Annotated in this window: 54 protein-coding genes and 1 tRNA gene (2 of these 55 only partly in view); 19 read left to right on the forward strand and 36 right to left on the reverse strand. The window is 64.9% G+C overall.

The features are described from left to right. Positions 1-80, forward strand: partial view of a monovalent cation:proton antiporter-2 (CPA2) family protein gene (locus tag MHM88_RS08185; protein WP_239362775.1) — the 3' end only. It extends 1801 nt beyond the left edge of the window; 80 of the gene's 1881 nt are visible here — the last part of the coding sequence; the start codon falls outside the window, past its left edge; the stop codon is at positions 78-80. A 48-nt stretch (positions 81-128) separates the two neighbouring features. Here MHM88_RS08185 and cobT read toward each other — a convergent pair whose 3' ends face one another. After that, complete coding sequence (gene cobT / locus MHM88_RS08190; protein ID WP_239362778.1) at positions 129-1139, reverse strand: nicotinate-nucleotide--dimethylbenzimidazole phosphoribosyltransferase; 1011 nt, start codon at positions 1137-1139, stop codon at positions 129-131. A 101-nt stretch (positions 1140-1240) separates the two neighbouring features. Between cobT and cobS the strand changes: the two genes are divergently transcribed. Beyond that, entirely contained in the window at positions 1241-1993 is a 753-nt protein-coding gene (gene cobS, locus MHM88_RS08195; RefSeq protein ID WP_239362781.1) for an adenosylcobinamide-GDP ribazoletransferase, read from the forward strand. Positions 1994-2087: 94 nt separating this feature from the next. Here the strand turns inward: cobS and MHM88_RS08200 are convergent, their stop codons facing one another. The 5 genes from MHM88_RS08200 to MHM88_RS08220 all read right to left on the reverse strand — a co-directional run bounded on the left by MHM88_RS08200 (position 2088) and on the right by MHM88_RS08220 (position 7305). Further along, positions 2088-2597 carry a CarD family transcriptional regulator gene (locus tag MHM88_RS08200; protein ID WP_239323070.1) on the reverse strand — a complete coding sequence of 170 codons (510 nt, stop codon included), beginning with the start codon at positions 2595-2597 and terminating at the stop codon, positions 2088-2090. A gap of 289 nt (positions 2598-2886) precedes the next feature. After that, positions 2887-3225, reverse strand: coding sequence for a ferredoxin FdxA (gene fdxA / locus MHM88_RS08205; protein ID WP_239323069.1), 339 nt, complete (start codon positions 3223-3225; stop codon positions 2887-2889). Positions 3226-3291: 66 nt separating this feature from the next. Next, on the reverse strand, positions 3292-3666 hold the full coding sequence (locus MHM88_RS08210; protein ID WP_239362783.1) for an RNA-binding S4 domain-containing protein: 375 nt from the start codon (positions 3664-3666) through the stop codon (positions 3292-3294). A 7-nt stretch (positions 3667-3673) separates the two neighbouring features. Beyond that, entirely contained in the window at positions 3674-6631 is a 2958-nt protein-coding gene (locus tag MHM88_RS08215; RefSeq protein ID WP_239362785.1) for a helicase-related protein, read from the reverse strand. A gap of 83 nt (positions 6632-6714) precedes the next feature. After that, complete coding sequence (locus MHM88_RS08220; RefSeq protein WP_239363634.1) at positions 6715-7305, reverse strand: tetratricopeptide repeat protein; 591 nt, start codon at positions 7303-7305, stop codon at positions 6715-6717. Positions 7306-7405: 100 nt separating this feature from the next. Between MHM88_RS08220 and MHM88_RS08225 the strand changes: the two genes are divergently transcribed. From MHM88_RS08225 to MHM88_RS08240, 4 genes are all read left to right on the forward strand, one after another. After that, entirely contained in the window at positions 7406-7693 is a 288-nt protein-coding gene (locus MHM88_RS08225; RefSeq protein WP_239323066.1) for an SCP2 sterol-binding domain-containing protein, read from the forward strand. A 32-nt stretch (positions 7694-7725) separates the two neighbouring features. Further along, complete coding sequence (locus tag MHM88_RS08230) at positions 7726-8685, forward strand: alpha/beta hydrolase (protein WP_239362788.1); 960 nt, start codon at positions 7726-7728, stop codon at positions 8683-8685. A 446-nt stretch (positions 8686-9131) separates the two neighbouring features. Then, complete coding sequence (locus MHM88_RS08235; protein ID WP_239362790.1) at positions 9132-10952, forward strand: M3 family oligoendopeptidase; 1821 nt, start codon at positions 9132-9134, stop codon at positions 10950-10952. 116 nt (positions 10953-11068) lie between these two features. Beyond that, positions 11069-11560: a GNAT family N-acetyltransferase gene (locus MHM88_RS08240; protein WP_239362792.1), complete on the forward strand. Its 492-nt coding sequence runs from the start codon at positions 11069-11071 to the stop codon at positions 11558-11560. A 188-nt stretch (positions 11561-11748) separates the two neighbouring features. Here the strand turns inward: MHM88_RS08240 and MHM88_RS08245 are convergent, their stop codons facing one another. Continuing rightward, positions 11749-12018 carry a DksA/TraR family C4-type zinc finger protein gene (locus tag MHM88_RS08245; RefSeq protein ID WP_239362794.1) on the reverse strand — a complete coding sequence of 90 codons (270 nt, stop codon included), beginning with the start codon at positions 12016-12018 and terminating at the stop codon, positions 11749-11751. Positions 12019-12268: 250 nt separating this feature from the next. Next, the gene (locus MHM88_RS08250) at positions 12269-13258 is read right to left on the reverse strand and encodes a Gfo/Idh/MocA family protein (protein WP_239362796.1); all 990 of its coding nucleotides are present in this window, start codon (positions 13256-13258) and stop codon (positions 12269-12271) included. Positions 13259-13427: 169 nt separating this feature from the next. On the opposite strand from MHM88_RS08250, the gene MHM88_RS08255 reads away from it, so the two are divergent. After that, a complete protein-coding gene (locus MHM88_RS08255; RefSeq protein WP_239362798.1) occupies positions 13428-14600 on the forward strand; it encodes a dipeptidase in 1173 nt (390 codons plus the stop codon). 742 nt (positions 14601-15342) lie between these two features. Here MHM88_RS08255 and rpoH read toward each other — a convergent pair. Together rpoH and MHM88_RS08265 are read right to left on the reverse strand one after the other, a co-directional pair. Beyond that, positions 15343-16242 carry an RNA polymerase sigma factor RpoH gene (rpoH, locus tag MHM88_RS08260; RefSeq protein ID WP_239323059.1) on the reverse strand — a complete coding sequence of 300 codons (900 nt, stop codon included), beginning with the start codon at positions 16240-16242 and terminating at the stop codon, positions 15343-15345. 177 nt (positions 16243-16419) lie between these two features. Further along, positions 16420-17253, reverse strand: a complete 834-nt coding sequence (locus MHM88_RS08265) for a LysR family transcriptional regulator (protein WP_239362800.1) — start codon at positions 17251-17253, stop codon at positions 16420-16422. A gap of 100 nt (positions 17254-17353) precedes the next feature. Here MHM88_RS08265 and MHM88_RS08270 point away from each other — a divergent pair, with 100 nt between their 5' ends. Then, positions 17354-17782, forward strand: a complete 429-nt coding sequence (locus MHM88_RS08270) for a hypothetical protein (RefSeq protein WP_239362810.1) — start codon at positions 17354-17356, stop codon at positions 17780-17782. A gap of 197 nt (positions 17783-17979) precedes the next feature. Here the strand turns inward: MHM88_RS08270 and MHM88_RS08275 are convergent, their stop codons facing one another. Beyond that, complete coding sequence (locus MHM88_RS08275; RefSeq protein ID WP_239362812.1) at positions 17980-19017, reverse strand: RluA family pseudouridine synthase; 1038 nt, start codon at positions 19015-19017, stop codon at positions 17980-17982. Here MHM88_RS08275 and MHM88_RS08280 point away from each other — a divergent pair. Next, positions 19016-19339, forward strand: a complete 324-nt coding sequence (locus MHM88_RS08280; RefSeq protein ID WP_239362814.1) for a DUF6476 family protein — start codon at positions 19016-19018, stop codon at positions 19337-19339. The two genes, MHM88_RS08275 and MHM88_RS08280, sit on opposite strands and share 2 nt — an antisense overlap. Positions 19340-19461: 122 nt before the next feature. On the opposite strand, the gene MHM88_RS08285 is transcribed toward MHM88_RS08280, so the two are convergent. Beyond that, positions 19462-20025, reverse strand: a complete 564-nt coding sequence (locus tag MHM88_RS08285; RefSeq protein ID WP_239323054.1) for a hypothetical protein — start codon at positions 20023-20025, stop codon at positions 19462-19464. A 214-nt stretch (positions 20026-20239) separates the two neighbouring features. Here MHM88_RS08285 and MHM88_RS08290 point away from each other — a divergent pair, with 214 nt between their 5' ends. Continuing rightward, positions 20240-20608 carry a hypothetical protein gene (locus tag MHM88_RS08290; RefSeq protein WP_239362825.1) on the forward strand — a complete coding sequence of 123 codons (369 nt, stop codon included), beginning with the start codon at positions 20240-20242 and terminating at the stop codon, positions 20606-20608. A gap of 314 nt (positions 20609-20922) precedes the next feature. Here MHM88_RS08290 and MHM88_RS08295 read toward each other — a convergent pair. Then, a tRNA-His gene (locus tag MHM88_RS08295) sits at positions 20923-20999 on the reverse strand. Positions 21000-21221: 222 nt separating this feature from the next. Here MHM88_RS08295 and MHM88_RS08300 point away from each other — a divergent pair. Both MHM88_RS08300 and MHM88_RS08305 read left to right on the forward strand, forming a co-directional pair. Further along, complete coding sequence (locus MHM88_RS08300; RefSeq protein ID WP_239323052.1) at positions 21222-21410, forward strand: DUF6324 family protein; 189 nt, start codon at positions 21222-21224, stop codon at positions 21408-21410. Positions 21411-21673: 263 nt separating this feature from the next. After that, positions 21674-22783, forward strand: a complete 1110-nt coding sequence (locus MHM88_RS08305; RefSeq protein ID WP_239362827.1) for a chemotaxis protein CheA — start codon at positions 21674-21676, stop codon at positions 22781-22783. Positions 22784-22839: 56 nt separating this feature from the next. Here the strand turns inward: MHM88_RS08305 and MHM88_RS08310 are convergent, their stop codons facing one another. Both MHM88_RS08310 and MHM88_RS08315 read right to left on the reverse strand, forming a co-directional pair. Further along, positions 22840-23304, reverse strand: coding sequence for an MmcB family DNA repair protein (locus tag MHM88_RS08310; protein WP_239363637.1), 465 nt, complete (start codon positions 23302-23304; stop codon positions 22840-22842). A 589-nt stretch (positions 23305-23893) separates the two neighbouring features. Then, on the reverse strand, positions 23894-24208 hold the full coding sequence (locus tag MHM88_RS08315; protein WP_239323050.1) for a hypothetical protein: 315 nt from the start codon (positions 24206-24208) through the stop codon (positions 23894-23896). A gap of 201 nt (positions 24209-24409) precedes the next feature. Here MHM88_RS08315 and MHM88_RS08320 point away from each other — a divergent pair, with 201 nt between their 5' ends. Continuing rightward, the gene (locus tag MHM88_RS08320; RefSeq protein WP_239362830.1) at positions 24410-25960 is read left to right on the forward strand and encodes an adenylate/guanylate cyclase domain-containing protein; all 1551 of its coding nucleotides are present in this window, start codon (positions 24410-24412) and stop codon (positions 25958-25960) included. A gap of 69 nt (positions 25961-26029) precedes the next feature. Here the strand turns inward: MHM88_RS08320 and MHM88_RS08325 are convergent, their stop codons facing one another. The 7 genes from MHM88_RS08325 to MHM88_RS08355 form a co-directional block, all read right to left on the reverse strand. Further along, entirely contained in the window at positions 26030-27679 is a 1650-nt protein-coding gene (locus MHM88_RS08325; RefSeq protein ID WP_239323048.1) for a BCCT family transporter, read from the reverse strand. Between the two features lie 40 nt (positions 27680-27719). Continuing rightward, positions 27720-28136, reverse strand: coding sequence for a universal stress protein (locus MHM88_RS08330; RefSeq protein ID WP_239323047.1), 417 nt, complete (start codon positions 28134-28136; stop codon positions 27720-27722). Positions 28137-28542: 406 nt separating this feature from the next. Then, positions 28543-29037 (reverse strand): transcription antitermination factor NusB, encoded by a 495-nt coding sequence (nusB, locus tag MHM88_RS08335; RefSeq protein WP_239323046.1) that lies wholly within the window; start codon positions 29035-29037, stop codon positions 28543-28545. Between the two features lie 26 nt (positions 29038-29063). After that, positions 29064-29588, reverse strand: a complete 525-nt coding sequence (locus MHM88_RS08340) for a 6,7-dimethyl-8-ribityllumazine synthase (RefSeq protein WP_239323045.1) — start codon at positions 29586-29588, stop codon at positions 29064-29066. A 14-nt stretch (positions 29589-29602) separates the two neighbouring features. Next, on the reverse strand, positions 29603-30727 hold the full coding sequence (ribB, locus tag MHM88_RS08345) for a 3,4-dihydroxy-2-butanone-4-phosphate synthase (RefSeq protein ID WP_239362840.1): 1125 nt from the start codon (positions 30725-30727) through the stop codon (positions 29603-29605). A gap of 827 nt (positions 30728-31554) precedes the next feature. Then, positions 31555-32166, reverse strand: coding sequence for a hypothetical protein (locus tag MHM88_RS08350; RefSeq protein WP_239362842.1), 612 nt, complete (start codon positions 32164-32166; stop codon positions 31555-31557). Continuing rightward, complete coding sequence (locus tag MHM88_RS08355) at positions 32166-32771, reverse strand: riboflavin synthase (protein ID WP_239323042.1); 606 nt, start codon at positions 32769-32771, stop codon at positions 32166-32168. The genes MHM88_RS08350 and MHM88_RS08355 overlap by 1 nt, the downstream gene beginning before the upstream one ends. A 208-nt stretch (positions 32772-32979) precedes the next feature. Here MHM88_RS08355 and MHM88_RS08360 point away from each other — a divergent pair, with 208 nt between their 5' ends. The 3 genes from MHM88_RS08360 (at position 32980) to MHM88_RS08370 (ending at position 37551) form a co-directional block, all read left to right on the forward strand. Then, on the forward strand, positions 32980-34272 hold the full coding sequence (locus MHM88_RS08360) for a capsule biosynthesis protein (protein WP_239362844.1): 1293 nt from the start codon (positions 32980-32982) through the stop codon (positions 34270-34272). Positions 34273-34377: 105 nt separating this feature from the next. Next, positions 34378-35505, forward strand: a complete 1128-nt coding sequence (locus MHM88_RS08365; protein WP_239323040.1) for a polysaccharide biosynthesis/export family protein — start codon at positions 34378-34380, stop codon at positions 35503-35505. Positions 35506-35511: 6 nt separating this feature from the next. Further along, entirely contained in the window at positions 35512-37551 is a 2040-nt protein-coding gene (locus tag MHM88_RS08370; protein ID WP_239362853.1) for a capsular polysaccharide biosynthesis protein, read from the forward strand. Positions 37552-37616: 65 nt separating this feature from the next. On the opposite strand, the gene ribD is transcribed toward MHM88_RS08370, so the two are convergent. The 13 genes from ribD to MHM88_RS08435 form a co-directional block, all read right to left on the reverse strand. Beyond that, positions 37617-38717: a bifunctional diaminohydroxyphosphoribosylaminopyrimidine deaminase/5-amino-6-(5-phosphoribosylamino)uracil reductase RibD gene (gene ribD, locus MHM88_RS08375; RefSeq protein WP_370687470.1), complete on the reverse strand. Its 1101-nt coding sequence runs from the start codon at positions 38715-38717 to the stop codon at positions 37617-37619. Between the two features lie 47 nt (positions 38718-38764). Then, positions 38765-39232: a transcriptional regulator NrdR gene (nrdR, locus tag MHM88_RS08380; protein ID WP_239323038.1), complete on the reverse strand. Its 468-nt coding sequence runs from the start codon at positions 39230-39232 to the stop codon at positions 38765-38767. Between the two features lie 155 nt (positions 39233-39387). Next, on the reverse strand, positions 39388-39807 hold the full coding sequence (locus MHM88_RS08385; protein WP_370687471.1) for a secondary thiamine-phosphate synthase enzyme YjbQ: 420 nt from the start codon (positions 39805-39807) through the stop codon (positions 39388-39390). Between the two features lie 6 nt (positions 39808-39813). Next, the gene (locus MHM88_RS08390) at positions 39814-40272 is read right to left on the reverse strand and encodes a hypothetical protein (RefSeq protein ID WP_239323037.1); all 459 of its coding nucleotides are present in this window, start codon (positions 40270-40272) and stop codon (positions 39814-39816) included. Positions 40273-40397: 125 nt separating this feature from the next. Next, the gene (locus MHM88_RS08395; RefSeq protein ID WP_239323036.1) at positions 40398-40691 is read right to left on the reverse strand and encodes a hypothetical protein; all 294 of its coding nucleotides are present in this window, start codon (positions 40689-40691) and stop codon (positions 40398-40400) included. A 302-nt stretch (positions 40692-40993) separates the two neighbouring features. Next, positions 40994-42994, reverse strand: a complete 2001-nt coding sequence (gene rpoD / locus MHM88_RS08400) for an RNA polymerase sigma factor RpoD (RefSeq protein ID WP_239362855.1) — start codon at positions 42992-42994, stop codon at positions 40994-40996. A gap of 165 nt (positions 42995-43159) precedes the next feature. Next, positions 43160-45169: a DNA primase gene (gene dnaG, locus MHM88_RS08405; RefSeq protein ID WP_239362859.1), complete on the reverse strand. Its 2010-nt coding sequence runs from the start codon at positions 45167-45169 to the stop codon at positions 43160-43162. A 67-nt stretch (positions 45170-45236) separates the two neighbouring features. Then, the gene (locus MHM88_RS08410; protein ID WP_239323033.1) at positions 45237-45596 is read right to left on the reverse strand and encodes a hypothetical protein; all 360 of its coding nucleotides are present in this window, start codon (positions 45594-45596) and stop codon (positions 45237-45239) included. A 38-nt stretch (positions 45597-45634) separates the two neighbouring features. Then, entirely contained in the window at positions 45635-46177 is a 543-nt protein-coding gene (locus MHM88_RS08415; RefSeq protein ID WP_239363654.1) for a sarcosine oxidase subunit gamma, read from the reverse strand. A gap of 7 nt (positions 46178-46184) precedes the next feature. After that, on the reverse strand, positions 46185-49130 hold the full coding sequence (locus MHM88_RS08420; RefSeq protein ID WP_239362861.1) for a sarcosine oxidase subunit alpha family protein: 2946 nt from the start codon (positions 49128-49130) through the stop codon (positions 46185-46187). Continuing rightward, a complete protein-coding gene (locus tag MHM88_RS08425) occupies positions 49127-49405 on the reverse strand; it encodes a sarcosine oxidase subunit delta (RefSeq protein WP_239362863.1) in 279 nt (92 codons plus the stop codon). Before MHM88_RS08425 ends, MHM88_RS08420 begins: the two co-directional genes overlap by 4 nt. Before the next feature lie 66 nt (positions 49406-49471). Then, complete coding sequence (locus MHM88_RS08430) at positions 49472-50737, reverse strand: sarcosine oxidase subunit beta family protein (RefSeq protein WP_239362865.1); 1266 nt, start codon at positions 50735-50737, stop codon at positions 49472-49474. Positions 50738-51091: 354 nt separating this feature from the next. Next, positions 51092-51472 (reverse strand): VOC family protein, encoded by a 381-nt coding sequence (locus MHM88_RS08435; protein WP_239362867.1) that lies wholly within the window; start codon positions 51470-51472, stop codon positions 51092-51094. A gap of 39 nt (positions 51473-51511) precedes the next feature. On the opposite strand from MHM88_RS08435, the gene MHM88_RS08440 reads away from it, so the two are divergent. Further along, complete coding sequence (locus tag MHM88_RS08440; RefSeq protein WP_239362879.1) at positions 51512-52054, forward strand: winged helix-turn-helix transcriptional regulator; 543 nt, start codon at positions 51512-51514, stop codon at positions 52052-52054. Between the two features lie 122 nt (positions 52055-52176). Here the strand turns inward: MHM88_RS08440 and MHM88_RS08445 are convergent, their stop codons facing one another. Next, a complete protein-coding gene (locus MHM88_RS08445) occupies positions 52177-53607 on the reverse strand; it encodes a Glu/Leu/Phe/Val dehydrogenase (protein ID WP_239323027.1) in 1431 nt (476 codons plus the stop codon). A 496-nt stretch (positions 53608-54103) separates the two neighbouring features. Here MHM88_RS08445 and MHM88_RS08450 point away from each other — a divergent pair, with 496 nt between their 5' ends. Continuing rightward, positions 54104-55825: a pilus assembly protein TadG-related protein gene (locus tag MHM88_RS08450; RefSeq protein ID WP_239362892.1), complete on the forward strand. Its 1722-nt coding sequence runs from the start codon at positions 54104-54106 to the stop codon at positions 55823-55825. Further along, on the forward strand, positions 55822-56119 hold the 5' portion of the coding sequence (locus tag MHM88_RS08455; protein ID WP_239362893.1) for a TadE/TadG family type IV pilus assembly protein. The gene runs 257 nt beyond the window's last position; the window shows 298 of its 555 coding nt (coding positions 1-298); it begins with the start codon at positions 55822-55824; its stop codon lies off the right edge, out of view. The genes MHM88_RS08450 and MHM88_RS08455 overlap by 4 nt, the downstream gene beginning before the upstream one ends.

The following is a 56119-nucleotide window of genomic DNA, read 5'->3' on the forward strand; positions in this document are numbered from 1 at the left end:
AACGGGCGCGCGAGCTGGAAAAGGATCTGGAAACCGCGCTGTTGTCGCTGGCCGAAGACCACGTCAAGAAATCGGCCTGACCCTGCGGCCTTGGTGTCTCCCTGCCCCGGTCCCGGCCGGGGCCGGTCTCAACCGTCGGCGACACCGGCCTCGGCAAAGGTGGCCATGCCGCTGTGGCAGGCAACCGCGCCCTTCAGCACCTGTATCGCCAGCGCCGCGCCGGAGCCCTCGCCCAGCCGTAGCCCCAGCGACAGGAGCGGCGCCTTGCCCAACCGGTCCAGCAGGCTGGCATGAGCGCTTTCGGCGCTCTGATGACCGGCGATGGCATGATCGAGCGCGCCATCCGCGATCTGTGCCAGACAGGCCGCCGCGGCGCAGCAGATAAACCCGTCGAGGATCACCGGAATGCGCAGCACCCGGGCGGCCGCGATCGCACCGGCCATGGCCGCGACCTCGCGCCCGCCAAGCCGGCCGAGCACCTCCAGCCCGTCCGTGACAGGGTGCAGCGCCACGCCTTCGGCGACCACTTGCGTCTTAAGTTCGAGACCCGCGTCATCGACGCCGGTGCCGCGCCCGGTCCAATCGCCCGGGGCACCTCCGTACAGCGCATGACACATCGCCGCCGCCGAGGTGGTATTGCCGATACCCATCTCGCCCACCACCAGCAGATCCGCCTGCGGATCGACCGCGTTCCACCCGGTCTGCAACGCCGCCAGCAGCTCTGCCTCGCTCATCGCCGGACCGGAGGTGAAATCACCGGTCGGGTGGTCGAGATCCAGCGCATGCACATCCATGCGCGCCCCCGCAAGCCGCGCCAGCTGGTTGATCGCGGCGCCCCCGGCCTTGAAATTCGCCACCATCTGCACGGTGACCTCGGACGGGAAGGCAGACACACCCCGAGCCGTAACCCCGTGATTGCCGGCAAAGACGATCACCTGCGGCGCGGTGATCTGCGGCCGGTCGGTGCCGCGCCAGCTGCCATACCAGATCGCCACCTCCTCCAGCTGCCCCAATGCGCCAGGCGGCTTGGTCAACTGGCCGTTGCGGGCCTCGCAACCGGCGCGCGCCGCGGCATCGGGGGCGGGAGCCTCGGTCAGGTGCGACCGGAAAGTGGCGAGTGAGTTCAGTTCTGGCAGCATAAAAAGCCTCGTTGCGTCGGAGGGCACCGCACGGGTAAAGCGGTGTCTGATCTGTTTACTCTGCGCATCCCGCGCCGAGAAGACCTGCCAGAGGCACTGACATGCAAAAAAGCGACATCAAGCGGATCGACGCGGTGCTGGCCCTCGTGCTGCTGACCCGCCTGCCCCTGCCCCACTTGCCCAAGGACAGCTTTGCGCGCCAGTCCCGGGCGGTCTGGGCCTTTCCGCTGGCCGGGCTGGTGGTCGGCGGGCTGGCGAGTGTGATGGCGATGGCGGCGCTGGCGGTCTGGCCCCCGGCCGTGGCCGCGGGGCTGGCCCTTGCGGTGCAGATCTTGGTGACCGGCGCCATGCATGAAGACGGGCTGGCCGACAGCGCTGATGGTCTCTGGGGCGGGTTCGACCGCAGCCGGCGGCTGGAGATCATGAAGGACAGCCAGATCGGCACCTATGGTGTGCTGGTGCTGGTGCTGAGCCTCGGGCTGCGCTGGCTCACGCTCAGCGCGCTTTTGGCGGCGGGGATGATCTGGGCGCCGGTGGCCCTGGCGGTGCTGAGCCGTGCGACCATGCCGGTGCTGATGGCAAGCCTGCCCAACGCCCGCGGCAGCGGTCTTTCGCAATCGGTCGGACGCCCCACCTGGGGGGCGGTGCTGCTGGGGGGTGCGCTGGCGCTCCTGCTTGGCCTGCTGAGCCTCGGCGCGCCGATGCTCCTTGCTGCACTGGTGTTGATCCCGGTGGTCGCCGGGATGCGCGCGCTTGCGCGGGCCAAGATCGGCGGTCAGACCGGCGACATCCTTGGCGCCACCCAGCAGATCAGCGAAATCGCCGCCGGGCTGACCCTGCTGGCCCTGCTCTAGCGGCAGGGACCATCAGCGATAGGGACCATCACCCCCAAACACAAAAAGACCGTCCACAGGGGACGGCCCTTTGCATTTGAACTCTCGGCGCGTCTCAGGCCGCGCGGGAGGTCAGCACCTCGTCGACCTGCTTGGCCGCAGAGATTTCGTCCCCACCGGACACCGCCGCCACTTCGCGGGTCAGGCGCTCCAGCGCGGCTTCATAAAGCTGACGTTCGGAATAGCTCTGCTCGCGCTGATCGTCGGTGCGGTGCAGGTCGCGCACCACTTCGGCGATGGAGATCAGGTCGCCGGAATTGATCTTCTGCTCGTATTCCTGGGCGCGGCGCGACCACATCGCGCGCTTGACCTTGGCCTTGCCCTTCAGCGTCTTCATCGCCTGGTCGATCACATCCGGCGAGGACAGCGAGCGCATGCCGATATCCAGCGCCTTGTGGGTCGGCACCCGCAGGGTCATCTTGTCTTTTTCAAAGGTGATCACGAATAGCTCCAGCTTGTGGCCGGCTACTTCCTGCTCCTCGATCGAGATGATCTGTCCGACACCATGGGCCGGATAGACAACATAGTCGTTGGGGCGGAACTCGAGCTTCTTCGATTTGGTCATACAGGTCTTTCCTCGCGATGACACGGCAACCATGCCGACTTGGCCACGCCAAAAACCACCCGCACGGAACATGCGTCATGTCCGCCGGATACAGGATTGGCGCAGAAAGCCCACCAAGAAAGCCGCGAATCACGCGGCCGTCACGGCAGGCGGCAATCTACGTATTTCATTACATCCGTTGAATATAGCACAAAAACGCGCCCTCCGAAAGCGGAAGGGCACGTGAATATCGGCCATGCATCCATGTTTCACGCCGTCCGGCGCGATTCTGCCGTGGAACACGGCGGGGTCAGCCGCCCTCGCCGGGGGCTTCGGAGAAGTATTTCTCCAGCTTGCCTTCCTCGCCATCCCGCTCCTCGTGACCCGGCATCGGGTCTTTCTTGGAGACGATGACCGGCCACAGCTCGGCATATTTCCGGTTGAACTCCACCCATTTGTCCATATCCGGTTCGGTGTCCGGACGGATCGCGTCGGCGGGGCATTCTGGTTCGCATACGCCACAGTCGATGCATTCATCGGGGTGGATCACCAATGTGTTCTCACCCTCGTAGAAACAGTCAACCGGGCATACCTCGACGCAATCGGTGTACTTGCAGGCAATACAATTGTCCGTAACGACGTAGGTCATCTTGGCTTGGGTCCCGTTCCAGTGTCTTGGGTTTAGCTATTCCACAAGAGCCCGCGCTTCAAGCCGTCAATGGCCCTCCCACATGCGAGTAAGACCAAGCGCCCTGCGCTCTTTCTTATCCGGACGACCTTTTCCTTCGTATTTCGGATTGGCAGGCGGTTTGTCCTGCTTCTCCGTCATATCAAAGTACAGCGTCTGCGCCTCGGTGGCGGGGCCGCGCCGATCAGACAGCCCGGTGATGCGCACGACACGCACCTGATGCCCCTGGGAAAAGGTCAGAACGTCCCCGACAGAGACGGTCTGCGCCGGTTTTGCGATCTTGGCGCCATTCACGCGGACATGCCCCGCCCCGACCTGCTTGGCCGCCAGCGAGCGGGTCTTGAAGAACCGCGCATGCCACAGCCATTTGTCGATCCGGAGCTTGTCCGCGCGATCCATCATGCCGCCATCAGTCGTCCTGTTTCAGCCCCATCAGCGCCGCTGCAAAGGGGTTGTCGGGGTCGATCTGCTTTTCCTTCTTCGGTGGGCGTGCGGAATAGGTCTTGCCGCCCTTGTCACCACCGCGATCCGGACGACCGCCCTTCTTGCCACCGGGTTTGCCCTGCGGCTTGCCACCTGTGCGCGGCTTGCCACGTCCTGCCCCCTCGGCCTTGGGACCCCGGCCTTCGCCACGGCGCTGGCCGCGTTGATTGCCGCCCTGACGCGGGGTGCGCCCCCAGGTAAAGGTAAAGAACACCTCGATCTCGGGTTCCTCGACAGCCGCATCCACGGCCGCACCCACCGGCGTTTCCGCCTCGGAGGTGGCGGCGATCGGCTCTGCCACGGCCTCGTCGGACGGCTCCGCGGCGACGGGGGCAACCCCTTCGTCGGCAATCGCGTCGGTGCCTTCGGGGACATCGGCGGGGGTGTCGGGCGTCGCTTCCTCAGCGGGGGCTGCTGCCGGTGTCGCCTCGGCCTCTGCCGCTGCATCCATCACCGGCTGATCCGCCGCTGGCGTTGCGCCATCGGTCACCACGCTGTCGACGGGCTTGACCTTGGTGCGCTCGCCTTTTTCGGCGCGATAGCCGAGCCCCTGCATCAGGTCGGCGAATTGCTCCAGTGTCATGCCGGTGATCGACAGCATGTCGGGCTTGGCCTCAAAGCCGCCGCGGCTGTCTTCGGCGCGCAGCAGATCCGCCAGACGCTCCAGCATGTCGATGCGGATCATCCGCTGGCCTGCGGCGCGATACCCGGCCATGGTGTCATAGCCTTCGGGCGCTTCCGGCATCGACGGCACCGTCACCAGACCCGGCGGCGGCGCTTCGGGGAATTCCTGCAACCCGTTGGCCAGCGACCACAACAGCAGGCGCAGACGGGTCGGCGCGGGCTTCAGCAGCAGCGGCATGAAGATGGTGAACTGGCCAAAACGGATGCCATGCTTGCGCAAGGCGCCACGGGCATCCTGGTCCAGATCCTTCACTTCCTGCGCCACACCGGCGCGCGGCAGCACGCCCAGCGCCTCTACCATGCGGAAGGCAAAGCCCCGGGCCAGCCCGGTCAGCGCCTCGTCCTTTTGCAGGTTGATCAGCGGCTCAAACAGAGCCTGGATCTTGCGCGAGATGAAATGCTGCAGGCGGCGCTCGACCTTCTGGGCCACATCCGCCCCGGCCGCATCATCGACAAAAACCTCGATCTGCGGGGACAGCGCATCCGCACCGGCTACCAGTTTGCCGACCGCATGCTCGCCCCACATCAGGCCGCCCTGATCGGTGAAATCAATTTCGGTATCGGGTGCGTTGTAGAAGCGATCCGCGCGCAGGTGATACTGCGGCGCCAGTGCCTGCAAGGACGCCGACTTCAGCGCCTTGGCCTCTGCGCCCTGCGCGGTCTTGTCCGGCGAGAACCGGAACCCTTCGAGTTTACCGACGAATTCGCCTTCGACGGTCACTTCACCCTGGTCATTTACTTCGGCCAAAAGGGCCTCCTTCTGTTTGAGCCGGCGCATCAAAACAGATGTGCGCCGGTCCACAAATCGTTGCGTCAGACGCATATGCAGGGCGTCGGACAACCTGTCTTCTACAGTGCGGGTTTCCTCCCGCCAATGACTTTCGTCACGCAGCCAACCGTTTCGCTGCGCCACATAGGTCCATGTGCGGATAAACGCCAAGCGTTTCGACAATGTGTCAATATCGCCTTCCGTACGGTCAATCCGGCGAATCTGCCGCGCGAACCAATCATCCGGCACCACACCCCCGTCGTGAAGATAGCCGAAAATCCCGCTGAGCAAAGAAGAATGCTCCGCATGGCTGATGCCGCGAAAGTCGGGAATACGGCACACATCCCACAACAGCCGCACCGAGGGCGCATCCGCGGCCCTGTCGCGGATTGTCGCATCCTGCGCCAGGCTGCGCAGCGCCATCAGGTCATCGGCCTCGCGCGCCTTCATCAGCACCTCGTGGTCCGGGCTTGATTCGAGCGACCGGATCAGCGCGTCGATCGAGCCGAACCGCAGATCCGCCGAGCGCCAGTTCAGCTTTTTCAGCGGCGTGAACCGGTGATCCATGATCGCCTGCGCGACGCCCTCGTCCAGCGGCCGGGCATCACCGGTGACGCCAAAGCTGCCGTGGCTCATGCCCCGGCCCGCGCGGCCGGCGATCTGTGCCAGCTCGTTCGGTGCCAGCTCGCGCATCCGGCGCCCGTCGAATTTCGAGGTCGAGGAAAACGCCACATGGTCGATATCGAGGTTCAGCCCCATGCCGATCGCATCGGTGGCCACCAGATAATCCACCTCGCCATTCTGATAAAGCGCCACCTGGGCGTTGCGGGTGCGCGGGCTGAGCGCCCCCATCACCACCGCCGCGCCGCCCTTCTGGCGGCGGATCAGCTCGGCAATGGCATAGACGTTGTCGACGCTGAAGCCGACAATGGCGGTGCGCGGCGGCATCCGGCTGATCTTTTTCGATCCGGCATAGACCAGATCCGACATCCGCTCGCGGCGCACGAATTCGACCCCCGGCACCAGCGCCGCAATCGACCCGCGCATGGTGTCCGCGCCCAGAAACAGCGTCTCCCGGGTGCCGCGCGCCCGCAGCAGCCGGTCGGTAAAGACATGGCCCCGCTCCGGATCGGCACAGAGCTGGATCTCGTCGATCGCCAGAAAGTCGCAGCCCATGCCCTCGGGCATCGCCTCGACGGTGCAGATCCAGTACTGCGCCCGCGGCGGCACGATGCGTTCCTCGCCGGTGACCAGCGCCACCACCGACGGGCCGCGTGCCTTGACGATCTTGTCATAGACCTCGCGCGCCAGCAGGCGCAGCGGGAACCCCATGATCCCGGTCCGATAGCCAAGCATGCGTTCGATCGCGTAGTGGGTTTTGCCTGTATTGGTCGGGCCGAGCACGGCCATGACCCGGGATGCAGAGGTCATTGCATCTATCTCCACGCGCCCTGCTCCGTTTCACGCGACGGCGTCAGGGGTTCCATTTCAGGGATTCGCCCGGTGCGGCCGGCTCAGAGCGCGCGGCCCTCCACCTCGGCAGACAGGCGATCCAGCGCCTTGGTTACTTCCTCATGATGCGGATGTATAGCCTTGGCGCGTTGATAGGCGTCATAGGCCCGGTCCGGGTCGCCGAAATATTCAAACACCTGGCCGAGGCCAAAGATCGCATTGTAGTCATTCGGGTTCAACGCCAAGGCGCGCTCCAGATCGGCCACCGCCGGTCCGAACCGCTCGGCATTGAAAAAGGCCCGCGCCCGTTCCGACCAGCCCTCGGCAAACTCCGGCGCGTGATCCGTCAGCGCGGTCAGATGTTCGATCGCCAGGCGCCACTCGCCGCGTGCCATCGCGTCTCGCCCCCGGCGCAGCAGCAGATCCATCGCCGGCGATCCGCTGCGGCTCCAGAGCGCCTGCAACTCGCGATCCAGTGCCGCGGCATCCGCCGGATCCGCCTCCTGCAGCCGCGTCAGCAGATCCGCCTCGCCCAGATCCGAGAGGTTGACAGCCGCCGCCTCCTGCGCCGAGATCGCGGTCGGCAATGAGGGGATGACGGCCAGCGAGATTGCCGCCACGATAGCTTTGAGATTCGCGCAAGTTCTGCCCATAACTGGAAAGGTAACGGCAAAGGGTGCAAAATCCAGTACCCGGAACAAAAGCTTCACAGTTTTGTGCAGGATGCGCAGAGCCCCAGTTAGGAAAGACGACATGAGCGACACCCTGGAACAGGCAGCAGCAACGCTGAACGAAAAGATGGACGGCGGCTTCGACAGCTCCGCCAAGTTCGAAATCACCGGCATGGGCGCCATCATGCTCGACTCCAACGGCGCTCGCGTCGGCGACGAAGAGGCCGACGTCACCATGACCGCCGATGCGGAGACCTTTCAGGAGATCCTCTCGGGCGAGTTGAACCCGACCGCGGCCTTCATGGGCGGCAAGCTGACCATCGACGGCGACATGGGCGTGGCGATGCAGCTGGCCCAGGCGCTGGCCTGATCGCGGGTCCGATCGCGATGAAGGATCAGCCGATGGCCCCGGCCTCCCCCGCGCCCTATTTCGCCGATATCGCGCAGGGCCCGGCAGAGGCACAGGCGCATTGGCTGACCACAGGCGATGGCCTGCGCATCCGCGCGGGCCATTGGCGGCCCGCGGGCCCGGCGGCGGGCGCCGCTGAGGGCACCCTGCTGCTCTGCCCCGGCCGCACCGAATATATCGAGAAATACGGCCCCTTTGCCGCCGACATGACCGCGCGTGGCTATGCGGTGCTGGCGGTGGACTGGCGTGGCCAGGGGCTGGCAGATCGGGCCCTGTCGGACCGCCGGCTGGGGCATGTGGCCCATTTCGACGAGTTCCAGCAGGATATGGCGGCGCTGCTGGCCCATGCCGAGGCCCAGGATCTGCCCCGCCCCTGGCACCTGCTTGGCCATTCGATGGGCGGGGCGATCGGGCTGCGCGCGCTGATGGACGGGCTGGACGTGGCCAGCTGCATCTTCACCGCGCCCATGTGGGGCATCCGGATCCCCGTTGCGCTGCGCCCGCTGGCCTATGCGTTGACGCGTTTTGGCCGCCACATGGGGCTCAACCACCGGCTGGTGCCGACCACCACGATCGAGCAATATGTGCAGGTCACCCCCTTCGCCGGCAATACGCTGACCAATGATCCGCAGATGTATGCCTTTCTCCAGATGCAGATGGAACGCCAGCCGGACCTGGTGCTGGGCGGGCCGACGGTCCAGTGGCTGGGCGCGGCGATGCTGGAATGCGCCGCCCTCGCGCAGGCGCCCTCGCCGGGTCTGCCCTGCCTCACCTTCCTCGGCGACAGCGAACAGATCGTGGCGACCGGCCCGATCCATGAGCGCATGGCGCGCTGGCCCGGCGGACGGCTGGAGCTGGTGGCGGAGGCCCAGCACGAGATCCTGATGGAGCGTCCCGCGGTTCGCACCCGGGTGCTCGACCAGATCGTGGCCCATATGCGCGCCGCGCGCTGATCTCCCGATCAAACGTCAGTACCCGTTTCCTCTGCCGCGTTAAGACGGGGGCCCTCCCGCCCCCTCTTGTGGCCTCGCGGCCCCATCGAGGCGTTGGGCCGCGCGCCGCGTGCCCGATGGGCACGCGGCGCGGGTCGCTTCGGGCGCAGCCCGAAGCGAAACACCTTTCGCCTCTGTTCGCTCCTCGCTCATCCCCGTCCCCGGGATGTCCCCGCCCGGGCCGCAAACCGGTCCCAAACTGGCCCCGGCCCAATCCTGCCCTGAACCGCCTCCCGGCACAGGTGAACACGGCGGTTTCTCCGCTGGATCCCTGCTCTGCGCTTGTGCCTGCGGGAGCGGCGACCTAAGTGTCGTTGAGAACCAAATCCCGCGCCCGGCGCCGCACGCCCCTGCCTTTCGCAGACCAATGCGGCCCCGGGCGCGACCAGACATCTGACGGAGGTCCCATGTTCCAACTCCCCTTCCCTGTGCACGACGCCAATGCCTCATCCGGATCGGGTGATCTGGGACCGCTGCCGGAGTGGGATCTCACCGATCTCTACGCCGCGGAAGACGCCCCCGAGCTGAGCCGCGACCTCGACTGGCTGCAACAGGAATGCGCCGCCTTTGCCGCCGATTACGAGGGCAAACTGGCCGATCTGGACGCCCAGGGGCTGCTCGACTGCGTGCTGCGCAACGAGAAGATCAACAATATCGCCGGGCGCATCATGTCCTATGCGGGCCTGCGCTATTACCAGCTGACCACCGATGCGGGCCGCGCCAAGTTCCTCTCCGACCTGCAGGAAAAGGTCACCGTCTTCACCACGCCGCTGGTGTTCTTCACGCTGGAGATCAACCGGATCGAGGATGCGACCCTGGACGCGCTGTTTGCCGCCAATGCCGACCTCGCCCGCTACAAGCCGGTGTTCGACCGCATCCGCGCCATGAAACCCTATCAGCTCTCGGACGAGTTGGAGCGGTTCATGCATGACTTGGGCATCGTCGGCGACGCCTGGGAGAAACTCTTTGACGAGACCATTGCCGGCCTCACGTTTGAAATCGACGGCGAGGAGCTGGGCATCGAGGCGACGCTCAACTTCCTGACCGAACAGGACCGTTCCAAGCGCGAAGCGGCAGCCCGCGAACTCGCCCGCGTCTTTGCCGACAACATCAAGATCTTTGCCCGCGTGCACAACACGCAGGCCAAGGAAAAAGAGATCATCGACCGTTGGCGCGGCATGCCCAGCCCGCAGATGGGCCGCCACCTGTCGAACGACGTCGAACCCGAGGTGGTCGAAGCCCTGCGCGAGGCGGTCGTGGCCGCCTACCCCAAGCTCAGCCACCGCTATTACGAGCTGAAGCGCAAATGGCTCGGTCTGGACCGCATGCAGGTCTGGGACCGCAACGCGCCCCTGCCGATGGAAACCACTCGCATCGTCGACTGGGACGAGGCGCGCGCCACGGTGATGGAAGCCTACGCGGCCTTTGATCCGCGCATGGGCGAGCTGGCACAGCCGTTCTTTGACAAAGGCTGGATCGACGCGGGCGTAAAACCCGGCAAGGCCCCCGGTGCCTTTGCCCATCCGACCGTCACCAATGTACACCCCTATGTGATGCTGAACTACCTCGGCAAGCCGCGCGACGTGATGACCCTGGCGCATGAGCTGGGCCACGGCGTGCATCAGGTGCTGGCCGCCGATCAGGGCGAGATGCTGTCCTCCACGCCGCTGACGCTGGCGGAAACCGCGTCGGTGTTTGGCGAGATGCTGACCTTCCGCAAGATGCTGGAGAAGGCCGCAACCAAGGAAGAGCGCAAGGTGCTGCTCGCCGGCAAGGTCGAGGACATGATCAACACGGTTGTGCGCCAGATCGCCTTTTACGACTTTGAATGCAAACTGCACGCCGCCCGCGCCGAGGGCGAACTCACACCCGAGGACATCAACGCCCTGTGGATGAGCGTTCAGGCGGAATCCCTGGGCGAAGGCTTCGACTTCATGGAGGGCTACGAGACCTTCTGGGCCTATATCCCGCATTTCGTGCATTCGCCCTTCTACGTCTATGCCTATGCCTTTGGCGACGGCTTGGTGAATGCGCTCTACTCGGTCTACGCCGAGGGCGCCGAAGGGTTTGAGGACAAGTATTTCGACATGCTCAAGGCCGGCGGCTCCAAGCACCACAAGGAGCTGCTGGCGCCCTTCGGTCTGGACGCCTCCGACCCCAAATTCTGGGACAAGGGCCTGTCGATGATCTCCGGCCTCATCGACGAGCTGGAAGCGATGGAAGACTGACGGCCTTCGGCGCAGGCGTCACCTCCTGGCGCATGCGCTGAAAATCGCCGACAATTCGAACAGTTCGGCCCGCCGCATCGTGACGGCGGGCCTTTTTTATGCATCTTTAACGCGCCATGACGACGCCCACGCCCATCGACTTTCTGCGACTGACCCGCTCGGATCACCATCTGGTGCGCCATATCGAAGTGGCGCCGGAGCAGATCGTCTACTGCGGCACCGTCGACATGGCGTTTGCCTCGACCGAAAAGCGGCTCAACCTCTATGCCATCCGGGCGGCGGGGACTCCGGTTGGGTTCTTCAAGATCGACCTGAAATACCCCGAGACCTACGGGTTTGCCCGCGCGGGCGATCTCGGGCTGCGCGCCTTCATGATCGATCACCGCCATCAGGGGCGCGGCATCGCAACCGCAGCGCTGGCGGCCCTGCCCGACATGCTGCACCGGCTCTATCCGGCGGCCACTGCGGTGGTGCTGACCGTCAACATCCGCAACCAGATCGCCGTGCGCAGCTATCGCCGGGCGGGGTTTGTCGACACCGGCGAAATCCACGAAGGCGGTCTCGCCGGGCCGCAGCATGTCATGCGGCTGGATTTGCCGGACAGCTAGTGTGCCGGACACCTAAAACGCCCTCACCGCCGCCGATCGTCGCCCGATTGTCGCCCCAATATCGCAGGGTCATCGCAGACCCCGCCGGAGTCGCGCCCCGAGAGGGTCCTCCCAATCGCGACCGGCTTGGACAGGCGCGCTCACGGGGTGCGCCCCCCAGCAAAGGTCAGCCCCGGCGCGCAACACCCTCACTTCAACTGGCTGTCCTTGCTGCCACGCCGATTGATGCCACCCCGGGCGCGCAGGGGTCCGTCCCGATCCTGCTGGCAGTCGATACAGAGCTTCACCCCCGGGATCGCCTGACGGCGGGCCTCGGGGATCTCCTCTTCACAATCGGCACAATGGCGGAGGCTTTCGCCCACAGGGGCGCGCCGCGTCTTCAACCGGGCCAGCTCATCCGAGATCGACGCTTCGATCTGTTCGCTGACCGCACCATCCTTTGCCCAGCCTCCGGCCATCCGTCGCGCCTCCTCACACTCACAGCAAGAGCCGCCATCCTAGCGCCGCCGCTTCCAAGGGTGCAAGCCGCACGCGCATGATCTCGCAGAGCCGCAGGTCACAGAGGGGTTGCGCCGTGCGACGCACGTCGCCCGGCGGCAGGCCGCGCCTTCGGCGCGGCCTGCCCCGCCCAACGGGCCGGTCTGCATGTTTCATGCAGAGCGGACGGGCGGGAGCCTCCCCGCCCGCCGCAGCGGACCTGCGCCCGGATCAGAGATCCGTCGCCACCGCAAAGACCTGATCCATCATCTCCTGCGTCCCGCGGGAGAATTCCAGCGGACAGGGATAGGGCGCCCCCTCGCGCACCGCGCGGCCAAAGTTCTCGACCTGCAGCTTGTAGTGATCCGCCACCGGAAAGCGTTCCTCCAGCACCTGCCCGGCAGCCCCCGCCGGCCCCGCCTGATGCAGCTCCAGCCGGGCCTCGCCAAAGACCCGCGGATTGAACGGCGCCGTCAGGCGCAACACGCCCTTGTCCCCGTGGAACACCATTTCCTGATAGGGATGCATGCGCGTGCTGACATAGGCCCTGTACAGCACTCCCGGAAACCGCGCCTGCACGTCAGAGACCACATCAACGCCGTTTTCCCATTCGATCTGGGCACTGACCACTTCGGGCTCGGCCCCGAGGACAAACCGCGCGCCGCCAAAGACATAGACCCCGATGTCGCGCAGCGCACCGCCGCCGGTCTCGGGGCGATTGCGGATATTACCGGTATCGGCGCGATTGTCGAAGGAGAACTTGCCCGACACATGTTTCACCTGACCCAGCGCGCCGCCCTGCACCAGATCACGCGCCCGCTGCCACTGCGGGTGATGCACGATCATATAGGCTTCGGCCGCCAGCACACCGGCCGCCTCCCGCGCCGCGATCAGCTGGTCGAACTCCGCCGCCTGCAGCGTCGCCGGCTTCTCCACCAGCACATGCTTGCCCGCCGCCATCGCCTTCAGCGCCCACTCCACATGCAGGTGGTTGGGCAGCGGGATGTAGACAGCATCGATGTCCGCATCGGCCAGCAGCGCCTCATAGCTGTCAAAGACACGCAGCCCCGGCGCAAAGGCCTGGAACGGTGCCGCCTTCTCTGCGCTGGAGGTCGCCAGCGCCGCCAGCTCTGCGCCGCTGGCGGCGTGAATTGCGGGCCCCATGTGTTCACGGGCGAATTTGGCAGCCCCGAGGATGCCCCAACGGACGGGGTTCGGCATGGTCACTCTCCTTTGCACAGGAATGGATGTTTGCGCTCACATATCGCCGCAGCATAGAGCCTGCAATCCTCCGGGGCAAATGCGCCGGGATCTCCCTTTGCGGGAAAACCCCTTGCACGGCACGCCCCCTGACGTAGCCTGCCGGCACACCACATGGAGGATCAGGATAATGGCAACACTGGCGAAATGGATCGGACGGCTGCTCCTGCTCTGCGCGGCGGCGGTCATCGGCATCCTGCTGTTTGGCCCGGCCTATGTCGAAAAGACCCGCAACCGGGTGACCGACCATGCCCCCTATCCGGTCAGCGCCGAGGCGCGCGCCCTGCATGACAGCCTGCTGATCGGCGATCTGCATGCCGATTCGCTGCTGTGGAAACGCGATCTGACCAAACGCGGCAGTCGCGGCCATGTGGACATTCCCCGGCTGATCGAGGGCAATGTGGCGGTGCAGGTCTTTACCGCAGTAACGAAATCCCCCGCCGGACAGAACTACGATCACAACGACGCCGACGCCCGGGACAATATCACCCTGCTCGCCATCGGGCAGCTCTGGCCGCTGCCGACCTGGTCGTCGCTGCACCAGCGGGCGCTTTACCAGGCCGAAAAGCTGCACCGGGTCCAGGAGCGCGCCGACGGGCGTCTGCGGATCTTGCGGACCAAAGCGGATCTGGACACGCTGCTGGACCTGAAGCGCGGCGGAGAGCCCGTGGTGGGCGGCCTCCTCGGCCTTGAAGGGGCGCATCCGCTGGAGGGCGACCTGAGCAAGTTGCAGGCGCTGGTCGACGCCGGCTACCGGGTGATTGGCCTGCATCATTTCTTTGACAATGCGCTTGGCGGTTCGCTGCATGGCAGCGGCAACGAGGGGCTGACCGACTTTGGCCGCGCGGTGGTGACCGCCAGCGTGGACCAGGGGCTGATCCTCGATGTGGCCCATTCCAGCCCGCAGGTGGTGCGCGATGTGCTGGCGATGACGGATGTGCCGATCATCCTGTCCCATGGCGGCATCCACCGGGCCTGCCCGGTCAAGCGCAACCTGCGTGATCCGCTGATGCAGCAGATCGCCGCCAGCGGCGGCGTGATCGGGATCGGCTATTGGGCGGGTGCCGTCTGTGACCCCAGCCCGGCCGGTGTGGCGCGGGCGATCCGCGCCGCGATCGAGGTGGTGGGCGAGAATCACGTCGCCCTTGGCTCGGACTTCGACGGCTCGGTCACCACCGCGTTCGACAGCTCGGAGCTGGCCGCCCTGACCCAGGCGCTGCTGGATGAGGGGCTGACGCCCGCCCAGATCCGCAAGGTTGCCGGCGAAAACATGCTGCGCGTCCTGCGTGCGCGGCTTGACTGAGCCCCGCCCTGTCATCACCGCAATCCTGCATCGCTTTGATGCGGCGTGATTTTCTGTCCCACATGGCAAATCCCGAGTCTCCTGGTCGGAAATAATACCCGACAACATCAGTCAACTATTTGATTTTGCTCGATTTTTTGTTGACCCCGCATGCTGGAGCGGCTATCCATAACGCAACTGCAGCAAGCCAGATGACACGGCAGCGCGCAGCTCGCTCTCCAGCCAGGCCCCTCGGGACCCAGCCAGATCGCCAGCCACGCCAGCACCCAACCTCACCCAGCCAGCCAATGCAGTGACCGCTGTTGCCCGCAACGCCTCTCGCAGCCAGCACCGCAGCGCTCTTCCGTCACATGTCGTGCCAATTGATCGGCCAACCGCATCGGGTCCCTTTGCGCGCCGCTCTTGCCCGCACCTGTCACCGTTGCCCGCCACTCTGACGTGACGCGCGGGCACTTCCCACCGCACAGACAACCTCGCCGCACGGCTGCCGCCATACGCCCACCCGCGACATCTTCGGACAGGACTGCGTGGGCTTGTCCGGCATGTCGCTGTCCTGCGGCGCTTGCCTGTGCTGTTGCGCGCAAACCAGACGCCGCCTGAGCCCCCGACACAGATCGCTTGCGACGCCGAACACCGGCGCCCCCACCATGGGGCAACACAAAAAGGGGCCACCGCTGTGGTGGCCCCATACTTGTCGGCACCGAGGGAGAAAGGTGCTGATGACAAATCGTGTCGCGCCGGGTCAGGCGGGCTGCTGCATCATGCCCTTGCCGGTCGCCAGCTCCCGCATTTTCTTCTGCAGCTTCTCGAACGCCCGCACCTCGATCTGGCGAATGCGCTCGCGGCTCACGTCATATTGCAGGCTCAGCTCTTCCAGGGTCTTGGCCTGCTCCGCCAGCCGGCGTTGCGTCAGGATGTCCTTCTCGCGATCGTTCAGCACGCTCATCGCCTCGGTCAGCAGCTCGCGCCGCGCCTCCAGCTCGTCACGCGCCTCGTAATCGCCGGCCTGATCCGCGTCCTCGTCTTCGAGCCAGTCCTGCCATTGCATGGTGCTGTCGCCATCGCTGCCCACCATGGCATTGAGCGACGCATCGCCGCCGGACATCCGGCGGTTCATCGAGATCACCTCGTCCTCGGTCACGCCCAGGTCGGTTGCGATCTTCTTCACCACATCGGGACGCAGGTCGCCGTCCTCCAGCGCGCCGATCCGCGCCTTTGCCTTGCGCAGGTTGAAGAACAGCTTCTTCTGCGCCGAGGTGGTGCCCAGCTTCACCAGGCTCCAGGATCGCAGGATGTATTCCTGGATCGACGCGCGGATCCACCACATGGCATAGGTCGCCAGGCGAAAGCCCTTTTCGGGATCAAAGCGTTTCACCGCCTGCATCAGGCCCACGTTGGCCTCGGAGATCACCTCCGCCTGTGGCAGACCATAACCGCGGTAGCCCATGGCAATCTTGGCCGCCAGACGCAGGTGAGAGGTCACCATCTTATGCGCGGCTTCGGTGTCCTGCTCCTCGACCCAGCGCTTGGCCAGCATGTATTCCTCTTCCGGCTCCAGCAGCGGAAACTTGCGGATCTCCTGCAGATAGCGATTGAGGCCACCTTCGGGAGAGGGGGCGGGCAGGTTTGCATAATTTGCCATCAGATCTGTCCCTTTCGAATGTTCAAGGACTTAACATCAGCCCAATTGGTTGTCTCCGGCGCGCAATTCAAGTGCGCTGTTGTCCAGTGTTATACAAAGGACAACGCACGTCCTCTGTGAAGTGTGTCACAAAAGCCGTCAAAAAAACTCATCTTTCGATCAATGCATTGATAACAATCACATTTCTCTCAATGGCGCTGCGATCTCCTCGGCCAGTTCACGCGCCGCGACCGTCCGGCGATGCGCCAGCCCCGCCCGGCGGCGCACCTGCGGGCCGGGCTGCACGGGGCGAACGCACACCCCCGCATGCTGGGCCCCATGGCGCAGCGGCACAAAGGCGACGCCAAGCCCGGCAGCGACCAGATCCAGCAGCTGCGGGTCATTGGTCGCAGCCGCCCCGGCGCGGCCCGGCGCCAGCCCCTCTTCCGCAAGGAGATGGAGCATATCCGCCTGCGGGCAATAGGGCCGCTGGATGAAGGGCGCCCCCGCCAGATCCGCCAGCGCCACCGTCTCGCGCTGCGCCAGCCGGTGCCCCACGGGCAGCGCCACCCCGTAGCTGTCCTCCCACAGCGGCAGGAACACATATCCCGCCGGGGTGCAGGGCTCGGCAATACAGGCGATGTCGCAGCTGCCAGGGTCATCGGTGAATTCGGGCATCACCTCCGGTCGCCGCCGGGTCAGCGCCTGCAGCGGGGCCGCGAATGGCGCCAGCACCATATCCGGGTGACAGTAGATCCGCACCGCCTGCGGCACGCGCGGCCGCAACCGTGCCGGCAAATCGGCCAGATGGCTGACACTCGCCGCCGCTTCGCGATAGAGCTGTGTCCCCAGCGCGGTAACCTGCAAGCCCTGGCGCGAGCGCAGGAACAGCGCCCCGCCAAGGTCGCGCTCCAGCCGCTGGATGGCGGCGGAAACGCTCGGTTGGCTGACATTGTTGACCTGCGCGGCGCGGCTGATGGACCCGGTCTCATAGGCGCTCAGGAAATAGCGCAGCGGGGTGATTTCGAACATACGATCATCCTATGCAAAACATAGCTGACATCAGCCTATCCTATGTGCGCACAAACCGCCATCTCTGGTGTCACCTTTCAGGTCGTACAGGAGATATCTCATGACCACAGCACCAACCGCCGCCGCCACCCGATCTGCCGGCTCCGCCCGCCCCGTCATCGACACCGTTCTGCATAAATTCGTCGCGGGCGCGCCGGATCTGATGTCGCATCTCGCGGATGACATCGATTTTCGCATTGATCACTACGCCGATGACGTTGATGCCAGTTGGCAAGCCGGCCACGGGATCGACGCCATGGGCCGCATTCTCGGGCGGCTGGCGACGGATGTGTTTCCACGCGGCACCGAGGCGCTGGAGATCCACGTGCAACCGCTGTCCGACGGCTGGCATCTGACCCGCTTCCATCAGCAGTTCTACTACGGGGTTAAAGGCTATGAGGTGACCAGCCTCACCTATATCTTGTCACATGAAAAAGACGGCAAGCTCGACTATTTTCGCGAGACCGTCACCGGCGCTCTCCCCCTCTGATCCCGGGGCGTCGGCACCAAGCCCGCAAAACCGGGAGCGCTCCCGCCCCTCCTTGTGGCCTGACGGCCCCATCGGAGCGTTGGGCCCCGCGCCGCGGGCCCGCTGGGCCCGCGGCGCGGGTCGCTTCGGGCAAAGCCCGAAGCGAAACACCTCGCACCACCGCCCTATGCCATCGCCGTCCTGGGCGCGCGGCACGCTCAGGCCGCGGCTGCTCCGCGCAGCGCTGTGATCAGCTGTTGCATGTCATCCGGCAACGGCGCCTCAAAACGCAGGGTTGCCCCGGTCACCGGGTGCTCGAACCCCAGGACCGCGGCGTGCAGCGCCTGCCGCGGGAACCCGTTGACCGCCGCCAGCGCGGCCGCGCTCAGCGCTTTGGGAGAGATCTTGCGCTTGCCGCCATAGGTGGGATCACCCAGCAACCCATGGCCGGCATGCGCCATATGCACGCGGATCTGATGGGTGCGCCCGGTTTCCAGCCAGCACTCCACCAATGACGCCACCGCGGGCGTTCCAAAAGCCTCGACGATACGCGCCCGGGTCACCGCGTGACGGCCGCCCTCAAACAGCACCGCCTGACGCTGGCGGTCGGTCTTGTGGCGCGCCAGCTGCGTGGTGATCTTCAGGATGTTGCCCGGCTCGAACCGCGCCCCCCGCACACCGCGCAGACGCGGATCATTGCCGTCCGGCACCCCGTAGCAGACCGCCTGATAATAGCGCTCGACGCTGTGGCGCTCGAACTGCGCCGCCAGCCCCTGGTGTGCCGCATCGGATTTCGCCACCACCAGCAGGCCCGAGGTCTCCTTGTCGATCCGGTGCACGATGCCGGGGCGCTTTACCCCGCCCACACCGGAGAGATCCGCGCCGCAGTGATGCAGCAAGGCATTGACCAGCGTGCCCGACGGGCTGCCGGGGGCCGGATGCACCACCATGCCTGCCGGTTTGTTGATGACGATAAGGTCGGCATCCTCATGGATCACATCCAGCGGGATGTCCTCGGGGCCGATATGGCTGTCCTCGGCCTCTTCCACGGTGATCGCCACCTGCGCGCCCTCCGGGATGCGCGCCTTGGCGTCACGGGCCACCGCCCCATCCACGGCGACGCCGCCACTCTCGATCAGCCGGGCCAGACGGGTGCGCGACAGGTTCGCTTCCTCTGGCACATCGCGCGCGATCGCTTTATCAAGCCGCTTGGGCGGGTTCTCCGCGATCACAAATTCAATGCGGCGGCTGGCCATGACACATCCTTCCGAGTCTGAAACCATAGACGAACCGGCGCAGCTGCGATTCCTGCGGCGCCTGGTGACCACGCTGACCGTGATCATGGTGGGCGGGGTTCTAGTGGTAATCGCGCTGCTTGTCATCCGTTTGTCGGAGGGCGATGCGGCGCCGCAGCTGCCAGCTGACATCACCCTGCCCGATGGCGCCACCGCGCGGGCGGTGACCTTCGGCACCGGCTGGGTCGCCGTGGTGACGACAGAGGATCAGATCCTGATCCTGGACAGCGAGACCGGCGCCCTGCGCCAGACCCTGCAGATCCAGCCCGCGCCTGCGGACTGAGCCTAGGCGCTCGGACGACTTAGGGAGCCTGAGCCCTAGACGGACGGAGGCGTGACGCTGGCTGAGACCGCCCGGACTTGGCGGCCCGCGCCGACGCGGCGCGCCAATGCGCGCGGTCGGGATCAGGAGCGCAGCAGAACCTTGCTGGAATCCAGCGCCTGCGCAATCCGCGTGTACTGGCTTTGCCGCTGGCGGGACCCGGCGCTGCGCAGCAGTACCGTGCGCGCCTCGTCCAGAATGGCCTCGGCCTGCTGGTTCACCGCCGCCAGCTCTGCCGCATCCACTGCCACCAGCGGGCGCGCGGTTGCACCGCCACCGGCCTTGGCACTGGATACGTTGATGCGCCCCTTGCTGCGATCCCGGTTGTCGCGGGCCAGGGTCTCCAGCTTGGCAGAGGCCTCCGCCAGCACGCTGCGCACCTCGTCATAATCGGTGCCCTCCGGGATCTCTCCCGACACCGCCTGCAAGCGCTCCGCCATACAGTCGACCCGGTAGCTGCGATCCTCCAGCCCGCCGCAGAAGGCCTGGATCGTGGCCAGGCTCCGTACCAGCTCCTTGAGGAAATTCGCCGAGCCGAACTGACCGGAGGGCACCACGACGGTATAAACCAGCTGCTGTTGGGCCTGCGCCACCTGCCCGCCTGCCACGAGAAAGGCCGTTGCCAGTGCTGCCGCTGTCTGTTTCATCTCAGAATCTCCATTGGCGAATGCAAATTGCAGTATACCCCTAGGCTACCTCAGGATCGCCTCTCTGCGAAGCCCGCAAAGCCGCAACGACTTTGTCCCAAGGCCCTCGCAGCATCTCCACCAGAAAAATCATCGAAAATTCCCCGTGGACGGGCTATAGTCGCGTGGCAGACTATCCCGCAAACGCAGCGTCCAACTGATACGAGAGGGCTTCATGATGCCACGCCTCCACACCGGTTTTGCAGGCCTTTGTCTTGCCCTGCTCCCTTCCCTCGCACCGGCGCAGGGCGCCGCCGTCGCCGAAGCGCGGGCCCGACTGGTCTGTGGCTCCGGCACCGTGGTCTCGGCAACATATATTCCCGGCGGTCTGCTTCAGGTGACCTGCCGCCAGAATGCGCCCAGCTCCTCCAGCGCCTCCAACAGCGGCAGCACGGGCAACAGCCTCGGCACCGGCGGATTGGGCAGCACCGGCGTCGCCGTGGGCGCCGTGGCCGCAGCCGTGGCGCTGACCGTGGCTACCTCCAGCTCCGACGCGACCACCACAACAGCCGCCTCGGACGACCCGGAGCCCGAACCGGAATAACCCCGGCGCAGCCGCTTTATACCAATATATCCACGGCTTCGGCAGTTGTCTCAAGCGCGGCCGCCCCTTTGGCGGGCGCGCCTCGGGATGGGGTGCGGGTCTCAGCTGTTTTGCGGTGGCCTGTGCAGTGACACCGGTTGGCAAGAACGCCTTCCCGCCCCTGTCTCCTCCCGGCCCATACCCTGCCTCACCCGACTGCGCCGTGCATCGCGCGGGCAGCGGTGTCGCGGCCTCCGCAACGGTCGACAGCCACAACGGCACCGCCCAACGCCGGGCGGCGTATTCACATGTCACAGCGATGATTTTGGTGAGGGTGGTACCACCTCCCCGGCTCGAACGGGGGACCTCCTGATCCACAATCAGGCGCTCTAACCAACTGAGCTAAGGCGGCACTGCGGGGGCGTTTATAGCACAGAATCCCGGAGCGCAAGAGGTCTCTGCACAAGTTTTTTACACGAAGGCAAAATCTCTTGTCTGGCACCGCACGGCCTGGCACCGCGCCGCATCAAGCCCTGTTCGGCGCAGGCGCGCGCGCGGGGCGACATCTTGCTTTTTAGACGCTTGCGGGATAGCAGGGATGCTCACCGCGAACTGCCGCCCGAAGGAGCTCCGCATGGGTATCAACACCGAACGTGACATCGAAGCGAACATGCAGATCGGCCCCACCGATGTCGGCATGGTCCGGATCTTCATCGAAGCCGATGGCCTGGAGATTCCCATGGACTTCGATCCGGAGGAAGCCGAGGAAATCGCTGACGAAATTCGCGCCGCGGCGCAGGCCGCGCGGGCCGTCGCTTCCTGAACAGCCCTCTGCCACGTCAGAGCACCGGAGCCGGGCCGCGCGCCCGGCTTTTTTATGTCTGCCACCGCCGCAACCCCGCCCCAATCCGGTCCTTTCCGCGACCGTAATCTTACCGCAAGACCCCAGGGTTAACTGGCTAACACCCTTGTATGGGCGGAATAATTCATCGAATTTGAGGCGTTCTATTTACTGGAATTAGGCTCCTGTTAACCTCACTCTCCAAATGATTAAGAGACGTCAAGTTTCTGCTTGGAGCGTATGTAATGTATCAGTTTGCCATCCCGCCGTCGGGACATATGGTCACCCTGCCCGGCGCGATCGCCTCGGCCAACGGACCCAAGGCGGCCGCCCTCTCGCTGTCCAGCACCGAGAGCCTGACGGCAAACCAGCTACAGAACCACGTCACCCAGGCCCGCCGTGTGCGCGAGAAACTGATCGAGCAGGTGTCCAAGCCGCCAGAACCCGGCTGGAAGACCGCCATGAACCAGGTCGCCGACACGGTCGAGCAGATGGAGAAGGTGCTCGCCTTTCTCCAGTCACAGGCCGCCGCTCTGCCTGCCACGCCGGAGAAGGACATGGGAGCCCTCGCGGTTTACCCCTCCGGTGCGGCGATGCAGCAGTCCGGCAGGACGTCGGACACTCCCCCGTCGGCGGCAGAATCCCCGACGGTGTCCACCGGTGCCGCCGAGACCTCGGCCACGAAACCGCCCCGGGTGATCTATGTGATGGAGGACGGCGTGGTCATTGTCGGCCTGCCGCCTGAACCCGTCGATCCCGGAACGCGCGCCGATCGCGCCACCGATGCGACCGCCGCCCCGACGCAAGCGGACCCGTCACCACAGGCTGCGGCGTCGGAGCTTCGGGCGGAGGCACCGCGCAACCCGGCAGAGGACACACCGCATGCCGCAACCGTGGTCAACCTGCCGCTGACCGACGCGCAGAAACAGGCCAGTCAGGATCTGATCGCCCTGGCCCGCAAGGCCTATGCCCAGTTGCAGCCCGCCTCCGGCGCGCTCCCCGCGCGTTCTCCAGCCGAGGCCACCACCGGCGCCCTGATCTCGGACGAGACCGTGGGGCTGACCGGGGCCTTGTCGCAGCCCGCCCCTTCCGAGCGCACGGCAGAGCGCCTGCCGACCCGGCCGGAGCCCTTGGCGTCCACCTCCGTGGCGGCCACACCGCACAGCGGATCACCCGAGCGGACAGCGCCGCAGGATCCGCTGATGGCGGTGTCACCGCCCTATGACCGCGATCCAGTCCGTGCAGCAGCGGATGCCGCCGCCGAACAGCAGATGATGGCCCTGCACCTGGAAGGCACCAACGACATCATCTATGTGGTGCCCCCGGCCAAGGCGGCCATGGATCTGATCGCCTGACCGCCTGACCAGCTGATCGCCGCCGCGCGGAGGCAGGCGCGCGCCGCGCAGGGCCTTCAGCCCTCCTCAGACGCCAGCGGTGTGAACAATTGCCCGTCCCGCCCCGGGCGCGGATCGCGCAGGCTCTGCAACCGGCGCGCCGCGTCCATGGCGAATTTCTGGATCATCTTCTTGCGTCGCGCCGGCGCCAGCTTGTGCTCCGGCGCCATGCGCACGACCTCGGCATCATAGGCATCCGCCAGGATCAGCCCGGTCTCTTCCGGCAGCAGTTCGGTGGGGAACTCCACATCCACCGCCCAGAAATAGCGGTCGCACCACTCCAGATAGCCCTGCCATTTGCTGTCGCTCTGAAAATCGGCGCGGCTGGATTTGCACTCGATCACCCACAGCTCGCCCTTGGGGCCCAGGGCCATCACGTCCACCCGCAGCCCGCGCAGGGGCACAAATTCCTCGATCGCGGCAAACCCCATGGAGCGCAGATAGCGGCTGACGCCGCGCGCCAGACGCTGCCCCGGCTGCATCAGGGCCAGCGGTGCGTCCTCATCCGGCGCAGCCGCCCCGCTGTCGCGCAGGGGGCCGGTGTCAAAGGCGTCATCATCAAGATCATCAAGCTCTGGCTGGGTCATGAGACGACCGTGAACAATTCATGAACAAAAATCAACCCCGCAACCGGGTGCAGATCGCATGTCTCCGCCCCCTTGTGTCCGGCCCATCGCCGCACTAGGTAGTGCGTCAGGCGGGTTCTGCCCTTCTCGTGACAGGCAGCATTCTGGTGGCCTTAAGCAAATCCGAGGGAGCTGGCTCTGTGCGGATCCTGGTCCGTTTACCTGGCGCCCACCTGTACATACAGGTCCTCGGGAATCAAAGCCGCACGGTTGACTGGTGGTTCCCGCCACTTCTGCCATCTCCGTTGCACAGTTCGACACGACAGAGCGTGATGCGCAGCTGTCGCGCACAAACCGGTCAGGGCAGCCTCCGTTCAAGAATAACAGTTCAGCAGACCAAGAGTCCGCACCCCAGAAGATTTGCTCCCTCGCGCCGCTCCGGCCCGTTTAATGCGGACACCAGAGCAGGCACTGAGGGCAGATCACTCGGGCGCAGGACAGGCGCTCAGGCGCGACGGCCCGGCTTTGCCGCCTTGGCCGGCACCAGAACCGGACGCAGCGCCGGGCCCACCGGAGTGCCCCCGCGCGGGGTCTCGTCGCGCTCTGCCATGGCCATGATCTTGAACCCGAACTGCACGCCGCCAAACACCACCGCGTTGGAGATCCACAGCGCCAGCACCGCGACGACACCCGCGTCGGAGCCGAACACCAGCGCCCCGAGGTTGGCGACGTTGAACCACAGCAGGATGCCCACGAACAGCGCCGCCAGCACCAGCCCCCAGAGGGCGCTGCGAATGTAAAGCTTGATCAACTCGGGCATGGCACTCTCCTCGACAATACAGTCAAAAGGTAGGGCGCGCCCGCCGCCGCGTCCAGTCCGACACAGAATCTGCGACGATTTGGCCGCGCCCGCGCGTATAGTATGCAGCACCGGCAGCGGGCACCGCCCCGGCAGCGCCGCGACCAGAGACACAACCGGGCCACAGACGCCTCGGACCCAGAGCCAGAGGGACGACAGACCATGACTTTCAAACGCCGGATCGGGCGCTTTTTCGTCAACCAGCCGCATCTGATCAACTGGGGGCTGGCGCTGGCCATCCTCGCCCTGCCGGTGGTGGTCTGGCTCGACCTGATGGCGATCACCGACCAGTCCCTGCGCCGCCAGGGCCAGGCGCTGGACGCGGTGCTGGACACCGTGCGCGGCTACTACGCCCGCAATGTCATCGCCCGGCTGGACCCCGACGGCCGGACCATTGCCACCCACGACTACCACGACCGCGCAGGCGCGATCCCGATCCCGGCCACCATGTCGATCGAACTGGGCGACGAGATCGCCGGTCACGGGCTGGATGTCTCCTATCGCTTTGCCTCCGACTATCCCTTTGCCGGGCGCGAGGCGATCACACTCAGCCCGGCGGAAGAGCGCGCGCTGAGCCGGTTTCGCGACGGCGCGGACGACCACCTGCTGTTCTTTCGCGGCGCGGAGGCCGGGCTGTTCTCGCATCATCTGACCATGGTGACCCCGGTGGTGATGGAGGAGGCCTGCGTCGCCTGCCACAACAGCCACCCCGACAGCACCAAGACCGACTGGCAGGTCGGCGACATCCGCGGCGTGCAGTCCTACAGCATCGCCCAGCAGGTGGCGACCAGCCTGTTCTCCTTCAGCCATCTGCTGCTCTATATGGTGGTGGTCGGGGGGCTGGGCATCCTGTTTGCGGTGCACCAGCTGCGGCTGGCGCAACGGTTCCGCAAGATCAGCGAGGAACTGACCTCCAACAACGAATTCCTCGCCGGCATTTCGATGAAGATCTCGCGCTACCTGTCGCCGCAGGTCTACCGGTCGATCTTCTCCGGCGAAAAGGACGCCTCGATCTCGACCGAGCGCAAGAAGCTGACGGTGTTCTTTTCTGACATCAAGGACTTCACCCAGACCGCCGAGACCCTGCAACCCGAAGAGCTGACGGCGCTCCTGAACGAGTATTTCACCGAAATGTCGGCGATCGCCGCCAAACACGGCGCCACCATCGACAAGTTCATCGGCGATGCCATCGTGGCCTTCTTTGGCGATCCGGAAACCCTGGGCACCGCCGAAGACGCCCGCGCCTGCGTGCGTATGGCGCTGGAGATGCAGGAGCGGCTGGCGGAGCTGGAACAGGAGTGGCGCGCCCGCGGCATCGACCGCCCCTTCCGCGCCCGCATCGGCATCAACACCGGCTATTGCAACGTCGGCAACTTCGGCTCCGAGGCGCGGATGGATTACACCATCATCGGCGCCGAGGCGAACCTGGCGGCGCGGCTGGAAGCGGCGGCGGAACCCGGCGGCATCGTGATGAGCCATGAAACCTACGCCCATGTGCGCGATTTCGTGGCCGCCGAGCCGATGCCGCCGATGCAGTTCAAGGGCATCACCCGCGACGTGCACCCCTATGCCATCGCCCCGGGCCGTGCCGGCACCCTGCCCCCGACCGAGGCCAGCGCCGACGGCAAGAGCCTGACGGTGCATCTGGACCGGCTGGACGAGGCGACGCGCCGCCAGTTGCAGGCCCTTCTGGACAAACCGGCCAAGGGCTGACCCCACATGCAATGCAAAACGGCGCCCCGATCCGGGGCGCCGTTTCTCGTTTCACACTGGGCTTGCGGCTCAGGTGTTCTTGCGCTCGCTCATCAGGCCCCGCAGGATCGCGTAGCACATCACCAGCAGCACCACCGTGAACGGCAGGCCGGTGGAGATCACCATCGACTGCAGCGACTGCAGGCCTCCGGCGCTCAGCAGAAGCACGATCGCCACCGCACCCTCAAAGATGCACCAGAACGCCCGCTGCGGCACCGGCGCGTCGACCTTGCCACCCGCAGTGATGGTGTCGATCACCAGCGAGCCGGAGTCCGAGGAGGTCACGAAGAACACGATGACCAGCACGATGCCCACCAGCGAGGTGATCCCGGCCAGCGGCATCACGTCGAGCATCTTGAACAGCTTCACCGGCAGGTCCGCCTCTTGCGCGGCGGTATAGCCATCGGAGATCACCTGGAACATCGCGGTGCCGCCAAAGACGCTCATCCACAACACGCAGACCAGCGACGGGATCAGCAGCACGCAGGTGATGAACTCCCGCACGGTGCGGCCCCGGCTGACGCGGGCGATGAACATGCCCACAAACGGCGACCAGGAAATCCACCAGGCCCAGTAGAAGGAGGTCCAGCCCTGCATGAAGTTGACGTCCTCACGCCCCACCGGGTTCGACAGCGCCGGCAGGAACTGCAGATAGGCCAACAGCGAATCCCAGAACAGCGACAGCAGGAACACGGTCGGACCCACCAGCAGCACAAAGATCAGCAGCAGGAACGCCAGACCCATGTTGATCTCGGACAGCACCTTCACGCCGCCATCGAGGCCGCGCATGACCGAGACCAGCGCGATCGCGGTGATGGCCGAAATCAGGATCACCTCGGTGGTGGAACTGACCGCAATGCCAAACAGCTCGTTCAGACCAGCGTTGGCCTGCGTCGCGCCAAAGCCGAGCGAGGTCGCCAGGCCAAACAGCGTTGCAAACACCGCCAGGATGTCGATCACGTGACCGACCCAGCCCCAGACCGCATCCCCAAAGATCGGGTAGAAGGCAGAGCGGATGGTCAGCGGCAGACCCTTGTTGTAGCTGAACAGGGCCAGCGCCAGCGCCACCACGGCATAGATCGCCCAGGGGTGCAGACCCCAGTGGAAGATCGTCGCCGCCATGCCCAGACGCACGGCTGCGGCCTCGTCGCCCCCGGCGGCACCCAGCGGCGCCCAGTCGGTGCGCACCCCATCCTCGGCGGCGGTGCCGCCCATGGAGGATGCAAAGTGGCTCAGCGGTTCAGAAACGCCGTAGAACATCAGACCGATGCCCATACCGGCTGCGAACAGCATCGCGAACCAGCCGATATAGCTGTAGTCGGGCTCTGCTTCGGTGCCGCCCAGCCTGACGTTGCCAAAAGGCGTCACGATCAGGAACAGACAGAAGATCACAAAGATATTCGCGGCACCGAGGAAGAACCAGTCAAAGCCCTTGGTGACCGTGCTGAACAGCCAGGAGAAAATGGAGCCCGCCTGCTCTGGCAGGGCAAGCGTGTAAAACACAAAGGCCACGATCGCGAGGCCCGAAATGGCAAAGACCGGGTTGTGGATGTCAAACCCCAACGGGCCGACAGACCCCTCCACATTGTCCTGGCCGATTTCATATTCCGTTTCTATGATATGTGCTGCGCCGTCCGGGCTTGGGATGCCGTCGGACGTTTCCGGCGTTTGGTCGGTCATAGGTACCGCCTTTCGTTTCGGAGTTTCAATTCGATGTCAGTCAATCCCGCACCAACAGCACCGAGGCGGTGCTATGGGCAGCCACATGGGCCCCGTGACCGGCCCAGATGTAATCCGAGATATTCGGAACATGCGTGGCCATGACGACAAGATCCGCCTTGAGGTCGGCAATCGCCTGCTCCAGCGCCTTGTTGAGATCCGTCGTGGGATCATGGGTCATGATGGCATGGCTGCTGGCCTGCACCCCATGGCTGGCGGATTGGCTTTCGGCGAATTTCTCCAGCTTGTCCTTGTATTCCTCGGGCGTGCGGGCAACGGCGCCCGGAGTGGCCGAGGCCACCCCGACATAGCACAGCTCGGCCGAATGGGCCTTCGCCATCCCCACCGCCACCTGCAGCGCTTTCTGCAATGCGGCTTCATGCGCCAGGTCCACTGGCACGACTATTTTCTGAAACATTTCCCCTCCTGTTTCTGGCAGCCCCCGTGGGCGTTTTTGTTTCCGGGTCGGCAGTCGGTTCCCGAAATTGGAACAACTGTCCTTGGCCTATAAGCTGACAGGTTTTGCGGGGCAAAGCAAACAACTGGTTGTTTATTGTGCATAATATAGGGGTTGGCGGGCGCTGCACGCCGCCCGCACGTCGCAAAGCATCAACAACCCGTCGCATTGATGCATCATCAAGACGCGCCACAGCCACCGGCACCGATGTCCGAACGCGGCGCCTGGCGCGTCTTGCCCACGTGCAATGCCCTGCCACCGCCCTGCAAAGCCCCCACACACGAACAGAGCGCGCCAGCGCGCGCTCCTGGATCAGGGTCCAAAGGTTCGGGGGGAAAGGCCGGGGAAACCGCCGCAAGCGCGGCGTTCAGAACGCCTCGGGCTTGGCCTCGCGGGCCATATGGTCGAGCACCGCATTGACGAAACTCGCCTCGCGCCCTTCGGGAAAGAAGGCGCGCGCGATATCGACATACTCGTTGATCACCACCTTGACCGGCGTGTCGCTCTCGACGAACTCCGCCCCCGCCGCGCGGAACAGCGCCCGCAGGGTCGGGTCGATGCGGGCGATCGGCCATTTTGCCACCAGCGCGCGGTCGGTCATCTGGTCGATCTTTGCCTGATGGTTCACCGCGTCCCGCAACAGCTTGCGAAACAGCTTGGTGTCGCCCTCGGCAAACTCGCCCTCCTCATAGGAGGCCCCGAAGCGGTGGTTCTCGAACTCGGCGATCACCTTGTCGAAGGACAGATCGCTATGCTCCATCTGGAACAGCGCCTGCACCGCATAGAGACGCGCGGCAGAGCGGGCCTGCGTCTTGTTCTTGCCCGGTTTGGGGCCCGGGTTCGGGGCGTCTGTCGAGGTCATGGCGGGGGCGTTCCGTTGTTAGAGAATCAAGCGAGCCGATAGGAGTCGGAGGCAGGCTTGAAGCCGACTCCCTTGGTCTGGGCGCCCCACTTACGCGCGAGCGCGATCAGATGCAAGGCCGCAGCCGCCGCGCCGCCGCCCTTGTTCTGGTCGGCGGGATCGGCGCGCACCTCGGCCTGTTTGCGGTTCTCCACCGTCAGGATGCCATTGCCGATGCACAGCCCCTGAAGACCCAAGAGCTGGATCGCCCGCGAGCTGTCATTGCAGACCGTGTCGTAATGGGTGGTCTCGCCGCGGATCACGCAGCCCAGCGCCACATAGCCGTCAAAGTTCGACGCCCGGTCGGAAATGCCGATGGCGGTGGGGATCTCCAGCGCGCCGGGGACCTCGACCACCTCGTAAGAGCCGCCCACCGCCTCGATCTCGGCCACCGCACCGGCAACCATATTGTCGGCGATGTCCTTGTAGTAGGGCGACACCACGATCAGCAGCTTCACCGGCTTGTCGAATTCCGGGCGCGGCAGGATGTAATGGCTTTCATGTCCGGCCATGACGCAGGCCTCCTTTAGCTGTCTCGGGACAGGATCGGACGGGTGCCGACGATCGACAGCCCATAAGCATCCAGCCCAACATATTTGGTTTCCGGCGAGTCGGTGAGCAGGATCAGCTCCTCGATGCCGAGTTTATTGAGAATTTGCGCGCCAAGACCGGTTTGCTTGATCGTGCGCACCCCGTCCTCGTCCGAGGCATAGAGCGCATTGCGCGGCTGGCGGAACAGGCAGACCACACCGCGCCCCTCTTCGGCCACCAGCTGCATCGCCTTGGGCAGCTCGCCCGCTGGTTTTGGTCCCAGCCCCAGCAGGTCCGAGGCTTCATGCAGCGCATGGGTCCGGGTCAGCACCGGCTCGGGCGTGGAGATGTCGCCCTTGATCAGCACCACATGTTCCACGTCATGGGTCTGGTCGGTGAAGATCCGCATCTCCCAGTCGCCGCCATATTCAGAGGTCACGGTCGAGCGGGCGGTCTCATCCACCAGGTTGTCGTTCTTGGTCCGATAGGAAATCAGATCGGAAATGGTGCCGATCTTCATGCCATGCTGCTTGGCAAACTCCACCAGGTCCGGCAGCCGCGCCATGGTGCCGTCTTCCTTCATGATCTCGCAGATCACCCCGGCGGGTTTCAGGCCGGCCAGACGGGAAATATCCACCGCCGCCTCGGTATGGCCGGCGCGCACCAGCACCCCGCCCCGCTTGGCCCGCAGCGGAAACACATGGCCCGGCGTGGCGATCGCCGCCATGGTGTTCTGCTCGTTGATGGCGGTGGCGACGGTCAGCGCCCGATCCGCGGCCGAGATCCCGGTGGAGACCCCCTCGCGCGCTTCGATCGACACCGTAAAGGCCGTCTCATGGCGCGAGGAATTGTTCACCGCCATCATCGGCAGCCCCAGCCGGTCGATGCGCTCGGCGGTCATCGGCAGGCAGATCAGCCCGCGCCCATGGGTGGCCATGAAGTTGATGGCCTCCGCATCGGCAAACTCCGCCGCAATCACCAGATCGCCCTCGTTCTCGCGATCCTCGTGGTCCACCAGGATATACATCTGACCGGCACGAGCGGCGTCGATGATCTCTTCGATGGGGCTGATGGCGTCGCGCAGTTCGGCTTCGACGGGACCGGGCGTTTCATAGCTCATGGGCGGATGGCCTTTTGCTGATGGGGGCGCGCGAGCGGGAATGCCCCGTCCGCGCCAGGTTTGTGTCCGTCGGGATAGACCACGAATGGGGCAAATACCAGCCCCGCAAGCGGCACATCCCTGCACGCGACCGGCGCATCCCTGCACAGAGGCTCGGTTTTGCGACACCGCTGCGGCCTGCGCCGCGCGCCGCCCCGGCAGGGGCGGCGCGCCCGGCCCAACGCCGGGGGGCGCATCTGTGATGCGTGCCCCGGGGGCGGGAGCCCCCCCGTTTAACCTGCGGGCGGGAGCCCCCCCGTTTAACCTGCGGGCGGGAGCCCCCCCGTTTAACCTGCGGGCGGGAGCCCCCCTTCCAACCTGCGGGCGGGAGCCCCCCTGTCTCACCTTTGGGCGGGAGCGCCTTCTTAACCCGCGGGCGGGTGCCCTCCCCTGCGCATCGACGGGCGGCGATATGCCTTGCGCCGTTGCCCCCCCTCCGCGCGCCCTGGTGGCGGTTTCCTCACCCCGCCGCGCTAGTCTGCACCGGATCGCGATCCCCGGCCGGGATTAAAGCCCCCGGCCAAACACCAGGAAACGGCTTCCCCACGTGGGGAGCAGTGCAGAGATAACGTTGAGCACGCGGGGGGATACCCCCGGCCACCTCCGCCCCTGTGGCGGCGCCGCCCTCTTTATCTGACTGACCTGACTATCTGACTGACCCGAAGCCATCTGATCTGACACCGATCACAGGATCTGATCTCGCATCACCGCAGCGCACAGATCACCGCCCGATATAACGGGCCAGCGGCGGGGCGCGACACAGCGTGCCCGGGGGTTCGACGCGCGGATTACGCCCGTGTCGCGTTGCCGCCGAAATATTCCGCCGCGCTCAGATAGGCCGCGGCCCGGCCGGCGGTAGTCCATTCGCGCTCCAGCGGCGCATCCCCGATCACCACCACCGAGGCACCGGACAGGCCACGTTCGCGCATCACGCCCTGCACCTTGTCGCGCATCGCGCCCCAGCCCTCGGTAAAGACCGGCGCCGGCCCCACCGCATCCAGCGTGGCCGGGTTTGCGGCCTGAACCTGCGCAGACCGCAGCGGGCGATAGACCAGGGCCAGACGTCCGGCCCCGTCCAGCTGCCCCAGCACCGCCGCCTCTGTCGCCGGGATCGCAGGACCCCCAAACAGCCGCAGCGCATTGGCCGAGAACAACAGCCCCAGCACGTCCTGACCGGAGGTCTGGCGCACCTTGGCATAGGTCTTGTAGTCCATGCCCAGCTCGGCGGCGCGTTTCAGGCGCATGTGCAGCACCAGCTTGGGAATGGTGTTGGGCATCAGCTTCTTCTGCGCCGAGCGCCAGGCATGCGTCCGCCACAGCCGCCCCGGCTCCATGCTGGGGCCGCCATTGTGCCCCAGTCCCGGCGCCTGTTCCGGCCCCGATCCTGTGCCCGCTGCCATCACAGGCTCTCCTGCAAGCGCGCCACATAGCGGGCCAGCGTGTCGATCTCGAGGTTGATCAGATCGCCGACGCTGACATCGCCCCAGGTGGTGACCTCCTTGGTGTGCGGGATGAAATTGATGCCGAAATCGCAGCCCTCCACCTCATTCACCGTCAGCGAGGTGCCGTTGAGCGCTACCGAGCCCTTGGGCGCGATGAACCGCGCCAGATCCTTGGGCGCGCGCAGCGTCACGCGGGTGCTGTCACCCTCGTCGCGCATCTCCACCACTTCGGCGACGCCATCCACATGGCCCGACACGATATGGCCGCCCAGCTCGTCGCCGACCTTCAGCGCCCGTTCCAGATTGACCCGCTTGCCGACAAACCAGCCCTTGTGGTTGCCGCGCGCATCGATGTTGGTCTTGGAGGTGGTCTCGGCCGAGATCTGCACGTCATACCAATCCGGCCCCAGCGCCACCACCGTCAGGCAGACCCCGTCCGAGGCGATCGAGGCCCCCATGTCGATGCTGCCGGTGTCATAGGCCGTCTGGATGCGGGCGCGCAGGTCGCCTTCCTGCTCCAGCTCGGTGATGGTTCCCACATCGGTGATGATCCCGGTGAACATGGGCGAACTCCTTGATAGTGCCGCGCCCGTGTCGTGCGGGCGCCTCCCGACCAGAGCTAGCCCCTGCCCGCCCCCGGCTCAAGAGCCAGCTTGCCCCCCGGCAAGCAAATGGTCATACTTTCCCCATAGATTGCGGTTAAAGCCAGCGTAACCATGTTGCAGGTGGCCGCCGCCATCCTCGCCCGCCAAGAGGCCAGATCGAGCATAAATGTCGCAGAATTCGCACGACACACGCAGTTTCCTGTTCCTGCAAGGGCCGCATGGCCCCTTCTTTGGCGCATTGGGACGCATGCTGAAGGCCGCCGGATGCGCGGTCCGCCGGGTTGGCTTCAACGCCGGGGATCGCATGTTCTGGCCCGACCGACACAGCTATATCGCCTATCGCGACACGCCGGAGGCCTGGCCCGACCGCTTCGCGGCGCTGCTGGAGGACCACGCGGTCACCGACATCGTGCTCTATGGCGACACCCGCCCGGTTCACGCCCATGCGATCGAGATCGCACGGAGCCGGGGCGTCACCGTGCACACCTTCGAAGAGGGCTACCTGCGCCCCTATTGGGTCACCTACGAACGCGACGGCACCAATGGCAATTCGCGCCTGATGCAGATGCCGGTGGCGGAGATGAAACAGGCGCTGGCCCATAGCGAGCTGGAGCTGCCGATGCCCCCGGCGCATTGGGGCGACACCCGCCAGCATGTGATCTATGGCGCGCTCTATCACTGGTTCGTCATGTTCTGGAACCAGGGCTATCGCAATTTCCGCCCCCACCGCGCGCTGCCGGTGACCAAGGAATTCCAGCTCTATCTCAACCGCCTGCTGATGATGCCGCTGCATGCGCTGCACCGCCGCCTTGCCACCGCCGGCATCCAGCGCGGCGGCTTTCCCTATCATCTGGCGCTGTTGCAGCTGGAGCATGACAGCGCCTTTCAGGCCCACTCGCCCTTTTCCACCATCACCGAATTCCTTGAGGTGGTCGTGGCCGGCTTTGCCGAGGGCGCGCCGCGCCACCATCATCTGGTGTTCAAGGCGCATCCGCTTGAGGATGGCCGCGCCCCGATCCGGCGCGCGCTCAAACGGCTTGCGGCCGAACATGGCGTCGAGGGGCGGGTCCACTATGTGCGCGGAGGCAAGCTGGCGGGTCTTCTGAACGAGGCCCGCACCGCCGTCACCGTGAACTCCACCGCCGGTCAGCAGGTGCTCTGGCGCGGCTTGCCGCTCAAGGTCTTTGGCCGCGCGGTCTACGACAAGCCCGAGTTTTCCTCGACCCAAAGCCTCGCGGAGTTCTTTGCCACCCCCGCCCGCCCCGATGGCCGCGCCTACAAGCAATATCGCCGCTATCTGCTGGAAACCTCGCAGTTTCCCGGCGGGTTCTATTCCCGCTCCGGGCGGCGGCAATTGCTGCGGCAGGTGGTGGATATGATGCTCTCTGCCGACGATCCCTATGATGCCCTCCTGCGCGGGACAGCAGCACCACGGCAACACTTGCGCGTTGTGAGCTGAACCCGAATACAGGCGCGACTGGATTTTTGCGTGACAGTCCGCTAATTTGGGCGCAAAACTTGAGGCAAAATAAACATAGGTCGAGGAGACCGAGCAGTGAAACCCATGACTTTACGATGGGCGCGCCCCGTGGCCTTGCTGGCTGCGGTCGCCCTCGCAGCATCATGCGGGCTGCCCAAGGTGGGCCCGAACAAACGTCAGATCTTTGCAGGGTCCGTGCAGAAACAGGGCGACGCCTTTGTGGTGGCGGTCAATGACCGCGTTGCCCGTGCCACCGCCGTGGTGCCGGCGCTTGGTTTTTCCGACCAGTTCGCCAATGCATCCGTTCTGACCTCCGACATCATCCGCCCCGGCGACATCCTCGGTCTGACGATCTGGGAAAACGTCGACGACGGCCTCCTGGCCAGCGCCGGGGCCAATGCCACCCTGCTGGAAGAAGTGCAGGTCGACGGTGCGGGCTATATCTTTGTGCCCTATGCGGGCCGCGTGCGCGCCTCCGGCAATACGCCCGACCAGCTGCGCGAGGCGATCACCAAGAAGCTCGAAGATCAGACCCCCGATCCGCAGGTGCAGGTGCGCCGGCTTGCGGGCGATGGCGCCACCGTCAGCCTGACCGGCGCCGTCGGCGCGCAGGGGGTCTATCCGATCGAACGCCCCACCCGGACGCTGGCCACCATGCTGGCGCAGGCCGGTGGCGTGGCGATCGAACCCGAGATCGCGCAGGTCTCCGTCATTCGCGGCGGCCACACCGGCAAGATCTGGTTCGAAGACCTCTATGACCACCCCGAGCTCGACATCGCGCTGCGCAACGGCGACAAGATCCTGGTCGAGGGCGACACCCGCGCCTTTACCGCGCTGGGGGCCACCGCTGCGCAGGCCCGCGTGCCCTTCGAGAGCCAGAACCTCTCCGCGCTGGAGGCCATCGCGCAGGTCGGTGGCCTGATTGCCACCGCCTCCGACCCCACCGGTGTCTTTGTGTTCCGCAACGAGGCCGAGGCGATTTCCAATCAGGTGCTGGGCCGGGACGATCTGATCGGCGCACAGCGGATGATCTACGTGCTGAACCTCACCCAGCCCAACGGTCTGTTCATCGCCCGGGACTTCGTGATCCGCGACGGTGACACCATCTATGTGACCGAAGCACCCTATGCCCAGTGGACCAAGACGCTGTCGCTTCTGACCAGCCCGCTGTCCACGGCCGCAAGTGTCGAGACCCTGTTCGGCGGCAGCTAAGCGCAGATGATGCAAGGGCCTTTGCCGCATCCGGACGAGACAAAAACCGGGAGCCAGCGCTCCCGGTTGTTTGTGTATAACGGTGGCTTTCTGACCCAGTCCCGCGTGCGCCGCATCCTTGATCTGGCCGGGTATGACATCCGTCTTGGCCTGCCCAAGGAGGGCGATCTGGTCGGCATCTGGGGCGACAGTCCCACCGCCCATCGCGGCAAGAAAATCGCCGAGGAGCATGGCGCGCCCTTGGTGCGGATCGAGGATGCATTCTTGCGCTCGGTGCATCCGGGTCGCAGCGGAGAGCCGCCGCTGGGCCTGCTGATCGACCGCACCGGCGTGCATTTTGACCCCTCCCTGTCGAGCGATCTGGTCACGCTGCTGAAAGACCACCCGCTTGATGACAGCGCCCTGATGAAACGGGCGCGCGATGCGATGGCGCGTTTGCAGGACGCACATCTGAGCAAATACAACGCCTTCCACCCCGATGTGCCACCGCCAGAGCCCGGCTATGTGCTGGTGGTGGATCAGTTGCGCGAGGATGCCTCTGTTAAGGCGTCCATCCCCTTTCCCGGTGCCGATCAGGGGCGGTTTCAGGAAATGCTCGCCTTTGCGCAGGAGGAAAACCCCGGCGCGCGCGTGCTGATCAAGACCCACCCCGAAACCACCAAGGGCCACCGCCCGGGCTATTTCGATGCGCGCGATACCAGTGACCGGGTGGAACTGTTTGACGCGCCGGTCTCGCCGCATCTGCTGCTGGAGGGCGCGGTCGGCGTCTATACGGTGTCGTCACAACTGGGGTTCGAGGCCATTTTGGCCGGTCACAACCCGCGCATCTTTGGCCAACCGTTTTATGCCGGCTGGGGGCTGACGCAGGACGAGTTTCCCCCACCCGGCCGCCACCGTCGCCTGACGCGCGCGCAGCTTTTTGCGGCGGCGATGATCCTCTATCCCACGTGGTATGATCCCCATCACGACCGGTTGTGCCAGCTCGAACAGGTGATCGACTCGCTGGAGGCTCAGGTGCGGGCGTGGCGCGAGGACCGCGCGGGCTGGGCCGCATCGGAAATCCGCCTATGGAAACGCGCGCCCTTGCAGCGGTTCTTTGGTCAGCACAAGCGCATGACCTTCACGGAAAAGACCAAAACCGCCAAGAAGAGCGGTAAGAACTGGATGGTCTGGGCCAGCAAGGCCACCAAGGACCACGCCGGGGCGCATCATCTTGAGGATGGCTTTTTGCGGTCGCGCGGGCTGGGGGCGGAACTGGTGCCGCCCTTGTCCCTGGTGCTGGACCGTCAGGGCATCTACTACGACCCCACCCGCCACAGTGATCTGGACGATCTGATCCGCGAGCGGGTGACGCTGACGCCGCAACAGGAACGCCGGATTGAGGCGCTGGTGATGCGGCTGATCAAGCATGAAGTCACGAAATACAACCTCGACGGCACGCTGCCGGATCTGCCCAAAGGCCACCGGGTGCTGGTGCCCGGTCAGGTGGAGGATGACGCCTCGATCCTACTCGGTGCGGGCAAGATCAACAGCAATATGAAGCTGTTGCAAGCGGTGCGCGCCGCCCGCCCCAATGCGGTGGTGATCTACAAACCGCACCCAGATGTGGAGGCCGGTCTGCGCAAGGGGCGCATCAAGCATGCCGAGACCTGGGCCGATGTGGTGGCCGAACACGCCAACCCGGCGGCGCTGATTGACAGCGTCGACGAGGTCTGGACCATGACCTCGCTTCTGGGGTTTGAAGCACTGCTGCGCCGGGTGCCGGTGACCTGCGTGGGGCTGCCGTTTTATGCAGGCTGGGGGCTGACGCGGGATCGGCTGGAAGCGCCCCATTGGCGCGATGCGCGCCCCGGTATCCTCGGCCTGGCCCATGCGGCATTGATTGATTATCCGCGCTATTTCGATCCGGTTTCAAACCTGCCCTGTTCGCCAGAGGTAGCGGTGGATCGGCTGATCAAGGGCGATCTGCCCGCGCCCGGTCCGATGAACCGCAGCCTGTCGAAACTGCAGGGTTTGTTTGCCTCATTTGCACCGCTCTGGCGCTGAGCGAGGATGCGAGGCGCTGCCTCGCGCTCCGGGATATTTTTAAGAAGATGAAGAGGGGCGCGGTCTCAACTTTGGGGGCGGCGCCAGCGGTGCAGGATGTCGGCGCCGATGGGGCGGGTTTCGATCAGGTCGAACCGCGGCGCCTCGGCCAACTGGCCGATGCCAAGCGCGCCAATGGACGGCAGCCCTTCGGCCCCGATCGCCACACCGGCGCTGAAGCCGATCAGCTCATCCACCAGATCATGCGCCAGAAGGGTGGCGGCAAGTGCGCCGCCGCCCTCGCAGAACACCCGTGTCAGCCCGGCGCTGCCCAGCTGGTGCAGCACGTCATGCGGGTCAAGCTGGGTGCCGAGGGTGTTGCAGGACAGAAGCTGCGCCCCCAGCCCCTCCCAGGCGCGCAGGCGTTCTGTGTCGGCGCCGGTTCCGTGGCAGAGATAGAGCGGGATGTCCGCGGCGCTGCGGGCCAGTTTGCTCATCAGCGGCAGGTCAAGATGGCGGGAGACCACCACCCGGGCGGGCTGATGATCGATGCCAAGATCGCGCACGGTGAGCGAGGGATCATCGGCGCGCGCGGTGCCTGCGCCGACCATGACCGCATCGTGACGCGCGCGCATCGCATGCACCATGCGGCGGGCCTCGGGGCCGGTGATCCACTGGCTCTGACCGGAGCCTGTGGCGATGCGCCCGTCAAAACTGGAGGCGAGTTTCAGGGTCACAAAAGGGCGGCCCTGTTCGGTTCTGAGAAAGAACCCCTCGTGGTCAAAACCGGCTTCCTCGGTGCGGATCCCGGTGGTGACTTCGATGCCCGCAGCGCGCAGCATGTCAAAGCCTTGACCGCTGACGCGAGGATCGCTGTCCTCGATCGCGGCGACCACCCGGGCGATGCCCGCATCAATCAGCGCCTGCGCGCAGGGGGGTGTCTTGCCGTGGTGCGAACAGGGTTCCAGGCTCACATAAGCGGTGGCCCCGCGAGCGGCTGCACCAGCCTGCGCCAGCGCCATCGGTTCGGCATGCGGGCGGCCGCCGATCTGGGTCCAGCCCCGGCCCACCACGCGGCCCTGTTTTACGATGACGCAGCCCACCGCCGGGTTTGGCCAGGTGCGCCCCTGCACCCGCCGCCCGAGCGACAGGGCAAGCCCCATAAACCGATGGTCGCTTTTGCTCACTGGATCAGACCTTTCCCCGGGCTGTGTTCAGGCAGCCGGGCCGGGACTTAGGCCTCGGGCGGCACCGGGGGGCGCAGCTCGTGCACGAAGTCCTCGAAATCATCGGCCGCCTGGAAGTTCTTGTAGACGCTTGCAAAGCGAACATAGGCCACCGTGTCGATGCGGGCCAGAGCCTCCATCACGATTTCGCCGATCTTCTTGGAGGCGATATCGGTCTCGCCCATGCTCTCCAGACGGCGCACGATGCCGGAGATCATCTGGTCGATCCGTTCCGGCTCCACCGGGCGTTTCTGCATCGAGATGCGGATCGAGCGCTCCAGCTTGTCACGGTCGAAATCCTCGCGCTTGCCGTTGGTCTTGACCACCACGAGGTCGCGCAGCTGGACCCGCTCGTAGGTGGTGAAACGGCCGCCGCAGGCCGGGCAGAACCGGCGCCGTCGAATCGAGACATGATCCTCCGCCGGGCGCGAATCCTTCACTTGCGTATCGACATTTCCGCAAAACGGGCAGCGCATGCTCGGGCCCCTCCCCTCGAGACAGATCGTTCTTGTGCGCAGGTTTGCGCATTTATCCACAACTATAGGGGAGCAGCTAGGGTTTGGGTAGAGGGGAAATGCAACCGCTAGACCTTGGACAATCTGCGCGCCCATTGCGCCGGTGCCGGTGCCGCTCAGGCGAGATGCGCAAAGATGCGGCGCTGATGCGGCGCGTCGCGATGTTCGAACAGATAGATCCCCTGCCAGGTGCCCAGCACCATTTCGCCCGCCGCGACAGGGATCGACAGGCTCACCGGCATCATCGCCGCCTTGATATGGGCGGGCATGTCATCGGGGCCTTCGTAGGTGTGGCGCAGGTAGGACATCTCGGGGTCGGTCGAGGGCGGCACCAGACGCGCAAAATAGGCCTTGAGATCGCCCTGCACCTCCGGGTCGGCGTTTTCCTGGATCAGCAGCGAGCAGGAGGTGTGGCGCACAAACAGGGTCAGCAGCCCCTGCGTCCGCCCCCAATCTGCCACCAGGTCGCGGATTTCGCGGGTGACCTCGTAGAGCCCCTGCCCGCGGGTCGAAACGCTGACCTCGCGTTGCAGCATCACCGCTCAGAACAGGAGATAGGGCTGGAGATCCCGGCAGAAGCTCTCGGCGGCGGAGACGCTGAAGCTATCGCCCGGTTTGAAGCTGTAGGAGCGGCGGATGAAGGGGGGCTCTTCGGCGCGCGGCACCCCGTTGAGGGAAAACGTGATGGTGTCGATCCGTCCCGTCACCGTGCTGGGAGCGCGCCCCTTCACCACGTAGAGATCCTGCGCGTAATCCGCCTGCAACCGGAGCCGGGCATAGTCGGAGGCGGCGCACCAATAGGCGGCCCCTTCGGCGCCGATCGGCGGCACCACCTCGAAATCGCCATTGTCCAGCACGTAGATGCGGGCCTGGGTGCGGGTCGAATAATAGTCCGCCTGCGGACCGAGGTCCGGCATCTCGGTGCAGCCCGCCACCATCAGCGCGGCGGCTCCAGCAGCAAGGGCGCGGGTCTGGACGGTGGCGAAAAAACGTGCGGGCATGCGGGACATCCTTTTGACCGGGTGTCCCTGATGTAATCCGCGCGCTGGCTGACGACAACCCGTCGCGCATCAGATCGCCCCGCACCACCCCGGTGCGATGGGTCAGCCCCCTGGTTCGCCCCTGGTCAGCGGCGTGTCGGAAACGGAATGATGTCCGCGCTCTGACCCTGCCCCAGCGTTTCTTCCAGCAGCTCCAGCGCCTTTGCGTTGGGTTTTGTGCCGCCATCCGGGCGATAGACCGCGCGCGCCTTTTGCCGCAGCAATTCGCGGGTTTCCTGCGGGCTCATGCGGATCAGGTCCTGCTCATGCTCGCGCAGCACCGACACCAGAAAGGAGTTCACCTCCGTCATCGTGTCCAGCGCATCCAGTTTGCGGTCGAGCGCCCCCAGCGCGCTCGCCATGTCGTTTTGTCCACTCATCTTCACCCCCCGGTGTCTGTGCGCAGGCTAGCACAGCCCCGCAGGAGGAAAATAATTGATCGAAAATTCTAATCAATAATCCGGGTTTCGGAATGGTTAACGCACGCCCCCGGCCTAAGGCGCTCAGGGCGCAGCGCGGGGCCGTTCCGCCAGCGGTCAAAGGGCCCGCCGAGGGCAGCCGATTGTGGCAAAAAAACAGGGCGCCCCGCGCGGGACGCCCGTTTTGATGTGCAAATCTCGTCGTGCCAGTCTGGTCGCGCCGGACTGCTCGCGCCGGCCTGGTCATGCAGGTCTGGCCGCGCTCACTGGTCGAGGAAGCTGCGCAGCTTGCGGCTCCGGCTTGGATGCTTGAGCTTCCGGAGCGCCTTGGCTTCGATCTGGCGGATCCGTTCGCGGGTCACCGAGAACTGCTGGCCGACCTCTTCGAGCGTGTGGTCGGTGTTCATGCCGATGCCAAACCGCATCCGCAGAACCCGTTCCTCACGCGGCGTCAGCGAGGCCAGAACCCGTGTGGTGGTTTCCTTGAGGTTTTCCTGAATGGCGCTGTCCAGCGGCAGCACGGCATTCTTGTCCTCGATGAAATCGCCCAGCTGGCTGTCTTCCTCGTCCCCGATGGGGGTCTCGAGAGAGATCGGCTCCTTGGCGATTTTCATCACCTTGCGGACCTTCTCGAGCGGCATCTGCAGCTTTTCAGCCAGCTCTTCCGGGGTCGGCTCGCGGCCGATCTCGTGCAGCATCTGACGGCCGGTGCGGACCAGCTTGTTGATGGTCTCGATCATATGCACCGGAATACGGATGGTGCGCGCCTGATCGGCGATCGAGCGGGTGATCGCCTGACGAATCCACCAGGTCGCATAGGTCGAGAACTTGTAGCCGCGACGGTATTCAAACTTGTCCACGGCCTTCATCAGGCCGATGTTGCCTTCCTGAATAAGGTCGAGGAACTGCAAGCCACGGTTGGTGTATTTCTTGGCGATGGAGATCACGAGGCGCAGGTTGGCCTCGACCATTTCCTTCTTGGCCTGACGGGCCTCTTTTTCGCCCTTCTGCACCTGTTGCACGATGCGGCGGAATTCCGAGATGTCGAGACCGACGTACTGGCCCACCTGCGCCATGTCGGCGCGCAGCTCTTCGACCTTGTCGGTGGAGCGTTCGATGAACATCTGCCAGCCACGACCGGGCTTTTCGCCCATCTCCGCCAGCCAGTTCGGGTCCAGCTCGCGGCCCCGATAGGCGTCGACGAATTCCTTGCGGTTGATACGGGCCTGGTCGGCCAGCTTCACCATCGCACTGTCGATCTGCATCACGCGGCGGTTGATGCCATAAAGCTGGTCGATCAGCGCCTCGATGCGGTTGTTGTGCAGATGCAGCCCGTTCACCAGTTCCACGATCTCGGAGCGCAGCTGCTGATACTTGGCCTCGTCCTCGGCCGAGAAAGACCCGTCTTCGTTCAGCGTCGCCGAGATCCGCAGGTCCTGCATTTCCGACAACATGGCAAAGTCGCTGGAGATCCGTTCCAGCGTTTCCAGCACCCGATCCTTGAGCGCCGCTTCCATGGCCGCGAGGGACATGTTGGCCTGATCGTCATCATCGTCGTCATCGTCGTCGTTGTTGAGGATCGGGTTGCCGTCGGCGTCCAGTTCCGGGCTGGCGTCCTTGTCCTTTTCCGGCTTGGCGGCTCCGGCAACGGCGCTGGTGTCGACCACCGGCTCGGCCACGTCGCCCTCTTCATCCATCTGGTTGCCAAAGGTGGCCTCCAGATCGATGACGTCGCGCAGCAGAATGTCCTCGGACAGCAATTCGTCGTGCCAGATGGTGATCGCCTGGAAGGTCAGCGGGCTTTCGCAGAGCCCGAGGATCATGGTGTTGCGACCGGCCTCGATGCGCTTGGCGATGGCGATCTCGCCCTCGCGCGACAACAGCTCGACCGAGCCCATCTCGCGCAGGTACATGCGCACGGGGTCGTCGGTGCGGTCCAGCTTCTCCGCCTGGGCCCCGGCCACCGCCACTTCGCGGTTGGATTCGGTGGAGACCAGCTCGGTCGATCCCTTGTTCTCCTCCTCCTCGGCCTCTTCATCCTCGATGATGTTGATGCCCATTTCCGACAGCATGGACATGACGTCCTCGATCTGTTCGGAGGAGACCTGATCCGGCGGCAAGACCTGGTTGAGCTGATCGTAGGTGATGTAGCCCTTTTCACGGGCTTCGGCGATCATCTTCTTGACCTGGGCCTGGCTCATGTCGAGCGAGATTTCAGGCTCCTGGTCGTCAGGCTTGCGGTCGTCAGTATCTTTGGCGGCCATTCATTGCTCCTCTAAGGGGCTGCGGGCGATTCGGGTGGAGCGAATCTTTAGAGCGGTCATCTGATTCGTCACCCCGTTTACCCAATTTTTCTTCAGGCTTCCTTAGCAAAACGACTCATCGCGGCGTCGGGGTCACAGTTGACCGCCACAAACACCGCTGATTCGTCATTCGCCAGTGAAACCGATTCGCTTGAGCAGGTCGCCGAAGGCATCGCGCTCATCCCGATTGAGTCGCGCCCCGTTTTCACCCACATCATATGTTGCCTTGTCCTCATTCTCGCTGCGTACAGCCCGGTTGCGGGCCTCTGCCGCCTGACGCAAACGCCAGGTCAGGGCCTCGTCCGCCAGACCGTCCAGATCCTCCTCGGCTTCCGCCAGCTCGGCATGAAGCCCCGCCATGCTTTCGAGTTTTGCGAATTCCTCCGCCAGGGTCAGGCTGGCCATATCCAGATCGCCGGGTTTTCGCACGCAGGGGCTAATAGCCACATGGCGCAGCGACAGCAGGTTTTCAAGGGCATCCGGCCCCAGAGCATAGGCAATTTCATCGCGCAGCCGCTCCGGCGCGTCGATTCCATAGCGCAGGATCAGGTCGCGCAGATGCGCATGCTCCATGTCCTGACATTGCAGCCGTTCCAGATTGACCTCGAATTCCGGGATCACCGTCGGGGTGGTGATCGCGGTGGCCAGGATCACCGCCTCGCGCACCCGGGCAAACTCCTGTTCCTCGGCCGCGGCCACGATCGAGGCCCGGGTGGTGCTGCGCGGCGGCGGCGGCGCGCCCCAGGGCACCCGCTGGCCGTCGCGAAACCCGCCCTGGGCACGGGAGCGCGGCTGGTAGCCACCGGGACGCTGGCCGTAGCCGGTGCCCCCCTGTCCGCCGCCACCGCGGTTGCCGCGAAAGAGCTGAAAGCGCAGCTCCTTGATGTCCTCGGCATAGTGCAGCCGGATCGAGGGATCGCGGATCAGCTTGATCTTTTCGCGCAGGGATTTGTCCAGCGCCGCCTTGCGTTCCGGGCTGTCAAAGACGCGGCCTTCGGTCTCGCGGCGCCACAGCAGCTGCACCATCGGGATCGCCTGATCGAGCACCGCCTGCACCGCCTCCGGCCCCTCGGCCCGGATCAGATCGTCCGGGTCCTTGCCCTCGGGCATGATGGCAAAGCGCAGGCTCTTGCCGGCCTCCAGCAAGGGCAGCGCCATGTCGATCAGCCGCATCGCCGCGCGCAGACCGGCGGTGTCCCCATCCAGCGCAATCACCGGCTCGTCCGACATCCGCCACAGCAAATGCAGCTGATTATCTGTCACGGCTGTGCCCAAGGGCGCCACGGCGGAGGCAAACCCGGCCTCGGACAGCGCGATCACATCCATGTAGCCCTCGGCCACGATCAGCGTGCTGCCCCGCCCCGAGGCCGCACGTGCAGGGCCGTGGTTATAAAGGTTGCGCCCCTTGTCAAACAGCTCGGTTTCCGGCGAGTTCAGGTATTTGGCGTTGTCATTGGGGTCCATGGCGCGGCCCCCGAATGCAATGGCCCGGCCCCGCGCATCACGGATCGGGAACATGATCCGGTTGCGAAACACATCATAGGGTTTGCCGCCCTTGTTCGAGGGTTTGGCCAGCCCCGCACCGAGGATCAGATCATCGGCGACATCCTTGCCCTTGAGCGCATCCCAGAGGTTCTGCCAGCCATCGGGGGCAAAGCCGATCTCCCAGCGGTCCAATGCAGCCTGGTCGAGACCACGGCGGGCCAGATAGGCGCGCGCCTCGCTCGCCCCTTGGGTTTTGAGTTGCAGGCGGAAGTAGTGCACCGCCTGTTCCATCACCTCGGCCAACTGCGTGCGGCGGTCGTGTTTCTCGGCCGCCTTGGGGTCGCGCTTGGGCATCTCAAGGCCCGCTTCGCCCGCGAGGATCTCCACCGCCTCCATGAAGGAGACATTCTCCGTCTCCTGCACGAATTTCAGCGCATCGCCCTTGGCGTGACAGCCAAAGCAGTAATAGAACCCCTTACGGTCATCCACATGAAAGGAGGCGGTTTTTTCATGGTGAAAGGGGCACGGAGACCACATGTCACCCTTGCCCGGCTGGCTTTTGCGCTGATCCCACATAACCTTGCGCCCGACCACGTCGGTCAGGCTGACACGGGTGCGCAATTCATCAAGGAATCCGGGCGGCAGCGACATTCACACAAAATCCAGTTGTGTGCGGGATGAGCGGCCCGGTGCGGGGCCGCCCAAACGCAGGTTCAGATCAGTTTCCAGAGAGGTTCTTCTTCATTTCCTGGATCTGGTCCCAGTTGTCGACGCATTGGGTCTCGAAAATCTCGCCCAGGTCGATGTTCTTCAGATCGCGGCGCTTCATCTGATAGACATGCTGCGTCAGCTGCGGGATCGCGTTGGAGAAATTCTCCGGCCATTCGGGATCGCTGGCGCGGATGGTCTCTTCGACCTTGTCCTCGGCCACCCGGTCAAGCCGCGCCTGTTGCACGGCGGCCATCACCTGCCCCTGGTATTTGCAGCTTTCCTCCTTGCCCAGTTCGGCAGCGGAGAACGCGGGGGTGGCGAGAAGGGGCGCCGCGAGGGTCGCGGCGACGAGGATCTTGCGGATCATGGATCAGCTCCGGAATCAGTTTCGTGATCCCGGTTAATCTAGCCCCGTGCCGCCACGGCTTCCATGGCTCTTTTCAGATCGTGAACAAGCGTCGCCGCAAAAGAGCGGAACACCATGATTTGCAAGGTGTTTGGCCCCACCCGCGTGATCGACGCCATCATGTGTTTCAGCTCGGTGCGGGCGGTGTGGCCGCGTTTGAACACCTGTGGCCGCAGATCAATGGGCACCAGACGGGCCATCACCTCCTCGGCGTGCGCGCCCTCCAGCCGCACCACCGCCCAGCCATCGCTAAGGTCGGTGAGCGCGGCATGCGCCGCCAGTTTGGGATCAGCCACGGGGCCGACCAGCAGCGCCTGCGCCCGACCAAACCAGATCGCGCGGGCCTCCGCCTTGCCAGTGGCGCGGTTGGGCGCGGGAAACCCCATGCCATGCGCGGCGTTCAACGCATCGCTCAGCGGTTTTTCCTGCCCCTTGTAGGGCGCGATCAGGGTCAGGGCGGCGGGTGTGTCCTCTGTCAGGGTCACATCACCAATGGTCAGCGGCAGCAGCCCCGCGCAGGGGGATTTTGCGGCAAGTTGCATCTCAGTCTCAGCCACGAACGCGCCCTCCCTCAGGGTCAAAGAACACAGGGTTCACCACTTCGCACAGGGTGTCGATGCCCCGCGTGTGATCCACCAGCCGGATGGTGTCGCCCATCCGGTCCGGCCCGCCCGACAGCATCGCCAGCCCGATCATATGCCCGAGCGTCGGCGAGAACCCCACCGAGGTCACATAGCCAAGGTCATTGACCCGCTCCACCGTGGCGTCCGGATCAAACAGATGCGCCCCGGCGCTGAGCGCCTGCATCGCGCCCACGGGTTTGAGGCCCACAAGCCGCATCCGGTCGTCATCCATCAGCCCGTCCCGTTCCGACAGAGCCTTGCCCCAGCAGGATTTCTTTTTCGAGACCAGCCCCTGCATGCCGAGGTCAAAGGCGGTGACGGTGCCGTTGATCTCCGCATGGGTGATAAAGCCCTTCTCGATCCGAAGCACGTTCAGCGCCTCCATCCCGTAAGGGCCACCGCCAAAGGGTTCAGCCCGCTCCAGCAGCAGGCGATAGAGCGCCTCGCCATAGCGCGCAGGCACCGCGATCTCATAGGCGTGCTCGCCCGAAAACGAGATCCGGAACAGCCGCCCGGCCACGCCCGACACGGTGATCGCCCCGCAGGCCATGAAGGGGAAGGTCTCAGCGTTGACGTCCTCATCCACCAGCCCGTCGATCAGATCGCGCGCCTTGGGACCGGCCACCGAGAACTGCGCCCATTGATCGGTGACGGACGTGAACCGCACATCAAAATCCGGGCGCACCACCTGTGTGAGGTATTCCAGATGCGCCATCACCTGCCCCGCCGCCGCGGTGGTGGTGGTCATCACATAGTGGTTTTCCCCCAGCCGCGCGGTGGTGCCGTCATCCATGACAAAGCCGTCCTCGCGCAGCATCAGACCATAGCGCACGCGCCCGAGTTTCAGCGTGGAGAACAGATTGGCATAGGCGAGATCCAGCAGCTGTGCCGCGTCTGGTCCCTGAATGTCGATCTTGCCCAGCGTCGAGACATCGCAGACGCCCACCGCATTGCGCACCATGGTGACCTCGCGGTCGCAGGATTGCCGCCAGGTGCTCTCGCCGTCCTTGGCGAAATAGCTGGCGCGATACCACAGGCCGACCTCGATATTGGCGGCGCCACGCGCCAGCGATGCCTTGTGCGAGGTCAGATAGCGCTGCGGCTTGAAGCCCTGATCCTCGGCCCCTGCCCCCATCGCGGCAATGGATGTGGGCACGAAGGGCGGTCGGAAGGTGGTGACACCGGTTTCCGCAATGCTGCGCCCGGTGGCATCGGCCAGCACCGCCAAGGCGGCCACGTTGGAGTTCTTGCCCTGATCGGTGGCCATGCCTTGGGTGGTGTAGCGCTTCATATGCTCGACCGAGCGGAAGTTCTCCCGCGCCGCCTGCGCCACATCCTTGACGGTGACGTCGTTCTGGAAATCCAGCCACGCCCGTCCCTTGCCCGGCACCGCCCACAAGGGGCTGATCCGGTAGGGCGCATCGCTGGCCTCTGGCAATGGCGGAGCGTCAACCGATGTGCCGATGCTGGCCAATGCGGTGACGGCGGCCTGCGCGCCGTCCTGCAAGGCACCATGGGTGGAGAACACCCCATTGGCGGCCCCTGCGACCACCATGCCCGGCACCGCATCCGGTTTTGGCAGGAACGCCGCCAGTTCCCGGTTCCACTCCGGGCGCGCGCCCATGTGGCAGGTCAGATGCACCGAGGGGTTCCAGCCGCCAGATACGGCCAGACAGTCGGTTTGCAGTTTTTCCTCGCCATTGACGCTGCGAATGGTGACGCTCTCCAGCCGTTGTCGCCCGGCACTGTCACAGATCATCGCGCCCTTGATGACGGGGAATTCGCCACTGTCGGGCGCGTCATGGCGGCTGTCGATCACGGCGGTGACATGCACGCCCTCCGCCACCAAATCCCGCGCGGTGCGATGGGCGTCATCGTTGTTGGCAAAGACGGTGATCCGCGCGCCCGGGGCCACGCCCCAGCGATTAAGGTAGGCCCGCACCGCCCCCGCCATCATGATGCCGGGGCGGTCGTTATTGCGAAAGGCGATGGGGCGCTCGATCGCCCCCGCCGCCAGCACCGAGGCCTTGGCGGCGATGCGCCAGAAACACTCGCGCGGGCGATGCGCGGTCTTCAGGGACTGGCTCGGCGGCAGGTGGTGCGAAACCCGCTCCAGCGCCGAATAGGTGCCGTGATCATAGACGCCGGTGACCGCGGTGCGCGACATCAGGCGCACGTTGTCCATGCTCTCCAGCTCCGCCAGAACCTCTGCCACCCAGATATGCGCAGGCTTGCCGTCGATCTCCTCAACCTCGGCCAGAAGACGCCCGCCCATGCGGCTGTCGTCTTCGGCGAGGATCACATCCGCCCCCGCACGCCCCGCCGTCAGTGCGGCCATCAGCCCGGCCGGGCCAGACCCGATCACCAGCAGGTCACAAAAGGCAAAGGCCTTCTCGTAAGGGTCCTTGTTGGCCGCCCCGGACAAGGCCCCAAGCCCCGCCGCGCGCCTGATGATCGGCTCGTAGAGCTTCTCCCACAGGGGCGCGGGCCACATGAAGGTCTTGTAATAAAACCCCGCCCCGAGAAAGGGCGCGGCCAGATCGTTCACCGCCATCACATCGCGCTCGACCGAGGGCCAGCAGTTCTGGCTCTGCGCCGCCAGCCCCTCAAACAGCTCCTGCTGGCTGGCGCGAATATTGGGATCTCGCGCCGCGCCCTTGCCGGTGCTGACCAGCGCGTTGGGCTCCTCAGAACCTGCGGTCAGGATGCCACGCGGACGGTGATATTTAAACGACCGCCCCACCAGATGCACATCATTGGCCAACAGGGCCGAGGCCAGCGTGTCGCCTTCCAGCCCCATATAATCCTTGCCATTAAACGAAAAATTGACGGTCCGATTGCCGGACACCAGACCCTTGCCCGCGATCCTCATGACTGGTCCTCCTTGATCGCAAGGCCCGCGTCCTGCGCCAGCGCCACGCCCAGCATCTCATGAGTCGCGGTGTTGCGCGTGACCTTCAGCCAGGCCCCGCAGCCCATGTCATGCTGCCACAGCTCGTCCAGGGGCCCGGCCGGGTTGTCGCGCAGATGCACATGCGCATCCCAGGCCTCCAGACCTGCCTCCAGCGCAGGCACCGGCAAGGCCGCGCCCTTGTAGGTGAATTCGCGCCGATCCCGCGCGCCGCACAGCGGACAGGTGATCCTCATGACAACCGCCCCTTCATCTTTTCAAAAATACCTCCGCCGGAGGCTCCCCAACTGCGCGACAGGCGCTTAGTGCAGATTATGTTGCGCACCGGTGCCCTCCTCATCCATCAGACCATAGCCGCTGCGGAACCGGTCCAGCTTGAACCCCGTGGCCGCCTTATGCGGGCGGTCGGTGGCGATCAGATGGGCAAAGCAATGCCCCGAGGCCGGCGTCGCCTTGAAGCCGCCATAGCACCAGCCCGCATTGAGATAGAGCCCCTCGATCGGCGTGTGATCGATAATGGGCGATCCATCCGGCGTCATGTCCATGATGCCGCCCCAACTGCGCAGCAGCCGCGCCTTGGTCACCGCGGGCACCATGGCAGCAATCGCCTCCATCGTGTGTTCCTGCATCGGCAGGTTGCCGCGCGCCGCATAAGAACTGTAGAAGTCCAGATAGCTGCCAAAGACCAGCCCGCCCTTGTCGGACTGGCTGATATAGAGATGCCCCTCGGCAAAGGTGATGACATGGTCGATCACCGGCTTCAGCCCTTCGGAGACAAAGGCCTGCAACACATGGCTCTCGATCGGCAGGGTCAGCCCCGCCATCGCCGCCACCTGGCTCGACCGGCCCGCTGCCGCCAAAGCGACCTTTTTCGCCCGGATCGGGCCGCGCGCGGTCTGCACGCCCACCACCTTGCCGCCCTCGACATCAATGCCGGTGACCTCGCAGTTCTGGATCAGGTCAACGCCAAACTGATCCGCCCCGCGGGCATAGCCCCAGGCCACCGCATCATGGCGCGCGGTGCCCGCCCGGCGCTGCAACAGCGCGCCCATGATCGGGAAGCGGTTGTTGTCGTAGTTCAGGAAGGGCACCAGCTTTTTCAGCTCGTCGCGATAGAGGATCTCCGCATCGTCGCCCTGGTTGATGATCGAATTGGCCCGCCGGATGGTGGCATCGCGCTGGCCATCGTTGTGGAACAGGTTGAGAATGCCGCGCTGGGACATCATCGCGTTGTAATTGAGGTCCTGCTCCATCCCCTCCCAGAGCTTCAGCGAGTGGGAATAAAACTCCGAATTGCCCGGCAGGTAGTAATTGGCCCGCACAATGGTAGTGTTGCGCCCGACATTGCCGCCGCCGAGATAGCCCTTTTCCAGCACCGCGATATTGCGCAGGCCATGTTCCTTGGCAAGGTAATAGGCGGTGGCCAGCCCGTGACCGCCGCCGCCGACAATGACCACGTCATAGTCGCGCTTCGGTTCCGGGTCGCGCCAGTGGGCGGTCCAGCCCTTGTTGCCGGTCAGCCCTTCCTTCAGCACCCGCCAGCCCGAAAATCGATCTGAAATCCCCATGGCCCACTCCCCAAACACTGTCTTGCTGCCGCGCCATGCCGGATGGCCCGCCCTGTCGCCCTAGTGCTAGCGGGTTTGCGCGCCCGCTCCTAGCCCCACCAGCGACATCGCGGCAGTCTCTTGCGCAGATGGCCACGAACTAGGCACTTATGTCCAGTGCATTTTTGGAGCAAAATCACCATGCCACGGGCAAGCCCGGCCACAGGGGTGGACACAATACGGACGGGCGCCTGACGGACGGGCACACCACACACGGGCGCGACACTGAAATGTGCCGCGCCCGCGCGTCGGATGCAAAGGGTGCGCTGCCTGCAAGACACAAGCACGGCGCGCAGGCCTGACGGCAGTAGCGGGTTACCCGTTTGCGCCGGTCAGGTCCTGCGCCAGCATCAGCGCGTTGCCGTCGGGGTCGTAAAAGGTCGCGGTCTTGACCATGCCCTCGACGACATCCGTCTCGCCATCGAATTTCACCGCGGCCTGCTCCAGCTGCTGCCGCGCCGCGTCCAGATCCGCGATCCCGAAGACCGGCACGCAGTTGCCGGGCGCAGGCCGGGTGTGCTCGCCCAGGCCAATGACAACTCCGGGCGTGTTGGTGCGGATCTCGGACCAGCCCGCGTCATCGGCATGATAGAGCAGCTCGAACCCCAGCATGTTTTGATACCAGTCGGCGCTGGCATGGCGGTCGGAGACGGACAGGGCAAGGGTGATGGTCTGATCGACGGAAATAAGAGACATGGGCTTTCCTTATGATTCAAAATATACTAACTATACTTTATGGACATTGAGCTGTTTGTCAACATCACCTCGCGAGCCTGGGCATTGCCGATCTTGTCGAGCCTGCATTCGGGCGTCGCCGGGCGACAGGCGCCGCTGCTGGCGGCGACGGGGGCCGGCAGGACCGCCTTTGCACAGAGCATGGATCACCTGATCGACCTGGGCCTGCTGGAGCGCAACCCGGGCTACGGCCACCCGCTGCGGCCGGAATTCCGGCTGACACCTCTGGGCAAGACGGTGGCGGCGCTTGCCGACAAGATCCGCGATGTTGCAACGGAAGAGGACTGGCCCCTGCTGCGCCGGTCATGGACGTTGCCGGTTCTGACATCGCTGCACCGGCCCAGCCATTTCACCGAGATCAAGCGGCAGCTGCCGACGATCACGGATCGGGCGCTGTCGCAGTCGTTGAAATCCATGGAGGCCCGGGACTGGGTCTGCCGCAGCGTCGATAGCGCCGCCCGCCCGCCACGATCGATCTACAGCGCGGTGAACACCGGGGGACGGATCAGTCAGGTCATCGCGCCCGACGTGGGTTTTGTCTAACCACGCGGGCCCGGATTGCGGGGACATTGCCGCTCCGCGACAACGGCACATCCACTCCGGGAGCTGAACCAAAAAACGGCGGGTGGAGACCCGCCGTTGTTGTTGATTGCCGTCCGCGTGCCTCAGAGGCCCTTGGCGCGGTAGCTGGAGGCTACCTTGTCGATGGAGACCAGATAGGCGGCGGTGCGCAGGTCGGTGACGTCGTCACGCTCGTGCCAGACCTGACGCATGGACTGGTAGGCAATGCGCATGGTGTCATCGAGACCCGAGCGCACCAGCTCCAGCTCGCCCGCGCCGCGGAGGTATTTCTCCTTGAACTTGGGGTCGAGCGACCAGGCCTTGCCCATGCTTTCCGACAGCATTTCCAGCTGATCGACCACCAGCTGGTGGCGCGCCTCTTCCTGACGGCGCTGCATGCGGCCAAAGCGGATGTGCGACAGGTTCTTGACCCACTCAAAGTAGGAGACCGTCACACCGCCGGCGTTGGCATACATGTCGGGGATGATCACGACGCCCTTCTTGCGCAGGATCTCGTCGGCACCGGCGGTCACCGGGCCGTTTGCGGCCTCGATGATCAGCTTGGCCTGGATGTTCTCGGCGTTGGAGAGGTTGATGACCCCCTCCAGAGCCGCCGGGATCAGGATGTCGCAATCGGCCTCGAGATATTTGGCGCCGTCCTTGATGTAGCGCCCCGAGGGGTAGCCATCGACGCCGCCGTGCTTGGCGATCCAGGCGCGCAGATCCTCGATGTCGAGACCGTTTTCATCAAACAGCCCGCCGTCCCGCTCGATCACGCCGACGATCTTGCAGCCGTCCTCCTCCGAGAGGAACTTGGCGGCGTGATAGCCCACGTTGCCGAGACCCTGCACGATGACGCGCTTGCCATCCAGCGTGCCGGAGAGACCGGCCTTGGCCTTGTCTTCCTCGTAGCGGAAGAATTCCTGCAGCGCGTATTGCACGCCGCGGCCGGTGGCCTCGACCCGGCCAGCGATCCCGCCCGCGTTGAGCGGTTTGCCGGTGACACAGGCGCGGGCGTTGATGTCGGTGGTGTTCATGCGGGCGTATTGGTCTGCCATCCAGGCCATCTCACGCTCGCCAGTGCCCATGTCGGGGGCGGGCACGTTCTGCGAGGGGTTGATCAGGTCGCGCTTGGCCAGCTCATAGGCAAAGCGGCGGGTGATCAATTCCAGTTCGTGTTCCTCGTATTGGCGCGGATCGATGCGCAGACCGCCCTTGGAACCGCCGAAGGGCGCCTCGACCAGGGCACATTTGTAGGTCATCAGCGCCGCAAGCGCCTCGACCTCGTCCTGGTTCACGCCCATGGCATAGCGGATGCCGCCCTTCACCGGTTCCATATGTTCGGAATGGACCGAGCGATAGCCGGTGAACGTATGGATCTGACCGCGCAGGCGCACGCCGAAACGCACCGTGTAGGTGGCGTTACAGACGCGGATCTTCTCCTCAAGTCCAGGCGGCAGGTCCATCAGCGCCACCGCGCGGTTGAACATGAGATCCACACTTTCGCGGAAGCTGGGTTCTTTGAGATTGCTCATGGGATGATCCCGTCCTTCTGAAACGACTCAAGGAGTTATGGTGCCCCCCATCTATGCAGAGAACGTTACGGACTGCGACCATTTATCCCGGGCTTTTGCACAAATTTTCGGCAGTTTGAAAACGTTAGCGGAAACGAATCGGAAATGAACACCGTTTCCCGGTGGTCCGGCGGATTGTTTCCGGACCGCAAACAACCGCGCGGCGCTTGTTGGGATTAACTTCAAACTCTCCTGAAAAGTGCCATTTGCGGCGCGGAGCTGCCCCAGTTCAGCCATCTTTGTCAATCAATCCTAAAGAGCGGCACCACGTCCGCGCGACACCAGCTGTGCAGCCCTGCCTGCTGCGAGTCACCGCCCGCACCAACCGGGCAGACCCGCACGGCTTGGCAGCCTTTTGGAACGGGACGCGTGGACCATTCTGACCGCGACAAGGGGATGCACGGGATCGCGCCGGGTTCGCACCGGGATCCTGCGGGCCGATGGAAAGTATGGACACATGACTGTGAGTTTCTGGACGACGACAGCTCTGGCCGGAACAGGGCGCCTGAACAGCTGGCGGGCGCGCGGACGTGCGGGCCTGAGCCGGTTCCGCGCCGACGAAAGCGGTGTGCTGCAATACCCGATGTTCGTGACCCTCATCTGCATGCTGGCGGTGCTTGGCATCGGGGTCGACCTGGTGCGCCTGGAGCGCGATCGCACCCATGTGCAATACGCGCTGGACCGCGCGGTGCTGGCGGCTGCCGACCTCGATCAGGAGCTGGAACCGGCGGCGGTGGTGCAGGACTACATGAGCAAATCCGGCGTTGGCGAATACTACCGCACCCCGGATGCGCAGGTGACGCCCACCTCGAAGCGGGTCTCTGCCAGCGTCGATGCCGATTTCGACCCCGAATGGATGCAGGTCGCCGGGGTCAAGGATCCGCTGCCGCTCTATGCGGCGGCCACCGCCGAGGAAAGCATCGGCAATGTGGAAATCTCGCTGGTGTTGGATGTGTCCGGTTCCATGCGGAACAATAACCGGCTGGTGAACCTGAAACGCGCGGCCAAGGAATTTGTCCAGACCATGTCGGACAATACCGAGGACGACAAGATGTCGATGTCGATCGTGCCCTACTCGACCCAGGTGTCGATGCCGGCGCAGTTCCTCGACCAGCTCTCGGTCGAGGACGCACACGACGTCTCCTACTGCCTGAATTTCGACAGCAGTGATTTTTCCACCACCAGCCTCAGCACGCTGAAAACCTATGAACGCACGATGCATTTCAGCATCTGGAGCACCAGCGACCAGCGTGATCGGAACCGGCATGTCTACCAGCCGATCTGCGCCTCGCATGATGACAATCCGGAGCGCACAACGATCCTGCTCGAAGACGATGTCGACACGCTTCAGGACTATATCGACGCCTTCGACCACTCGGAGAACACGTCGCTGGACATCGGCATGAAATGGGGTGTTGCCCTGCTCGACCCGTCGGTCCAGCCGATCATCTCGGCCCTGACGGTGGGGGAGGATGCGCTGGTCGACGCCAAGTTTGCCAGCCGCCCCACCAGCTACTCCGACACCGACACGCTGAAGGTGGTGGTGTTGATGACCGACGGGCAGAACACCCACCAGCCCCGGGTCAACGACAGCCGCCGCAGCGGCAACTCCGAAGTCTGGTACAATGAGGACGCGAACGTCTACTCCACCTACAATCCGCAGCGGTCCTACAACAAATACTACTGGCACAACAAGAACCGCTGGATGGACCACCCCTATGGCAACGGCTCCTACGAGGACGAGGTCTGCACCGGCACGGTCTATAATGGCTACTGCTACTACGGGCGCTGGAAGACCGTGACCGTGGACGAACCCGGCACGGCCGAGGAGCTGAGCTTTGCCGAGCTGTTTGCGGACACCCCGTTGCAGTACATCTACTACTACCTGTTCTACGACTGGATGAATTTCTACGACGCCCGGGACGAATGGTACTACGACGTCTACAACTCTGTGGGCGCCAGCGCCAAGAACACCCGGACGCAGGCGATCTGCACCGCGGCCAAGGAAGCGGGCATCATCGTCTTCACCATCGGTTTCGAAGCCCCCTACGGCGGCCAGGAAGTGCTGCGTCAATGCGCCAGCTCCGACTCGCATTACTATGATGTGGACGGGCTGGAGATTTCGGACGCCTTTGCCTCGATCGCCTCTGCCATCCGCCAGCTGAGGTTGACAGAATGACCCGCCGCCTGCCCCTTCGCCTGCGTCTTGCCTCCTGTCTGCGCCGCTTTCGCCGGCGCGAGGAGGGCGTTGCCTCGGTCGAATTCGTGGTGGTGTTCCCGCTGCTGATGATGATCCTGTTCTCCTCGGTGGAGCTGGGCGTCATCACCCTGCGCCAGGTGATGCTGGACCGGGCCGTGGACCTGACCGTGCGCGACATCCGGCTCGGCACCGGCGGCAACATGCAGCATGACACCATCCGCGATGCGATCTGTGCCCGCACCGGGCTGGTCACCACCTGCACGCAGTCGCTGC

The organism is Epibacterium sp. MM17-32, assembly GCF_022348205.1.
Taxonomy (GTDB): Bacteria; Pseudomonadota; Alphaproteobacteria; order Rhodobacterales; family Rhodobacteraceae; genus Epibacterium.

Bases quoted from the DNA above. Each gene is read 5' to 3' on its own strand.
- MHM88_RS08250 (WP_239362796.1), bottom strand. From the start codon at position 13,258: ATGCCGAACCCCGTCCGTTGGGGCATCCTCGGGGCTGCCAAATTCGCC.
- MHM88_RS08450 (WP_239362892.1), top strand. From the start codon at position 54,104: ATGACTGTGAGTTTCTGGACGACGACAGCTCTGGCCGGAACAGGGCGC.
- MHM88_RS08325 (WP_239323048.1), bottom strand. From the start codon at position 27,679: ATGACCGACCAAACGCCGGAAACGTCCGACGGCATCCCAAGCCCGGAC.
- MHM88_RS08420 (WP_239362861.1), bottom strand. From the start codon at position 49,130: ATGAGGATCGCGGGCAAGGGTCTGGTGTCCGGCAATCGGACCGTCAAT.
- MHM88_RS08415 (WP_239363654.1), bottom strand. From the start codon at position 46,177: ATGCAACTTGCCGCAAAATCCCCCTGCGCGGGGCTGCTGCCGCTGACC.
- MHM88_RS08360 (WP_239362844.1), top strand. From the start codon at position 32,980: ATGTCGCAGAATTCGCACGACACACGCAGTTTCCTGTTCCTGCAAGGG.
- MHM88_RS08290 (WP_239362825.1), top strand. From the start codon at position 20,240: ATGATGCCACGCCTCCACACCGGTTTTGCAGGCCTTTGTCTTGCCCTG.
- MHM88_RS08390 (WP_239323037.1), bottom strand. From the start codon at position 40,272: ATGCCCGCACGTTTTTTCGCCACCGTCCAGACCCGCGCCCTTGCTGCT.
- MHM88_RS08245 (WP_239362794.1), bottom strand. From the start codon at position 12,018: ATGGCCGGAGGCTGGGCAAAGGATGGTGCGGTCAGCGAACAGATCGAA.
- dnaG (WP_239362859.1), bottom strand. From the start codon at position 45,169: ATGTCGCTGCCGCCCGGATTCCTTGATGAATTGCGCACCCGTGTCAGC.
- MHM88_RS08320 (WP_239362830.1), top strand. From the start codon at position 24,410: ATGACTTTCAAACGCCGGATCGGGCGCTTTTTCGTCAACCAGCCGCAT.
- MHM88_RS08225 (WP_239323066.1), top strand. From the start codon at position 7,406: ATGAGCGACACCCTGGAACAGGCAGCAGCAACGCTGAACGAAAAGATG.
- nrdR (WP_239323038.1), bottom strand. From the start codon at position 39,232: ATGCGCTGCCCGTTTTGCGGAAATGTCGATACGCAAGTGAAGGATTCG.
- nusB (WP_239323046.1), bottom strand. From the start codon at position 29,037: ATGACCTCGACAGACGCCCCGAACCCGGGCCCCAAACCGGGCAAGAAC.
- MHM88_RS08355 (WP_239323042.1), bottom strand. From the start codon at position 32,771: ATGTTCACCGGGATCATCACCGATGTGGGAACCATCACCGAGCTGGAG.
- MHM88_RS08340 (WP_239323045.1), bottom strand. From the start codon at position 29,588: ATGGCCGGACATGAAAGCCATTACATCCTGCCGCGCCCGGAATTCGAC.
- MHM88_RS08270 (WP_239362810.1), top strand. From the start codon at position 17,354: ATGACCACAGCACCAACCGCCGCCGCCACCCGATCTGCCGGCTCCGCC.
- MHM88_RS08445 (WP_239323027.1), bottom strand. From the start codon at position 53,607: ATGAGCAATCTCAAAGAACCCAGCTTCCGCGAAAGTGTGGATCTCATG.
- MHM88_RS08240 (WP_239362792.1), top strand. From the start codon at position 11,069: ATGACGACGCCCACGCCCATCGACTTTCTGCGACTGACCCGCTCGGAT.
- MHM88_RS08255 (WP_239362798.1), top strand. From the start codon at position 13,428: ATGGCAACACTGGCGAAATGGATCGGACGGCTGCTCCTGCTCTGCGCG.
- MHM88_RS08230 (WP_239362788.1), top strand. From the start codon at position 7,726: ATGGCCCCGGCCTCCCCCGCGCCCTATTTCGCCGATATCGCGCAGGGC.
- MHM88_RS08215 (WP_239362785.1), bottom strand. From the start codon at position 6,631: ATGACCTCTGCATCCCGGGTCATGGCCGTGCTCGGCCCGACCAATACA.
- MHM88_RS08395 (WP_239323036.1), bottom strand. From the start codon at position 40,691: ATGAGTGGACAAAACGACATGGCGAGCGCGCTGGGGGCGCTCGACCGC.
- MHM88_RS08435 (WP_239362867.1), bottom strand. From the start codon at position 51,472: ATGTCTCTTATTTCCGTCGATCAGACCATCACCCTTGCCCTGTCCGTC.
- MHM88_RS08385 (WP_370687471.1), bottom strand. From the start codon at position 39,807: ATGCTGCAACGCGAGGTCAGCGTTTCGACCCGCGGGCAGGGGCTCTAC.
- MHM88_RS08265 (WP_239362800.1), bottom strand. From the start codon at position 17,253: ATGTTCGAAATCACCCCGCTGCGCTATTTCCTGAGCGCCTATGAGACC.
- rpoD (WP_239362855.1), bottom strand. From the start codon at position 42,994: ATGGCCGCCAAAGATACTGACGACCGCAAGCCTGACGACCAGGAGCCT.
- MHM88_RS08370 (WP_239362853.1), top strand. From the start codon at position 35,512: ATGATGCAAGGGCCTTTGCCGCATCCGGACGAGACAAAAACCGGGAGC.
- cobT (WP_239362778.1), bottom strand. From the start codon at position 1,139: ATGCTGCCAGAACTGAACTCACTCGCCACTTTCCGGTCGCACCTGACC.
- rpoH (WP_239323059.1), bottom strand. From the start codon at position 16,242: ATGGCAAATTATGCAAACCTGCCCGCCCCCTCTCCCGAAGGTGGCCTC.
- MHM88_RS08315 (WP_239323050.1), bottom strand. From the start codon at position 24,208: ATGCCCGAGTTGATCAAGCTTTACATTCGCAGCGCCCTCTGGGGGCTG.
- MHM88_RS08430 (WP_239362865.1), bottom strand. From the start codon at position 50,737: ATGGGGATTTCAGATCGATTTTCGGGCTGGCGGGTGCTGAAGGAAGGG.
- cobS (WP_239362781.1), top strand. From the start codon at position 1,241: ATGCAAAAAAGCGACATCAAGCGGATCGACGCGGTGCTGGCCCTCGTG.
- MHM88_RS08440 (WP_239362879.1), top strand. From the start codon at position 51,512: ATGGACATTGAGCTGTTTGTCAACATCACCTCGCGAGCCTGGGCATTG.
- ribB (WP_239362840.1), bottom strand. From the start codon at position 30,727: ATGAGCTATGAAACGCCCGGTCCCGTCGAAGCCGAACTGCGCGACGCC.
- MHM88_RS08365 (WP_239323040.1), top strand. From the start codon at position 34,378: ATGACTTTACGATGGGCGCGCCCCGTGGCCTTGCTGGCTGCGGTCGCC.
- MHM88_RS08425 (WP_239362863.1), bottom strand. From the start codon at position 49,405: ATGAGGATCACCTGTCCGCTGTGCGGCGCGCGGGATCGGCGCGAATTC.
- MHM88_RS08280 (WP_239362814.1), top strand. From the start codon at position 19,016: ATGACACATCCTTCCGAGTCTGAAACCATAGACGAACCGGCGCAGCTG.
- MHM88_RS08410 (WP_239323033.1), bottom strand. From the start codon at position 45,596: ATGATCCGCAAGATCCTCGTCGCCGCGACCCTCGCGGCGCCCCTTCTC.
- MHM88_RS08330 (WP_239323047.1), bottom strand. From the start codon at position 28,136: ATGTTTCAGAAAATAGTCGTGCCAGTGGACCTGGCGCATGAAGCCGCA.
- MHM88_RS08300 (WP_239323052.1), top strand. From the start codon at position 21,222: ATGGGTATCAACACCGAACGTGACATCGAAGCGAACATGCAGATCGGC.
- MHM88_RS08305 (WP_239362827.1), top strand. From the start codon at position 21,674: ATGTATCAGTTTGCCATCCCGCCGTCGGGACATATGGTCACCCTGCCC.
- MHM88_RS08210 (WP_239362783.1), bottom strand. From the start codon at position 3,666: ATGATGGATCGCGCGGACAAGCTCCGGATCGACAAATGGCTGTGGCAT.
- MHM88_RS08275 (WP_239362812.1), bottom strand. From the start codon at position 19,017: ATGGCCAGCCGCCGCATTGAATTTGTGATCGCGGAGAACCCGCCCAAG.
- MHM88_RS08350 (WP_239362842.1), bottom strand. From the start codon at position 32,166: ATGGCAGCGGGCACAGGATCGGGGCCGGAACAGGCGCCGGGACTGGGG.
- MHM88_RS08285 (WP_239323054.1), bottom strand. From the start codon at position 20,025: ATGAAACAGACAGCGGCAGCACTGGCAACGGCCTTTCTCGTGGCAGGC.
- MHM88_RS08310 (WP_239363637.1), bottom strand. From the start codon at position 23,304: ATGCAGCCGGGGCAGCGTCTGGCGCGCGGCGTCAGCCGCTATCTGCGC.
- MHM88_RS08220 (WP_239363634.1), bottom strand. From the start codon at position 7,305: ATGGGCAGAACTTGCGCGAATCTCAAAGCTATCGTGGCGGCAATCTCG.
- MHM88_RS08200 (WP_239323070.1), bottom strand. From the start codon at position 2,597: ATGACCAAATCGAAGAAGCTCGAGTTCCGCCCCAACGACTATGTTGTC.
- MHM88_RS08235 (WP_239362790.1), top strand. From the start codon at position 9,132: ATGTTCCAACTCCCCTTCCCTGTGCACGACGCCAATGCCTCATCCGGA.
- fdxA (WP_239323069.1), bottom strand. From the start codon at position 3,225: ATGACCTACGTCGTTACGGACAATTGTATTGCCTGCAAGTACACCGAT.